Source organism: uncultured Caulobacter sp. (genome assembly GCF_937900395.1).
In the GTDB taxonomy this organism is placed as follows: Bacteria; Pseudomonadota; Alphaproteobacteria; order Caulobacterales; family Caulobacteraceae; genus Caulobacter.
This window is the reverse complement of sequence record NZ_CALCDX010000076.1, coordinates 1-41552: the sequence shown is the minus strand read 5'-3', so window position 1 is coordinate 41552 and position 41552 is coordinate 1. Positions and strand designations below refer to the sequence as shown.

Sequence of the window (41552 nt, the reverse complement as noted above, 5' to 3'; positions counted from 1 at the left end):
CCGCAAAACGAGAAAATTCTAGCTCAAACCGGTCCAGTTTTTCAGGAGCAGGTCAGTCAAGGAGCAGTTGAGGAGCTCGCCCCAACACATCAAGAAGATGCTGGCGCTTAGCTTCAAATTTTCGGTCATCGACGCGTCCTTTAATATCCACGTCAATGGAAGCCTCGTGGGTGAGGATGATCTTAAGGACCTCGCTCAAGCGACCGAATTCTTGTGGCTGGTGAATGGCTACGACGATAAATACATTGGCGCGCTTACGAAGCTAAAGCGCGCGCCCGTACCGGTTACGACAAGGCTGAACGTCAAAGGCTTCGCTGCCACCGTCACGATACCAAGGAATCTAAAAATAACCGGGACCGAAGAGAGAGCAACGATCGATCTATTCGTCAACGGACGCCTGAGGGAAAAGAATATTCTGCGCCATATACCTACGCAAAAGATCGTCGAAAACTACCTATACGGGCAACTTCATTTCGATATTTTGGACCGTGAAGGCGTCGATCCATTTACCAGTAGCCGCGAGGGCGTCGTCGAGGATGACGCGCAATTCAAGGCGCTGATGAAATTCCTCGATGAGGATCTGGTCCCCATGATCATCGACCAGTGGGATCAATTCCGTCTCGAGCGCGGCCTAGAGGGTGACGACGAAAATCCGCGAAAGACGAAGAGGCAGCGAAAGGCACGCGATCTCTACAACCTGACAGCTGAAGACTATTCGCCTGAAGAGGGCGACACGGGAAAGGATGCGGTCGCAGAATGGATCGGCGAACTACGAGGGGATGCCGAGTTCAACCTCCAAGCCTATGTCGATTGCTTTCTCTCGGAGAACCTCGCGAGGAAATACATCACCTATCGCGGCCAGAAGCTGACGCAGCCTATCGAGAACATCGCAAAGCAATGGCGTGGGCGAGAAGAGATCGGCAAGGCCGCCGCGAACATCAGCTTCGACCTTCGTAAATCAGAGGAAGATATCGATTATCTAAGCATGGATGAACTCGCCCAAACCATCGAGGGAGGCAAAATCAACAACGGCCCCTCTCTTTGGCGAGACGCTGTCTCCTATAAACCCGCTCGAAACGCCGTGGGACATACGGGCTTGTTGAACCAAGTCGCAAAAAATCACCTGAGCATGACCTACGAGAACATCAAGGCGCGCATCAGAAATCTCTTAAAGACAGTTCAGTAGGCATAGATGCCGGTCAGGCCCACAGCGGGAGGGCCGGTTCGCGACGTCCAAGCGGGGGAAGGGAAACCCCAGTTTGCTTGTGGCGCGACCCATCCCGCCAGTTCAAGGACCTCGAAGGCTCGCGCCTCAAGTGCTGGTCAGGAACTTACCCGCGCGCAGGGCCGCGGCGAGTAGAAGTAGGAGCCAAGGGAACAGCGCCACGACCATGAGCTTCAAGGCCAGCTGCGTCTCGTCGTATTTGATCCTCAGGATTTTGCTGTTGCGCCAGATCTGACAGCTCAGATCTTCTAGCAGGGCATCCTCACTCGTGGTCGTCAAAGCCTGATGATAGTTGCGCCAAGTGTCTAGGGCGATGTCGCGGAAATAGATCAGCGACATCCGCTCGCCCGGCGCCAGATGGGGAAAGAATACATAACCCAGTCGCCAGAGCGCCAAGAAGAGGGCGATAGCCGCGACGATACCCGCCAAGCCACGCGGGCTGGTCATGTCCCGAACCGGAAAGTTCAGGGCCATCAAGCCCAGCATCGACACGTTCAGCGCCAGCAGGAACGAGGCCTTGCCGTCGATGCGCGGGTAGAAGCCCATTAACCGGTCGAGCTGGGTGGTGGCGAAGGCGCGCGCGTCCGCTGGGCTAAGGCGCGCAGGGGCAGGGAGGGCGGCGACTGTCGTCATGGTTCAGCCCACCGCCAGGCCAAGTTCGAGGATGTGTTCGCGTAAACGATTGCAAGCAGGCCCCATCGAGGCGGCCGGAGCCTGCGGATCGAACCGGTAGGGAATGGTGGTTACCCCGGCCAGATCCGACGGCAACTGTACCTTCTCCTCGCGCGGCTCCATCAGGATGGCGCGGGCGCGACCCAGGCGGCCCATGAACAGGCCCAGTTCGAAGATGACGTTGTCGCGTGGCTTAGGCCATAAGCTCTTGCGGCTGCGCACCGTGTCGTCGGGATGGGCGATGGCCACGGCGAAATCGGACTTGTCGATCTCGTCCTCCAGGCTCTGGAGGGTATAGTTCGCGACCTTGAACACTCCGTCGGTCCAGACGATCACATTGAAGTCGTCATATTCGAAGGCCGATTGCACCGCGCGCGCGACCTTCAGCGCCTCCACCGACGAGATGATGAAGACCCGTGGCTTCTGGCGCGGGACACCGGTGACGGCGTTGCGCTGCAAGAGCCTCCTCGCCAGCTCCTTGGCGATGGCGCGGTAGATTTCGGGGTGCTTGCCGGCTAGGGCGGCGAACAACGGCTCCTCCAGGCGAAAGGCCACGACGGTTTCGGTGGCGCGCACCGTCGCCGAGCGACCCTGGGCCGGCTGGATGGCGGCCATCTCCCCGACGTGATCGCCAGCGGCGCGGCGATTGACGGTCTTGCCGTTGACGATGACGTCGCACGCACCCGCGATCAGGATGTAGACCTGATTGTCATGTGCGCCCTGCTGGATCAGCGTCTCGCCAGGCGAAAACCCCTGCAGCACGGCCTGATCGGCGATCGCCTCGGCCAGGATCTGGTCGCCTTTCGCCAGCTTGCTCTCCAGTGCCGCCTCGACCCGCAGCCTGCGGGCCTCTGGGCCCTGATAACGTTCCAACATCTTCAACCTCTTCAGGCCGCCAAGGCGGCGGGCGGCGGCGGCGCGACCGTCTTGTTCATCGGGCAATCGGGCATGGATCCGCAGCACGTCTGCTGGCGCATCGCTTTCCAGAAGCGCTTTTCCGCCTCGTTCCAGTCCATCAGTGCCTGGACCAGGCCTGCGGCCATCGCCGCATGGTCGGCGCAGGCGTTAAGCGCCTTGCCCGAGCCGCAGACGCAACGCTGGCGCAGGGTGGCCACCCGGCCAGGTTTGACCCAGACCGAATAGAGCCGGCGCTCGCCTTCCCGCAGGGTGACGAAGGCCGGCGCATTGCCACGGCGGCGGACCTGCAGCCGCCGCCGACCCAGCGCTTCCACGAAGTGGTGGCCCAAGGCTTCGGCGCAGCGCTCGGCGCGGGCCTGGTGCACGGCGGCCGAGCCGTGAGCCCATTCCACCGTCGTGGGCCAGCGGCCCAGCCGCGCAGCCGTCTCCTGCAGGGCCAGGAACTTCAGCACCTTGCGCCACCACAAGACCACGCCCTCGTCATCCTCGATGCGCTGCGGATCGGTCTCAGAATAGCCGAGGCAGAAGCCGCCCCCCGGATTGATGTGGCGGTCCGGGCAGAAGGCGGGAAGCCGCTCGGGCGTGTGTTCCCGCACCAGAACATCACCCCGTGTCACTTCGACGTGCAGGTGATAGGGCGTGACCTTGCCGCTGCTGCGCCGCAGTTGAACGAGAACCAGCAGCGCGCGGCCCTGATGGCTCAGGACGCGTGCGCCGTGGATCCCGGCCTGCTGGGCGATCAGTTCGGCGATGCGGCCATCAGATGAGGCGGACATACGGCTTGACCACGGTCTCGGCTGCCTTGGCCACCGCCGGGGAGGCCACGGCGAACCCGGCGCTGCGAGCGGCCTTGGCCACTTCGTCGCCGCTCTCGGCCAAAGCGTCGACGGCCGTGTCGTAGTCCAGATCGGCCATCTTACGCGACGTGCCAAAGAGATCGCGCACCGCCCGGCTGCCGGCGTCGTAGGCGGCCTGGCCGATGGCGGTCTCGCGGTCGCCACATCGACACTGCTCGGCCTCGGCGCTGCGCACGCCACGGCTGACCGCGCAGCGGACACGGTCGCCTTTCAGGCCCAGGCGCGTGATGGTCATCGGGCCGAAGTCCAGGCCGATCTGCAGGCCCAGGCTCGAGGCGTCGATGCCTTCCTTGTCCAGCATCTCGATCGCCAGGTCGAAGCTGCTGCGCAGCGCGCCCGCGCACAGAACTGCCGTGGAGACGCTCTCCTCGTCGTCGGTGGTCTTGGCCGTGCCCTCCAGCGACATGCCGTGCAGGCAGTCGCCGATGAAGCGGATCTTGGCGCCTTCGAAATCGGACGTCAGTACGCGGTCCATCTCGGCGCGCAGCACGTGCAGGACCCGCACGACGTCCTCGGCGTTGTCGTCGATATTGTCGGCGACGTACTGGGTGAAGTTGTCCAGGTCGGCATAGGTCGACACGCCCTCGAACCGCTTGGAGTTGCCCGGGGTGAGGACGGGAATGTCGAGGTTCTTCAGCGGCGGGGTGGGGCGGGAGAACTCGAACGACCCGATCGGGTTGTCGGCCAGATCCTTGCGCCAGTCCTCGACGATGCTCTCGGCCGTCACCTCCAGAGCCGCCGCGTCCTGGCTGGCCTTGATCTCGTCCTTGGTCAGGCGCGTGGTCTTCGGGGTGTCGACCTCGTCCAGGCCGATGGCCTTACGCGCCTCGTTGGTCAGGTAGATGCCCGTGGCAGCACCCGCGCCCGAGAGCTTGGCGGCGTGGTTGGCCGGCGCGCCCAGGAACAGCGGCTCGCGATAGCCGCTGCGGCCGTTGTTGACGGCCAGGGCCTTGCCCGTGTCGATGCCCACCCGCAGCTTGGCGTCAGGGATGTGCTGGTCGCTATCGCCGGTCTGGGCCAGGACGTCGATCATCAGCTGGGCCAGGGCCACGGCGCGATGCACGCGCTTGGCCTCGCTGTCATAAGGCTTGGCGATCAGGGCGTGGAGCCGCTGGTTGTGGAAATCCACGCGCTTGGCGTCGGCGCCGACGATGGCGCGGTGGGCGGCGCGGTAGTGAAGGTTCAAGAAGCGCAGCGTGCGCTTGTGGCACATCTCGCCTTCTTCCTTGGTCACCGCCAGCATGTCGTCGAGATTGACGATGTCGGCGTAGAGGTGGACGCCGTCCACCCGGTAGGCCTTGTTCGTCGGAATGTTTTCGAGCGAGGTCTCGCGCGTGTAGTTGACGACGGTGACCGTCTCGACGTCCTTGATCTTCTTTTTTAAGTGATCGCGGGCGCGATCTTCCTTCCAGATTTTCGCCATGACGGCCTCCATATAAGGACCCGTTCATGCGGCGAGGGCTCGCTCACCTCCGCGAAAACGACAGTTGTGAACAACTGTCGCCGCGTCTAATGATGCCAACGCCGATGAAAGAGTCGGACACGGGAGAGGCTCGACCGCCCGACCTGCCAGTTGATTGGCCGGCCTCTCCCACCACGACATTCAGTCGGTTACGCTTCAAAACAATCTGTATGCGACGTGGGTCCGTGAGGAACCAAGGTCGCTAAATTTTCACGGAAAGCTGTAGCCCCAGCACGCCGTTATCGCACCTTGTAGGCGGATTCGTGGGCGAATAGGAAGAGGGCGTTAAGCCTATTTTAATTTCATGAGTCGGGCATGCCCTACAAGATGTAGTGTGTCGCCTTGATCGACCCGCGACCTACGGCACGTCAGCGCTCAACTCTCCCACCTCCAAGCTGGCGTCCCGCGCCACAGCCAATCCTTACGAGTCTGCCCGGCGACGATCGCACCCACTCCAGCGATCACGCCTTTTGCTCATCATGAGCATATATGGGCTACGCCTACCTGTTGCAACGGCGCTGTGAAGAGAAATCGGCGCTTTTCCAAAGAGACTTATCCGGCGACGGCCGTCAGGGGCGCTGCCGCGGCGCCCTGCGGTCAGGCCGCTCATGGATCTAAAGGCACCCCATCCAGTCGCTCACCCGCCGCCCGGTACGCAAGATATGTTCGGCTTCGCGCGCATCTAGGCCGAGCGCGGTCAGTCGGTAGCCGATCTGGGATCCGCGCTGACGCCAGACGGGGCCAGGATCGCCGCTCTCGACAAGTCCGAGTTCCATCAAGCGATCAACCGTCTTGGGACCGATGCCCGGGCGCTTGGCCAGAGGCTCGAAGAGGGTCCCGCTGTCGGTCAGCTTGCCAAGCGCCGTCCACTGCTGGCCGGTAAGCTGTAGGTCCGCGAGCGCGGAAGCGGGCGCGCTCATCGGCTGACCGCTGTGCGCACGAACACAGCCTGCGAGGCGCTGAGGCCGCAGTCGACCGCCAGCCTAAAAACCTGATCGCGGGCGTCATGAACGTTCAGGCCATGATCGCGGACGAGTTTGCGTGCCAACTTGCCCAACGGCGCCAGGTCCCCGGAAGTGATCGGGGCCATGCGCTCGGCGGCCTGGCCAAACTCAGTCTTGAAGCGCGCTGGCAGGTCTGCCCCGTGCAGGAAATAGTGGAGATAGGGCAGGAAGTGGACGTGCTGATAGATGGCCTCGCCGGTGCGGCCGTTGTTCTCGAAGATCTGCTGGTTGGATCTTCCGTAGCCGCCCGGATTGAACTCGGGATCGGCGAACACCCGCCAGCGCTGGTCAGGGATGGCGCCGCGTTCGCGCAGCGCCTGGGTTAGCGCCGCTACCGCCTGACCATTGGCGTCGACATCGCGGGGCGACAGATCTTCAAGGTCAAAGACGATGCCGTCGACAAGCGCCTGTTCCTGCGGCGTAAGGGCGATCTGGGTCATGCTTGAGTTGTATCCGAGGCGGCTTGGCGCGGCAAAGTCTACTGCTTGGTGCGTCAAAATCGGTCGTGATGGGGCCGCGATGACTTGCGTCGGACCTGTGCCTGTCTTCAACTGGGCTCAAGCTTGAGGGTAGGGCGGATTGACCTTTCAACCACAGCAACTGCTGATCGTCGGCGCGGGCTTTTCCGCCAATGCCGGCCTGCCGCTGGCCAGCCAGTTCACGGCCCAGCTTCTCGACGTAGAGAGGCTTGTCTCGGACGGACCCAGCAACGGTCAGGTGCGATTCTTGAAGGCGTTTGTCGACAAGATCTTCGGAGAAGGCGCCGAACGCTCGGCCGACCAGTGGCCCGAGATGGAAGACATCCTCACCCTGGTGGATCTCTCGGCCAACACCGGTCATCACCTTGGTCCTGAGTTCTCGCCTTCGCAATTGCGGGTCGTTCGGCGCGCCATCATCGTGCGCATGATCCGCATGTTGGGCCAGGCCTATCGGCGTCGTCAGAAAAATCCCGACGACGATTGGGCCAAATTGGAGACGCTGTTCGGGGCCTTCGATCTGGAGAAGACCGCTGTGCTAAGCATGAACTGGGACACGGTCTTCGAGCAGGGCGTTGCCCGGACCCAGCTGGCTCGGCGCGTCGACTACGGTTTCGAGGCGACGGCTTGCGAGGTCTCCAAGGGCAAGCTTGCCCGTCGACGCTTGGCCGATGGGCCGCGTCTCAATATCCTAAAGCCCCACGGCTCGGCCAATTGGCTCTATTGTGACGCCTGCCGAGAAACGTTCTGGCTGCCGCCCTCGGAACATGAGGTCATCGCCAAGACGCTGTTTCGAGATCGGGACTGGGAAGCGATTTCCCCCTTTACCCGCTTGAAGACCAAGCCAGGGGTCCTGGAATTGGCCTGCCCGCACTGCGAGGCTAACGCCCTGGGGACACGGTTCGCTACGTTCAGCTATCGCAAGGCCCTGGATTTTCCCATGGACGCGGGAAGTTGGCGGGCCGCCGAAGCTTATCTGAAGCGCTCGTCGGACTGGGTGTTCTTTGGTTATTCGATGCCGGCGGCGGACTTCGAGTTCAAGCATCTACTCAAGCGGGTGCAGTTAAGTGAGAAGTACCGGCCCGATATCACCGTCATCACCGGCGGGACCGGCGCCGACGAGACCATCTCCCGGTTCGAGCGGTTCTTCGGTGATGTCTCGGGCGAACGCACCTATTTCCGTAAGGGACTCAACGACAAGGCGCTGGCACATCTTCGCAAGATCGGCGTCCTCAAAGCGGTGCCATGAACTGGAGGGGGAACCTAGGCGGCTGTTATCAAAAGCTGAACGTCCAGTTTCTGGAGGCGCGCCAAGGTCCGGTCATGGCGCCACGCGGCCCGGCCTGGCCGCTGCGCGCGATCAGAACCAGATCCGCCAGGCCAGTCCATACTCTTCGTCCGGGCGAAGCTCGACCTTGAAAGTCCGGCAGCCGTCTTCCAGCAGGCGGTGTAGCGGCCCGAATACGGTAAGATCGGTCCACTCGAGACGGCTTTCGTAAAGGTCATCAAGGGTGAGGGCCAATCTGTCAAACCAGTCCGATAGACCAAGCTTTTCAAGAAGCGCTCGGTGCGCGGAGCCGGCTTCGAGCGGCTCGACCTCTTCGCCGCGGGCGTGACCGATCACGTAGCCGGCGAACTTCATCAGCTTCGAAACCTGCTCAATGATCGCCATCGCCGCATCGTCGTTGGCCGTTCCAGAAAAGGGGCCGGCAAGACGACGGGCCGCGGTGATCTTTTCCAGTGCTTGGCGTAACGAGCCTTCGAACAGCTCCCGCAAACCCTCCAAGACGTCCTGCCCCCATGAGGCGCTGACGCGGGAAGCGAAGTACTCGCTCCAAGCTGAGTGGCTGTATCTATAGAGTTCGAAGGCGTAACGATCTTTGTAGGGCTTCACCATCGCCGCGCCGAAGCGGTCATGGTCTAGAGTATGCTCCGCGACGTGACCCAACTCGTGCATGAAAGTATGCACCGATAAGGCGCGAAGGCCCGGATCGTCGCTGAGTAGGCCGCCGGCCAATCCCGCCTGCAACACGACGTGGGTCCTCATCCGACCGTCCTTGACGATGCCGAGCGCCATCGCAAGGCCAGTCCCGAAGCTCTCCGTCGTCGGGGTGATCCTCTCCTTGGCATCCGCACCACGATCAAGCGCATTGAGCGCCTCATGGTAGTCCGTAGCCACCGTGACGCCATCAAGACCCTTCAAGGAAAAGAGCCTGCTCATCAAGTCCGCGAGCGGCTGCATCACGCTGACTAGCGCGTTCCGAACGCCTTCTTGGTCAATGCCCCGGAAGGTGTAGGAGAACGGCGGCAGGGTGGAGGGGTTCTTCTCTAGGAAGGCTTCGAATTCTGCGTCGGTCAGCTCGTCTTCGCTCATCAGGCTAAGCTAGACGCTGCTATGGGCGAAACAAGGCCGCCAATCGACCTTGTCGACGTCTGAACGTCCAGCTTCTAGAGGCGAATCAACGGCAGTTTATTGCGCTGCACCGGCTGAAGCCGGAGACTCCGGTCCGCCGGGGAGGGGGCCTTTGTGGGAATTGGATCTTGAGCTTCCCAACCGGCATTCGCCCAGGAGGCCTGAACCTCGTTAACGCACGCCACGGAACTTAGTGAGAACGATTTCACTTTCTAACTAGCTGGCGGTTGATGGTTGTCAAAATTAGGCCCATATCAACTCCGTACTATCAACCTGGCTTCTTGGTGACGCTAGGATTCAAAGATGATGAGCAGCCTCGACACCCTGAACGAGATGGATCCTGCAACCCGGGCCTTTGCCGAGGTGCGGGCTCGCGAGGCTGGAATGAGCCTCGTCGAATGGCTAGGGCATTTGGTTCATGAGCATGCGGCGCCGACGGCGCCACGCCGTTACTACGGCGGTGGGTTGCCCGTCTGGACGGTAGATCGTGGTCCGTCGCTGCCAATGTCGACGAGCGTCCGGCCATTGCTCGGCTACGACGTCGATATCGAGCACTACGTTCCGATCCTGAAATACCCCGGAATCGAGCCGTCCAATCTCCATCGCCTGTCCATCGAGATGCATGAGGCGGCGCGCTCTGCGCTTCAAGTGATCGCGGTGTTTCCCCCGAGGATCAGTCATGCGGCGATACTTTTGAGCGCTGCGTTTGCGGAGTCGGACGAGCAGATCCGGTTGCCGGCGCACCGCCCGAGCATCCGCTACAAGGCCTCGAGCCGCTGGTATCATACGCTGATCGACACATGCCTACATCGATCGCGGGAGGTGCGAAACGCCCTGATGCACGAGTGGACGCCGAGCGGCCGGGCAGAGCTCCTATGGAGCGATGCGTTTTCGACGCTTTGCGATCTGACACCGGCCCGCCAGGAGCTATTGATGCTCTGGCATCACGATCGAGGCCGGGCGTCGGCTGAACTCGCAAAGCATCTCGATGTCGCGACCCAGCAGTTCGAGCTGTCGGCCAATCTCCTGGCCGAAGTCGATGCGAGTGAGACGGAGCCGACCGCAGAGCAGCGCTTTATGCAACTGCGCGAGACCCTTCTCGAACGAGCCGGGGGGGGGGTATCCCTGACGGAAGGAGCAAAGCTCCTTAACATTTCACGCCAGGCGCTTCACAAGCGGATCAAGGCAGGCACAGCGCTTGGCATGATGCATGGCGACGAACTCGTTCTGCCGCGACTGCAATGGGTCCAGAAGGGAGAGGAGGTCCTGTTTCTTCCCGGATTGGCGGACGTGGTGCGGCAGTTTGAGAGCGCAGGTGGATGGTCAGCGCTGCAGTTCCTCCTTGATCATGATCCCAATCTCGCCCAGCCGCCGATCCAGGCGCTGCGGGAGGGCTCACCTGAGAAGGTAGTTGCGGCCGCGCGCGCGTATCTCGGCTTGGATGAGGACTGATCCTTGCCGGGGGGAGGGTCTCCATCGCGGTTTGCGAGCGGTCTCTTGCCGCTCGAGATCCCGAAAGGGACAGAGATCGTTCGCGTCCATTGGCAGAACAAAGGCTCGATCTTCTTCGGGCCGAAGCTTGGTCTAGCGCCCGGCAATCGCTTCGATGCACCCGCCGGTGAATATCGTACGCTCTATGCGGCCATCGAACTGCCGGGAGCCTATGTGGAGACTGTGCTGCGCCGACCGGGGCGGGTAATACGGCGATCGGAGGCCGACGGGCGGGCCGCCACGCGGTTGCAGATCCAGCGCCCCCTTCGCCTGGCAAAGATCTTTGACGAAGGGCTGCATTGGCACGGCGTCCACGCTGGCGAGATTAGTGTCGACGACTACGGACCCAGCCGTCAGCTCGCGCTCGATCTCTTTGAGGCGTTCCCGGAGATCGATGGCCTGGCCTACAGGTCGCGTTTCGACAATGGTCAGGTCTGCTACGCGCTCTACGATCGTTTGAGCGATACCGATTTGGCTCCAACGGGCCGGCTTGATTTCGATAAGCATCCGTCGGTCGTCGACGACCTAATGAAGCTCTACGGGGCGTCGTTCGACACCAGTCCACTGCCGTAGCCGCCTCGGGATCGAGGACACGCTGTCCGACGCGATGGTGTCGGCGTGTCTAAAATTGCCCATCCGTTCGAGGGCCTCGCCGATATTGTCGTTGTACGGGCTGTGAAAGCCGCCGCCTCGTGCGTCTTTAGGGGGACGGGGCGAAGAGTGTGGACGAAGACGATGCGGCCGAAGGGCGCGGATGCACTGGAAAGGCTTCACCGGGACCATCGTCCCGCGCTGATGGCGTTCTTTCTCCGCCGGGTGCAAAACTACGCCGAGGCCGAGGATTTGACCCAGGAGGTGTTCATACGCCTCGCGGAAATTGATCCGGGGCGGATGCGGCAAGCAGACGCCTACGTCTTCCAGACGGCCGCGAATCTTTTGCGTGACCGCGCGCGTCGCCAGCAGGTTCGCCGTGAATACGCAGCAGGCGCGCGGCTGGTGGAAGGGGCGGGCGTCAATCCGTTCGATCCGCATCGCGTCGCGGCCGGCCGCGAGTCACTGGCTCTGCTGAAGCAGGGCCTGTCGGAGTTGCCGGAGCGGACCCGGGAAATCTTCCTCCTCTTTCGCTACGAACAGATCGATCGCCGTACGATCGCCGAGAGCTTTGGGATCAGCGCCAGCGCCGTGGACAAGCATATCTATCGGGCCATGGCCAAGCTCATCGCCAAGACGGGAGACGACGCATGAGCCAAGAATCCTTTCCGTCCGCCGCCGCGAGCCGCGAAGAGCAGGCGGGAGAATGGTGTGTCCGGCTCTCCGAAGGCTCGCTTGATGTGCAGGCGCAAGCCGCGTTCGAGCATTGGCGCACCGCGGATCCGGCGAACACGGTCGCCCTGGATCGGGCCCTGCGCGTTTGGAGCGGGTTGCAGGAAATCGGCAACGAGCCGGAGGTCATCGCCCAGCGCGCCGCGGCCCTCGAGGCGATGCGTCGCGCCAATCAAGAACGATGGGGCAAGCGCCCATCTCGCCGTTGGGCTCACCCCCTGGCCCTAGCCGCCAGCCTGATCGCTGTGATTATGATCGGGGCGACGTGGCTCGCCATGCGCCCACAGGTCTATACCTCGGCGGTTGGCGAGCGCCGAGTGGTCCAACTCGCCGATGGCTCGCGCTTGTCGCTGGACGCCGACAGCTGGGTGAGCGTCGATCTGCGTGACCAAAGTCGTATCCTCAAGCTTCTGAAGGGCCGGGCGAAGTTCGACGTCGCCCACGATCCCCAACGGCCCTTCGCCGTGGAGGCGGCCGGGCGCACCGCGATCGCGACGGGAACGGCGTTCAGCGTCGAGGTCGTGAACCGGCGACTGCAAGTGATCGTCTATCAAGGCAGCGTCGTGGTGGCGCCGGGGCAGGCGCGTGATCGCCGCGACCTGCTGGCGACCAAGGCTCGGCCCGGATCCGGGACGACTTCCCTGTCGCCGGGGCAGCAACTGTCGGCGAGCGAGGATGGAGGCGGGCCGACGCGCGTCTCGAGCGCCGATGCGGCGCGCTCGCTCGTCTGGGAGACGGGCCAGCTCGATTTTGTCGATGAACCGCTTGAGGCGGCCGTGACGCGAATGAACCGCTACAGCGCCAAGAAGCTCGTCATCGGTGATGAAGCGGCAAGAAGCCTGCCAATCAATGGCGTCTTCAACGCTGGGGACTCCGCCGCTTTTGTTGAGGCGATCGTCGCGGCCTATCCAATTCGCACCGAACGCTCGGGGACCGGGGAAACCGTCCTGCGCTCGGCCGGTTCGTGATCAACCTCGAGAAACGGATCATGACGAATCCATGAAATTTCGCGGCGGGAACAGGTGAGAGTCGGACCGCCCGCCGCGTCTTATCCCCAGCCGCCAGCTTTGGTCGGCCGCGAAGGGGGAATTCATGGACACGCAGAGAGCTTGCCGTCGGCGACTGATGGCTTCCGCCGCAACCTTGATGGCCTGGGGGCTTGTGGTTCCCCTCGCGGGCTACGGCTCGGACGCCTTGGCCGCGGAGACGGCCCGTGCGCCCACGACGATCGAAGAGGTCGTGGTTACCGCGCGTAAGCGGGAGGAAAAACTCCTCGACGTGCCGATCGCGATTTCGGCGTTCTCGGGCGAGGTCCTGGACGCCCAGGGCGTCAAGAACCTCGGGGATTTCTTGCAGACCGCGCCGGGCGTGGGCCTCTACGACATCGGCAACGGCGCGCAGCGGATCACGATCCGGGGGATCTCGACGTCGTTGGGGGCCAACGAGAACGGCTTCTATCTCGACGAGCTGCCGTTCACCGGGGTGACGGTGCCGATCAGCCCGGACGTGCGGGCCTGGGACCTGGAGCGGGTGGAGGTGCTGCGCGGGCCGCAGGGCACCTTGTTTGGCGAAGGCTCGATGGGCGGCACGGTGCGGGTGCTGACCCGCAACCCCGACCTACAGGACTGGGAGGCCAAGGCCGACAGCCTGGTCTCGACCACCGACGGGGGACGGACCAATACCGGACTGAAAGCGGCGGTGAACCTGCCGCTGGTCGATGGCAAGCTGGGCTTGCGCCTGGCCGGCACGCACGAGGACTATTCGGGCTGGATCGACGATCGGGCCACCGGGCGCAGCAATCTCAATGAGCAGAACATCGACACCTTCCGGGCCAAGCTGCGGTTTAAGCCCACCGAGCGCCTGACGCTGGACGCCAGCTACTGGTACTACAAGGGCGACTTCCCCAACGGCGGCTCGACCGCCACGGACGATGGGCAATTGTCCCAATCGGTCGTGTTGTCCAATACGCTGAAGTATGAGCTCGTCGGTCTGAGCGGTCGCTACGACCTGGGCGGGGCGGAGCTGTTCTATGGCTACTCGCACAACGCCTTCGACCTGCCCCAGTCCGGTTCGCTATTTGGCGGGACGCTGAGCTCGACGATCGGGATCAAGGTCGACGCCCACGAACTTCGGCTGGCTTCGACCGGGCATGGGCCGCTGCAGTGGACGGTGGGGGCCTACCAGCGCACCTCCGAGCGGCAGGACGTCTTCAAGTTTCCCCTGTTTGGCCTCGACAATCTCGATCAGACCCATAGCAAGGCCCAGGCGGTGTTCGGGGAGGCGACCTATACCCTGCCGGGCGCGCCGATCGATCTGACCGCGGGCTTGCGCTACTTCCGCGACGAACTGGGCGGCCAGGAGGCCAACGCCGGGGTGGTGACGCCGGACGCCGGCGACACCTACCACAGCCTCAACCCGCGCTTCAGCCTGGCCTGGCGGACGCGATCCAACCTCAACCTCTATGTCAGCGCCGCCAAGGGCTTCCGCTCGGGCCAGCTGCAACCGACCGTGTCGCTAGGCCTAGCCGGCCCGCTGGGGATCAGTCTGCCAGCGGCGCTGGGTCAGGATTCCATCTGGACCTACGAGGCCGGCGCCAAGGCCGAGTTCCTTGAGCGGCGAGTGTCGCTCGAGGCGGCGGTCTATCACAGCCGCTGGAAGGACGTGACCGTCCGCGTTCCGCTGGGCGCCACCGGCTTCAATGGCCTGATCAACTCCAAGGGCACCCAGACCAACGGGATCGAGGCGAGCCTCACCGCGCGGCCGACCTCGACCCTGACCCTGAGCGCCGGGGCCAGCTATGCCGATGGGACCTACACCGGTTCGGTGCCCGGCACCGGCATCACCGACGGGGCCACGGTGGACGACATCGCCAAGTTCACCGCCAACGCCGCGGTCGACTATCGCCGGCCGATCAGCGACCAGGCGACCCTGCTGGCCCGACTGGCCTGGCAGCACAACTCGCCGCGGGGCTTTGCCTCCTTCGCTGCCTACCTGCCCAGCGACGCCATCGACCGCGTCGACGCCCGGCTCGGTGTGGCCTTCCCCAAGGTGACCGTCAGCCTGTTCGCCGACAACCTCACCAATGAAGGCGGCGCCACCAACTTCCGCGCGGTTCAACCCCTGGCCTCCGGCGCCCTCGATATCACCGCCAATCGCCTGCGGCCCCGCACCATCGGCCTGCAGGCCAGCGTCGCCTTGGGAAGCGGACGATGAGGGCTCGCGCCAGGGAAGATCGACCCATATTTAGGAGATCGCTGTTGAAGACGTTCATTCCGATGGTCAGTCTGGTCGCGGGTCTGGCGGGTGCGGCCCACGCCCAGGACGCTTATCAGTGGCTGGAACCGCCCCAGGATGCGCGCGCGCTGACCTGGGCCATGGAGGAGACCAAGGTCTCCCAGGCCCAGATCGCGGCCATGCCGGAGCGGGCCGATATTGAAGCCGAGTTGAAGCGCTTGCTGGCCGCGGCCGAACCGCCGCCGCAATATCAGCTCTATGGCCCGATCATGTTGCGCTTCCAACGATCGGTCGCCCATCCGCACGGCGTGCTGTCCGTCGCGCGCCGTGGCGCGAACGGCGCGCCAGGCGCGTGGCGTGCGGTGCTCGATGTCGATGTGCTGCGCAAAGCCGAAGGCAAGGCCTACGAGCTGCAATTTGGCGCGACGAGTATTCAGTGCGTTGGCCCTGACTTCGAGCGCTGCATACTGCGTCTGTCGCCGCAGGGCGGCGACGAGGTCGAGCTGCGTGAGTTCGATCTGAAGGCCGGCGTCTTCGTGAAGGACGGTTTTCGTACGCCCGCCAGTCGTAGTTTCGTGGCCTGGTTGGACAAGGATCGGCTGCTGATCGAGCACACGGTCGGTGACGCGCCGGCGCTGCCGACGGGCTGGCCCGCCAGCGTCGCGATCTGGACGCGGGGCGCGCCGCTGTCGGCGGCCAAGGTTGTCTATCGCGCGCAGCCCACCGACGCCCTGATGTCGATCGGCGCGACCGGTGATGGGCCCAGCCGCGTCGGCGTGATCGTACGGGCGCTGGACTACTCGACCATGGAGCATCTGGTCGTTCGGCCCGACGGTGCGGTCGAGCCAACCTCGGTGCCCAGGAAGATCAAGATGGGACTGGGCGCCTTCGCCGGGGGGCGCGTCTTCGCGCAACTCGGCGAGCCCGCCTCCGTCAATGGCAAGACCTTGCCGGCCGAGAGCGTGGTCGCCTACGATCTGCGCGCCGAGATCCCGGTCGATCGCCGGCTCAGCCTTGTTTACACGCCGGCTGAGGGTGACTTCATCGCCGATCCTTACGGCGGTATGGCGCCGGGCCAGAGCCAACTGCGAATGATCGTTTCCCGCCGCGGCGTGCAAAGGATCGTCACGGCCAAGCCATCAGGCGAGGGCTGGACGGTTCAGGATAACCCTCCCGAGCCTGTCGGCGTCGCCATTAGCTTCGTCGCCGTCGATCCCTCCAGCGACGCGGCGATCGCCCAGCGTGGCGGCTATATCACGCCCAATCGTCTTGACCTGATCACCGGCGCGATCGCGCAGGGGACCACGCTGTTCTCCGAGCCGTCCGCCATCGACCCCCAGCGGTTGGTGGTGGAGCTGAAGACCGCCAAGTCCAAGGATGGGACCGAGATCGATTATTATCTCGTCCGACCGAAGACACCCGGCAAGCCCGGTGCGACGCCCGTGCTGATGACCGGTTACGGGGCTTTCGGCATCACCTTGTCGCCCGACTATCTGGGGCCGACCGTCGGCGGCAAGGCCATGGCGCTGTGGCTAAATCGCGGCGGGGCGTTGGTCATGCCGATGATCCGTGGCGGCGGCGAGCGCGGCGAGGCCTGGCACCAGGCGGCGATCCGCGAGAAGCGTCAGAACAGCTACGACGATTTCGCCGCCGTGACCGAGGATCTGATCGCCAGCGGGTTGACCAGCCCGCGTCACATCGGGGTCTTCGGCTCCTCCAATGGGGGTCTCCTGGCGGCCGTGATGGGGGTCCAGCGTCCTGATCTTTACGGTGCGATCGTTAGCGACGTGCCGTTGACCGATCTGGTGCGCATGCCCTTCATGGGAATGGGCGCGGCCTGGACCAATGAGTACGGTGACGCCAAGGACCCAACCCTGCGCGCGGCGATCGAGCGCTATTCTCCCTATCAGAACATCGTGGCAGGCCGCCGCTATCCGCCCTTCCTGGTGAGCGTGGCGACCTCGGATAATCGGGTCGGCCCTGGCCATGCCCGCAAGCTCGCCGCCAAGCTGAAGGCGGCCGGCTCGCCGGTCTACTACCTGGAAGATCAGGAGGGGGGGCATGGCGTCAGCGATCCTCTGAGCCGGCCTGAATTGATGGCTGATCGCATGACCTTTTTGATCAACGCCCTGCGCTAGCCACTCGAGGATAAGAAGAAGAAAAGGTGGGCACAGCTAAGGCCGCCGTTGGCTCGCAGCCAACGGCGGCCATCTTTTTGGGCCGGGACCTATCGACGCGATTTCGTTCGAAAGCGCGATGTTGCTAAGGTCTCCACCGAGGTGTCCGGGGTTGGAATCGTGGTCGGCGCGATACACGCAATGGGATGGACCCGCGCCGTCCTGATCGGCGTGGCCCTGCAATGGGCGCCTTTGGCGGCAAGGGCGGAGACGCGCGTGTTCGCCATGCCCGCCCAACCTCTCGACACGGCTTTGCGCGCCTTCGCCAGGACCACGCAGCGGCAAATCGTCTTCCGCAGCGATCTTGTTCAAGGGCGCTTGGCCGAGCCCCTGGCCGGCCGGTTGGCGGTCGAGGACGCCTTGCGCCGCCTGCTTGCGCCCAGCGGCCTGGTTTTCACGGTGACGCCGGCCGGCGCCTATGTCGTCTCCCCGTCGCCGGGGCCAACGGCCGCTATTTCCGTCGACCTGAGCGGCGCGTGGGTCGCTCAACCGATCGACATTTCCGTCAGCGAGGTCGTGGTCACCGCCCGCAAGCGCGAGGAGCGCGCTCTGGAGGTGCCTATCGCCATCTCAGCATTCGCCGGGCCTGACCTCGAGACCCAGGGCGCGAAGAACCTCGGCGACTTCCTGCAGGCCGCGCCGGGCGTGGGTGTCTATGATCTTGGTAACGGCGCGCAGCGGATCACCATTCGGGGGATCTCCACATCCCTGGGGGCCAACGAGAACGGCTTCTATCTCGACGAGCTGCCGTTCACCGGGGTGACGGTGCCGATCAGCCCGGACGTGCGGGCCTGGGACCTGGAGCGGGTGGAGGTGCTGCGCGGGCCGCAGGGCACCTTGTTTGGCGAAGGCTCGATGGGCGGCACGGTGCGGGTGCTGACCCGCAACCCCGACCTGCAGGACTGGGAGGCCAAGGCCGACAGCCTGGTTTCGACGACCGAGGGCGGAGGGACCAACACCGGGTTGAAGGCGACAGCCAACCTACCGCTGATCGACGGCAAGCTGTCGCTGCGCCTAGCCGGCACGCACGAGGACTATTCCGGTTGGATCGATGATCGAGCCACGGGGCGGCGCGACCTCAACACCCAGGACATCGACACCTTCCGCGCCAAGCTTAGGTTTAAGCCCACCGACCATCTGATGCTGGACGCCAGCTACTGGTACTACAAGGGCGACTTCGCGGGCGGCGGCTCCAACGCCACCGACGATGGCCAGATCTCGCAGTCGATCGTGCTGGCCAACACGCTGAAGTACGAACTGGCGGGCTTGAGCGCCCGCTACGACCTGGGCCGGGCCGAGCTGTTCTACGGCTATTCGCACAACGCCTTCGACCTGCCCCAGTCCGGTTCGCTGTTTGGCGGGACGCTGAGTTCGACGATCGGGATCAGGGTCGACGCTCACGAGCTTCGGCTGGCCTCGACGGGGCAGGGGGCGCTGCAGTGGACGCTGGGCGCCTATCAGCGCACCTCCGAGCGCCAGGACGCCTTCATGCTCTCGCTGTTTGGCCTCGACAATCGCGACCAGACCCATAGCAAGGCCCAGGCGGTGTTCGGGGAGGCGACCTACACCCTTCCGGACGCGCCGATCGACCTGACGGCGGGCTTGCGCTACTTCCGCGACGAACTGGGCGGCCAGGAGACCAATGCCGGGGTGGTGACGCCCGACGCCGGCCACACCTATCACAGCCTCAACCCGCGCTTCAGCCTGGCCTGGCGGCCGCGATCCAACCTCAACCTCTATGTCAGCGCCGCCAAGGGCTTCCGTTCAGGCCAACTGCAGCCGACGATGCCGTCGGGTATCGCCAGACAACTTGGGGTCAACCTGCCGGCGGCGCTGGGTCAGGATTCCATCTGGACCTACGAGGCCGGGGCCAAGGCCGAGTTCCTCGAGCGGCGAGTGTCGCTCGAGGCGGCGGTCTATCACAGCCGCTGGAAGGACGTGACCGTCCGCGTTCCGCTGGGCGCCACCGGCTTCAATGGCCTGATCAACTCCAAGGGCACCCAGACCAACGGGATCGAGGCGAGCCTCACCGCGCGGCCGACCTCGACCCTGACCCTGAGCGCCGGGACCAGCTACGCCGACGCCACATACACCGGTTCGGTGGCGGGCACCGGCATCACCGACGGCGCGCCGGTCGACGACATCGCCAAGTTCACGGCCAACGCCGCCGTCGATTACCGGCGCCCGATCAGCGCCCAGGCGACCCTGCTGGCCCGACTGGCCTGGCAGCACAACTCGCCGCGCCGCTTCACCTCTTTCGCCGCCTACCTGCCCAGCGACGCCATCGACCACGTCGACGCCCGGCTCGGTGTGGCCTTCCCCAAGGTGGCCCTCAGCCTGTTCGCCGACAACCTCACCAACGAGGGCGGCGCCACCAGCTTCCGATCGGTGCAGGCGCTGGCCGCCGGCAGGCTCGACGTCATCGCCAACCGCCTGCGGCCCCGCACCATCGGACTGCAGGCCCGCGTCGCCCTGGATGCGCTCTTCGGCCGCCGCCGCTGAACGGACCGTTTCGCCACCTAGGCCTTGCCCAGCGTATTGAGCAGACGCTCGCAACGGTCCTTCAGAACGCTTGGAGAAGGGTGTGTCTCAAGCCACACGCCCAAGGCGGTGATGTCCCGCTCTTCATCGACCGTCCAGCCCTGCGCTCTGGCCAAGGTTCGAAACAGCTCCTTGGCGCGCGCCAGGGGAAGCGGCGCGCCCGACAACGAGCGGCAGAGCTTCCGTGCGCTCGCAATGGCTTCGGCGCGATCCATCATTGGCTCTTGGCCATCGCAGGCTTGGGGGGTGTCGACGCCGCCGCAACGGAACGGTCCGGCGGGGCGGAATGTTCGGCGTCTTCCGACCCGTTCATGCGGCCAGCCGTCAGCGCCAGGCCCGTGCGCAAGGCCTGCAGGACGCCGTCGCTGGCGAGATCGCGGTCCGAAGCCAGTTGATACTCGGATCCGGCCCCGAGTTGCATGTGAAGCTCGACCGTCATCTCCAAGCCGAGCGGTAGACTGATCTCGCCCAACTGATGCAGCCGGCGCAGGCTTTTGGCGATCGATTCCCGGTAGAGGTGATAAATCGCGCTCAGGCCGGGGGGATTATGGTCCATCTGGGTGAGTTCAGCGACGAACTGCAGGGACAGGCGGAACCGCCGGCTGTCGCGGCCGCCCTTCTGAAAGCCGATATTGAATCCCCCGACGTACTCGTCCCAAGTCTCGGCGGGCGGCGCGGCCTCACGTTCGACATGGTCCAGCGCACAAGCCGCGACGATGGCTTCTTCCGTCGTCTTGAAGTGGGTGTAGAGCGCGCCGATCGAAATGCCGGCGGCCTTGCAGATGTCGCGCAAGGACGTCTTGTAGACGCCCTTTTCCAGCAGCACCTCCAACGCCGCGCGCGCGATCGCCTCGCGCTGGGCGTCCATGTAGCGCTGGTCTCTTTTTGGCATGTCCGCTGATTGCCCAAAATTTTTGCACCGTGCGCTCGCCTATTCAAGAAAAGCGATCACTTGCTCACGATAGCCGATCGCGCGCCCGGTGACAGCGCCGACGGTGAAAAAATATCTTGCCATAAATAAAAAGCGATCGCACGCTCCTTTTTGAGAGTTGGGAGGATGCTCATCATGAAAAGATCTCGCGTTTGCGGTTTGCTTTGCGCTGTATCGGCCCTGGCCATCTCGGCTCAGGCCCACGCTCAAGCCGGCGGGGCCGTCGACGACACACGACTGGCTGAAATCGTGGTGACCGCGCAAAAGCGCGAGCAGGCTCTGCACGATGTGCCGCTGTCGATCTCGGCCATCGGCCAGGAAGAGCTGGTGCGGCGTGGCGCCTCGACGATCAATGACCTGCAGTACGGCGTGCCGGGCCTATCGATCACCGAATTCGCGCCGGGGCAGCAGCGTGTCCAGATGCGGGGCGTGTCGGTCTATAACGGCCTGCCGACCATCGGCGTCTATCTCGATGAGATGCCGCTGAACACCGAGAACAACCAGTCTGGCCAGGACGTGCGCCTGCTGGACATCCGGCGCGTCGAGGTTCTCCGCGGTCCCCAGGGCACGCTTTATGGTCAGGGGGCGGTCGGAGGAACCCTGCGCTACATTACCAACGATGTCGACCTGCAGAGCGCGGGGGGCTCGGCGAGCGCCGAGCTGGGCGCCGTCAGCGGTGGCGGGACGGACTGGAAAGCCGACGGCGTGGTCAATGCGCCGCTCGTCAACGATCGGCTCGGGGTGCGGTTGGCGGGCGGCTATCAGCGGTTCGGCGGCTTTATCGACAACCCTCGACTGGGCGAGACCAACGTCAACGCCGGGCACGCCCTGACCGTGCGGGGCAAGGTCGCGATGAAGTTCAGTGACGACTTCAAGCTGACCGTCATGGCCCAGCACCAGGAACTGAAGCTGGGCGCGCAGAACCTTGCCGACGGCGATCAAGCCGTATTCGACGCCTTGCCGACGCCTGTCCGCTCGCAGGCGACCCTGCTGAGCGCGACCGCCACCTATGATCTGGGCTTTGCGCAGTTGCTGAGCGCCAGTGGTTTCATCGACCGCCGCGACGATCTCGTCCAGGACCTGACCGCCACCTTCACGCCCTTCCTGCCATTCTTGGGTGTTCCGGCCGGGGCGGTGCGAAGCATCGGCTTGAGCGCGAGGAGCAACAGCCAGATTTTCACGCAGGAAGTGCGGCTGGCCTCGCAAGGCGACGGCGCGTTCGGTTGGACGGTCGGCGGCTTCTATCGCAACTCGCAGAGCGACGGCGTCGGCGGATCCTTGGTGACCCCCAACGTCATTCCGCCAGGCGTGACCCTGTACGCGTTCAAAGGCACGTCTCCGTCCAACTCCCGCTCCTGGGCCGTGTTCGGCGAGGCTAGCTATGCGATCGCGCCGACCCTCACCGCCCTTGTCGGGCTTCGCTATTTCGAGGATCGGCGCGTCCAGGACACCACCTCGACGATCTTCAACGCTCCGGCGGTCGACAGAGGACGTGAGACGTTCACGGCCCTGAGCCCACGGTTCAACCTGGCTTGGCAGCCGAACGCGCAATGGAGCCTCTACGCCAACGTCGCCAAGGGGTTCCGCAGCGGCGGCTTCAATCTCACCTCTTCGGGCGCGGGTCTTGGAACCGTGCCGCCGACCTATGATCCGGACAAGATCTGGACCTATGAAGCGGGTGGCAAGTTCCGATCCAGCGGCGGCGCGGTGGCCGGCGAGCTGGCCGTCTACCGCAACGTCTGGGACGGTGTGCAGACCACGACCAACATCCCCGGCTTGCCGACCAACTTTACCACCAACGGCGGCAAGGTCGCCGGTTGGGGCGTCGACGGATCGTTCAGCTACACGCCCGTTCGCGCCCTGACCTTCAGCCTCAGCGGTGGCTGGAACAACATGGAATACAAGAGCCGCTCGGTAGAGCACCTGGAGGGCGATCGCGCCGACTATGTGCCGCGCTTCACCGGGTCGGCCTCGGCCGAATACCGGTTCGACGTGGCGACCCTGCCAAGCTACCTGCGGGTCGACTACCAGTACGCCGATCGTTTCCAGGTCTTCATGCGCAACTTCCAGGCGACCCCGGCGCGCTCCGACATCCAGAAGATCCTCAACGCCCGCCTAGGCGTGCAAGCCAAGGGCTGGACCGGCTCGATCTTCGCCAGGAACATCCTCAATCGAGACAGCGTCATCTACCCGGCCTTCGCCGCCCTGATCTATCCGGCTCGCCTGCAGCCGCGCGTCATCGGCGCGGCGATCAGCGTCAACTTCTGATCCTAGAGTTCTGATCCATGTCCAATCCCTCCTGGGCCGAACGCCAAGCGTTCGCTCAATCCGTCTTGCACGCCGAACGCTGCGTCGCCAATGGCGCGATATTTCCCATCTGGCTCGACGACACGCGCTTCTGGTGCCAACGTCAGGGCGAGACGGGTGTCGAATATGTTGTGGTCGAGGCCGCCAGCGGCGCGCGCCGCACGCTGGTGACCCGGGCCGCGCTCGCCGCGGCGCTGTCGCAGCATCTCAACGCGCCGGTCGAGGCCGAGACGCTCATCATCTCCGGGCCGGACTTCGACCTCGAAAAGGGTCGACTGACGTTTCAGGCGTTCGGCGAGGCCTATGCGTTGTCGTTGGATAGCGGCGAACTGACCCAGACGGACAAGACGGCCGATCGCGACTGGCTGGCCTCCCCGGACGGCAGGACCGCCCTGATCCTGCGCGATCATAATCTGTGGCTTCGCGACCTGGAGACAGGGGCGGAGCGGGCGATCACGACCGATGGTGAAGAGCATAACGCCTATGGCGAACCGCCGGCCGCCATGCGGGGCGTGCGCGCCCGTTCGGCGGACGCTCGGCCAGAGGCGCTTTGGTCGCCGGACGGCGACTGGATCCTCACCCTGCAGACCGACGACCGCCACGTGCCCGAGTTGGTCCTGGCCGATTACGCGCCGCAGACGGGCGTTCGTCCCAGCGCCAAGAGCAATCGCACCAGCCTGCCGGGTGATCCGAAGGTCACCGAATTCCGCCTGATCGCGATCGAGGCGGCCAGCGGCCGCCAAGTAGAAGCGCGCTATCCGCGCGTCAACGCCGTGCGGATGAACAACACTCCGTTCGCCGCCGAAATGGCATGGTGGGCCGCCGACGGCCGCACCGCCTACTTCGTCGACGTCGAGCGTGGGGAACGCAAGGCGCACGTGGTCGCCTTCGACATCGCCAGTGGCGCGACCCGCGTCATCTTCAGCGAAGAGTCCGACACCTATGTCGAACTCAGCGTCAACGTTTACAGCGCCGCCCTGATCGCGCCGCTGATCGAGACCAATGAACTCATTTGGTATTCCGAACGCAGCGGCCGGGGTCACCTTTACCTTTACGATCTTGCGACGGGGACCTTGCGCAACGCCATCACCGCCGGCGATTGGCAAGTGCTCGACATCCTGCGGGTCGATCCCAAGCGACGCGAGATCTTCTTCCAGGCCGGCGGACTGATCGATGACGACAGCCCCTACCTGGCCAAGCCCTGTCGCGCTTCCGTGGACGGCGGCGAGGTGGCGGTGCTGTCGGGTGAGCGCGGTGAACACCGGGTCTGGCGGCCCGGCGAGATGGCCCTGTCGCTCAAGAGATTCGAAGGCCTCGATCCCGGACGAATTTCCGGATTGTCGCCCTCCGGGGACTATTTCGTCGAAACCGTCAGTACAGTTGAGACTCCGCCGACGACGGCGTTGCGCCGCCGCGACGGCGCGCTGGTCGCCGTTCTCGACGTGGCCAAACCCGACCTTCCCGTCGGCTGGACGCCGCCGGAGCGGGTGAGGTTCAAGGCCGCCGATGGCCAGACGGATACCTTCGGCCTGCTGTTCAAGCCGCTGGGCTACGATCCCTCGCAAAGCTATCCGATCATCGACCTGATCTATGGCGGCCCCCAGGTGTCCAACGTGCCGCGCGGCTATTTCGCCGACGGAGACCTGCTCGGCGCCGCCTCCTACATTGATGCGACACACTTGTCGGCCATGGGCGCCTTCGTGCTCATTCTCGATGGCCGCGGCACCGCTCAGCGCGAACGCGATTTTCGGACCGCTTCGCATCGGGCGGTCCATACGGCCTCGCACCTGGAGGATCATGTCGCTGCGCTGCGGGATTTGGCGCGCGCCCGGCCGCAGATCGACCTGGAAAGGGTTGGCATCACCGGCTTCTCCGGCGGCGGCTATATGAGCGCCCATGCGGCCCTGCGGTTTGGCGATGTCTTCAAGGTCGCTGTCGCCGGCGGCGGCAACTACGATCAGGCCCTGTTCTGGCACACTTGGGGCGAGCGCTATCACGGCGCCTTCGAGGCCGAGCATTACGCCCTCCAGGCCGCCAAGACCTATGCCGCCGGCATGACCGGCAAGCTGATGCTCGTACACAGTCTGCTCGACGAAGGCTGCCATCCGGCCGGCCTGTTCCAGCTCGTTCAGGCCTTGATTGACGCCAACAAGGACCCGGAACTGGTGATCCTGCCCCGCGCCGGGCACGATTGGACCGGCTACGGGATGCGGCGTCGTTGGGAATACTTGGCCACGCACCTGTTCGGCGAGACGCCGCCGGTCGGCAAGCCGTTTGAACGCAGCATTGATCTGCTTCTCGCCGCGGTCGCCGCCAACGCCAAGCGCCCGGAGCCCACCGCATGAGCACGCTTGAGGAAATCCAGGTCGCAAGCGCGCCTGAAAGTCGGGAGCGCCTTCCCAAGGTTCGCATCGTCACGGCGTTGGGCGATCTTGTGGTCGAACTGGCCGCCGACCGGGCGCCAAAGTCCACAGCGGCGTTTCTGCGCGCGGTCGACAGCGGCGCTTACGACGGCGGAGCGTTCTCCCGCATCGTCCGCGCCGACAATGACCAGGGCTCGCCCCCGATCGAGGTCGTCCAGGCCTCATGCCATCCGGCCACGGTGACCACGGCGGACGTTCCGGTGGAAACGACCAGTGTCAGCGGCCTGAGGCACGAAGATGGGGCGATCTCCTTGGCCAGACGGGACGGCGGTGACGCCACCGCCCATTCGTTCTTCATCAGCGTCGGTTCCCAGCCTGGCCTGGATCAAGGCGGCGGGCGTACGGACGACGGCCTGGGCTTCCCCGCCTTTGGGCGCATGGTCGAAGGTCTCGACGTGCTCCAAGCCATTCATGGGATCCAAACAGGCCAGGAGGCGCCTGTCGCCTATCTTCGCGGCCAGCTGGCGTTGGAGCCGGCGCCGATCTACCGCATCGGCCGAGAAGGGGAGGGGGCCGCTGCCCAGCTGGCCCAATTGGCGGAGGACTACTGGCGTTTTCGGGTCTGGGAGTTTCCCTCCGAAGCCACCGCGGCGGGCGTCAAGAGCGAGAACCATCGCCTCGACGGCGCGGCGGAAGGCGATTGGGCGCGCCGCGCGCGCGTGGCTGGGCTGATGGCGGCCCGGGCCCGCCTCATCGAGTCCGGTGGCCTTGACGAAGCGCAGGCCACGACGCTGTCGCTTCTGATTGGGCAGTTGACCTCCATTGTCGAGGGCTATGCGCTCGGCGCGCATCGACGTCCTATGCTGTTTCCGTTCGGCTTCGCCGACGTGGCGGATCAACTGGCCCAATCCACGCCCCTCGACGGGCTGCAAGACCGCGAGGGGTTCGCGGCAAGGCTTCAAAGAGTCCCAGGCTTCATCGCTGAAAACCTGGCGCTACTGCGGGCGGGCCTGGACGAAGGCGTCAAGATTCCGCGCGTGCTCGTTCCGCGCATCAAGACCCTGCTGGATAGCCAGCTTGCCGAGCAGGGCGGCCTTGTCGCCCGTATCGCCCAGCGCCTGATCCACGACGCTGAAGGCGGAGCCGCCGACGAGAACGCGGCGCTGCGGGCGCGGATCGCGACGATCTTGACCGAGGAGGTGCTCCCCGCGATCCGAGCCTTCAAGGCGTTCATTGAAGCGCTGGAGGACGAGGCCCTGACCGACGAGGTCGGGCTGTCGAGCCAGCCCGGCGGGCGCCACTACTATCGCTACAAGGTCCGCCAGCAGACCTCGATCAACCTCGAGCCGGAGACGATCCATGCTCGAGGTTTAGAGGAGATCGATCGTATTTCGGCGGAATTGGACGGGGTGCTCAGCGAGATGGGCCGGCCGGGGGAGAGGACCTTGGTCGCCGCCGAACTCGAAGCGCTCATCAGCCAGAACGCCGAGCTGCTCCTGGCGAAGGTCCGCGCCTTCTCCAAGAAGGTCGACGGGCTCCTGCCGCGGCTCTTCGGACGCATGCCGCGCATAACCTATGCCGTCGAACCGCTTCCCGTGGCGTCCTCGCAAGCCCTGCCGCCGGCGCTGGCGCAGCCTTCGCCTGCGGATCGCTCGATGCCCGGCGTGTTCTGGTTGACGTCCGCGCCCGAGCGCTGCCCGCACCACCTGATCGTGCCCTTGACGTTGCACGAAGCCTGGCCCGGACACCTCATGCAGTTGGCGCTCGCACACGAACTGGACGATCTGCCCGCGTTCCGACGATACGGCTGGGCCGACTACAACGGCTATGTCGAAGGGTGGGCCCTCTACTGCGAACGGCTCGGCTATGAGCTTGGTCTCTATGACGATCCGACGGATCGGTTCGGACTACTGAGCCTGGAGCTTTGGCGCGCCGCGCGGCTGGTGGTCGACACAGGTCTGCACTGGAAAGGGTGGAGCCGCCAGCAGGCCATCACCTTCATGCTGGCCAACACCTTCCTGCCGCAGGCCAATATAGAAGCCGAGGTCGATCGCTACATTGGCATGCCCGCTCAGGCCTTGAGCTACAAGATCGGCGAGCGGGCGATCAGCGGCCTTCGCGGCGAGGCCCAGGCCACGCTCGGCGACAGCTTCTCGCTTCGCGACTTCCACGACGAACTGCTGGGTCTGGGACCCGTCTCACTCGAAGCGCTGGGCGCTCACATGCAGCGCTGGATCAATAGAAAGCAAAACTCATGACCCTAGCGGCCGACCTGGATCTCGAGGCTTCGACGTCCGGATCCGTTGATTTCGTGCGCAAAGGCGGCTGGTTCACCCTGTGGGTGATGCTGGCGATCTCCCTGTTCGCCTTCGTGGATCGCCAGGTGCTGGTGCTGGCCTCGGCCCCAATAGCTGGCGAGCTTGGGTTGTCCGATGGTCAGATCGGCGTGGTGCAAGGTCTGGCCTTCGCCGTTTTCACCATCCTGGCCAGTTATCCGCTCGCCTGGATCGCCGACCGGTTTGACCGGCGCTACGTCATTTGCGGCTGCATCGCCACCTGGACGATCGGAACGGCCGCTTGCGGTTTTGCGCAAAACTTCGAACAACTGTTTTGCGCGGCGGTTCTCATCGCCGCAGGGGAGGCGGGCCTGGTGCCGATCTCCTGGGCGATCGTTCCGGACCTCTTTTCCGGGCGCAAGCGCGTCTTGGCCAATTCGCTGTTCTATTTCTTCGCCTACCTAGGCATTTCGCTCGGCCTGGCCTTGGGCGGCGTCGCCCTTAGCGGTCTGGAACGCATCCACGGTCAGCTTCCCGCCTCTCTGCAAACCTTCAGCCCTTGGCGGCTGAGCTTCTTCGTCGTTTGCCTGCCCGCGCCCATCCTTATGATGCTGGCGATGCGCGCGACGTTGCGTCGCCCCGAAACCCCGGACAAAGCCCAGCCGGCGGTCCGAAATGACGAATTTTCCAGTTTCCTGCGCACGAACGTGCTGACGATCGGGTCGATCTTCGTGGGCCTAGCGACCTATGTCCTAGCCTTTGGCGGTTATCTGGCGTGGTTGCCGGTTGTCGCCACCCGGCTGTTTGGGACGACGGCGGCCGAAAACGGCTTTGGACTGGGTTTGGCGACGGCCCTGGGAACGGTCGGCGGCGTGGGCCTGGGCCTTTTGCTGATGCGCCAGTTCATCGCCAAGCATGGCCCGTCCGCGTCGTTGCGCGTGATGTGGATCACCGTGTTGGCCGGCACGCCCTTCATCTTTCTATTCCCTTTCATCGCGGCCGCCTGGCAGGGCTATCTTTTGTTTAGCGGATTGATGGTGATCGGTACGGCGATCGGATCGCTCGTGCCTGGGGTTCTGCAGGACATCGCGCCGGCGAGCGTCCGGGCCCGCGTCACCGCGACCTATACCATCGTCCAGGGCCTGATCGGCGGCAGCGCCCCGAGCCTGGTGGGCTGGGTCTCGGGCGGGCTGGGCCATCAGCCACGGGACCTGATCTTCGCCGTCACCATCGTCGCCCTGCCAAGCTGGATCGCCGCCCTGTGTCTCTTCAAGTTCGCGGAACGACCGTTTGGGCGCCTCTCGACTCTCGTGGCTACGCAAGCTGCGGCGACTGAAGCCAAGCCTTGACCTTGGCCTTCGGCCCCTTGTCGATCATCGGACACGTGCATGCCCAAACCTCGCCGCTCCGTTCTCGCATCCGGCCGCGCTTCGCGGACGGCGTCATGGACGACCCAGGCCTCGCCGCGTTTGCTGAACCTGGCGCGCGTCGCGGTGCAAACGCGGGGCAAGATCCCCGAGATGCTGAGCGAACTTGGCATATCGCTGCGGGTGCTGAGCCAGCGTCTGTCTTTGTTGAGGCGTCTTGGCCTTGCGCGCACGGTCACGCTCTTTGATCCGGCGGGCCTTGGCCTTTCGGCCGGGGCGACAGTCATGGTGCGTATGGCCGCGCTCGACGCGCGCGCCCTAACCGCCTTCGAAGCCTACCTCGTTGCGAGCGACTGCGTGGCCACCGCCTGCCAGGTGACCGGGGACTACGACTACCGGCTAACGACCTTTCACGCCGACTGGCGCGAGGCTCATCAGTGGGCGCGGGCGCTGGGCCATCGGCATGACGTCGATGTGGCGGTCGTGATGATGTCGCAGCGAGTCTTTGGTCACGAACTGTCAGGCCTGGTCCTTCGCTGACGCCGGCTCGCCAAGGCCCGACGCCCCGGTGCGGCGAGGCATTCCCTATCAAAGGAACAACGTCATGGTTTTGCAGTCGATCGGCGCCCTGCCGACCTATGATCACAAGTTGTCGGTTCTTCCGAGCGAACTTCTGGCCGGACCCCTGGAGGCGGTTCTGGCGTTGGCCGAGGCGATCGTGTTGAACGACGCCCGAACCTTGGCCGAACACGAGATCGCCGACCGCACGACCCTGGAAACCTTCGCCCAAAATCGCCTGCATGCCGCCATGCTGCGGGGCGACCTGGCCGAGGTTCGCAACATTGGCGACCAGTTGCGGCGCCTGCAGACGCGCGCGGACCGCAAGCTCACCCTAGGCCTTCTAGAGGAAATCGCGACGGCGGCGTGTGCGACCAGCGCCCCCGAAGTCGCCGCCGAGCGTCTGGCCTCCGAACGTCTGGCGGCGCTGCCGTATCCGCAGGTCGACGAGTGGATGAAATGGGAGTTCGCCCGCTATTCCGCCGCCAATCCCGACCTTCTGCGCGGGCGAATTCGCAATGATGTCGACCGCATCGCGGTACAGAACGGCGGCCAGGTTGACCAGGAGATCGCAGGCTCCATCCTCGCCGCCCGAGCCGCGCTGGACTGCACCTATCGCGTGGCGTCGGCGTTCGCCAGCGTGCTGCAAGCAATCATCACTCAGAACACGTCGGTCGGGGGCGAGGACATCTGGGCGGCGCGCGACATTGTTCTGGACATCTCGCGTCCGGCGTCGCCGGTCGGCGTCGCGGTCTGGGACTCAGGCGTCGATCTGAGCCTTTTTCCAGCGACTTCCGATCCTGGCCTGGCCATTGATGGCGAAGGTCGCGCCGTACCCCATCTCCTGCGGGAGGCCGGCGACTACGCGCCGAGCCTGCCGGACCTGCTGGATCTTCTAAAAGGGGTGATGGATCTGCGAGCGGGGCAGGTGACCAAGGAGGCCCACGCCTACCAGCAAAGAGTCGGGTCGCTGAAGGTGGAAGACGTCAAGGCGTTCTCGGAAGCCATGAGCTTCATCGCCAACTACGTCCATGGGACCCACGTCGCCGGTATCGCGGCGGCGGGAAATCCATTCGCGCGCATCCAGGCCGTATCCATGCATTTCCCGGTCGCGCAGGACGAGCTTCGCCTGGACCGGGAGATTTCCGAGCGCCGCGCCGCCTTCTACGGCGAAGCGGTTGCGCGCATGAAAGCCGCCGGCGTGCGAGTCGCCAATATGAGCTGGCGCATGGGGCCGACCCTGTTCGAAGCCATGCTGGCCGCGCAAGGCGGGATCAAGGATGCGCAAGATCGCCGGCGCCTCGCCGCGGAACTGTTCACGCTGGAGAAGGCGGCGCTGCTGGCGGCGATCGCCAGCGCGCCCGAGATCCTGTTCGTCGCGGGCGTGGGCAACGAGGGCAACGACGCCGGCTTTGCCGACTATATCCCTGCGGGCTTGCGCGCTCCCAACTTGATCACGGTGGGCGCCGTCGACAAGAGCGGCCGGGAAGCGGCGTTCACCTCCGTCGGCGGCGTCGTGGCCCTGTACGCCAATGGCGTCGAGGTCAGCAGCGACGTGCCGGGGGGGCAGAAGCGCGAATTCTCGGGGACCTCGATGGCGAGCCCGCAGGTCGCCAACGCCGCGGCGAAGCTGATGGCGGTGCATCCCAGGCTATCTGGAGCCGATGTCCGACGTCTGCTTCTGGAGACGGCCGACCTCCAGGGGCGTGTCCTACTGCTCAATCCGAAGGCGGCCTTGGCCAGGGCCGACTTGGCGCCGGGATAGGTCATCGGACGCGATCGCGCGCGAAGCCAGGCGGCGCGCCGCGGTCCTGGCGCGCGACAGTCGGGTCGATGGCTTCGACCAGGCGACGTCACGCGAGACGTTTCGCGCCGCCGTCCGGGCCGGCCAACGGCGGGGCCGACGGCGGCGCAATCAGGTTAGTATGGGATCTCGGCGACATCACCGATCGCTCGCCCGGGCCGGAAGGCCATCCAGAACCAGATCAGGGTGCCCAAGGCCAGGCCGGCCGGAACCAGCCAGATGGTCGACCAATTGTGTCGACCGGCGGCGTCGGTGTTGGCCGTGTAGATCATATTGGCCAGGAAGCTGCCGAGCACCGCGCCCACCCCCATGATCACGGTGGTGAACAGCGCTTGGGCCCGGGCCCGTGCGTTCGGGCCAAGGGCGCGGTCGACATAGATTTGGCCTGCCACCTGAACGAAATCGTTGGCCGCCCCGTGCAGCAGGACGCCGATGACAAGCAGCCAAAGGCCTGAGCCTCCGGGATGATACCCCGCCGCGAACAGCAGACAACGCAGCAGCCAACTGGCGATGCCCAACATGAAGACGCCCTTCATGCCGAAGACGCGCAGGCAGACCGGGAGCAGTAGCAGAAACAGCAGTTCCGACGCCTGGCCCAGGGACTGGATGGCCGTCGCCTCCAGGGTCCATCCGGCCCAGTTGATCGTTACGCCGGCCTCCAGAAGGAAGGTGTTGGCGTAGGCGTAGTAGAAGGCGGCCGACAGGGTGATCAACAAGGCCGCCGCCAACAGGACAAAGAAGGATCGGTCGGTGGTCTCGTCGACCAGGTCAAGGCCGAACACCGCGCGCAGTGTTCTTGGGCGCTCGGCGATCAGGCCGTGCGTTCTGGGCAACGTCATGGTGTAGACGGCCAAGGCCAGGTTCACGCCTCCGCCGATCAGCAAGGGCAGGGCGCTCGCCGCAGCGCTCTGCAGCGAGCCTATGGCCAGGCCGCTACTAATCCAGCCGACAGTCCCAAGAACGCGAAGTTTCGGAAACTCCGTGGCCGGATCGCTCAGCCAATGCAGGCAGACTGCGTTGGCGATGGCGATGGTCGGGATGAAGAACAGGAAGGCCAGAAACAGCACGGGCAGGAAGACCTGGATGCTATGGGCTTCGGGCAGGGCCAGCAGGGCCGCACCGGACAAGACCAGCAGAATGGTCAGCACGCGCTCCGGGGCCAGCACCCGGTCGGCGATCATGCCGACCAGGAGCGTCGACAGGATCGTCGCGACACCCTGGCCGGCATAGGCGTAGCCAATATACGCGTCGAAACCCAACCCCTTACTCATATAGGCGCCCAGCGGCACGAACCACGCCCCAAAGGCGAAGTACTGCAAATAGAAGAGCAGGCCGAGGCGCGCTCTCAAGGCGACGGGCATGACGGGTTCCTCCCCAAAGCCCGGCTTATTTACTGACCTAGGCCTAGGTAAATAATTGTCGGAAAAGCGGGGCTGTCAATCGCTCATGCGCTCTCTTCGTTCGGACGGAGGGCGCTGGAAAGCAGAGATAGGAAGGCGGACGCCGCCTGGGACATGTTCACCGCAGGATCCAGCAGCCACTGCATCTGCAGGCCGTCAAGCACGGCGATGATGACGCTGGCCAGCGCTTGCGGATCAAGATCGTCGCTAAGTTCGCCACGCCTTTGCAACTCCTTGACGTGGCCGGCGAACATGGTCCTGGCCCGGACGTAACGGGCTTGAAAATATTCGTGCCCGGGATGGTGATGGGGGATGCTCTCGCCCAGCAGCACCATGGTCAGCTTGACCTCGTCGCGCTTGCCTTCGTTCTCGTCGACGATGGTGCGTAGGGTGTCCACCAACTGTTCGCCCGACAAATTTTCGCCCGCGCGCAGCTTTTCGGCGTCCACCGAATAGCGACGATTGAGCAAGGCCATCAGCAGTCCGTCCTTGGAGCCGAAGTGGTGGAGGAGGCCAGGGTCGGAGATCTGCGCGTCGTTGGCGATCGCCGCCGTTGAAACAGCGCGATAGCCGAACTCGCCGAAGTGCCGCTCGGCGGCCTTGAGAATCGTTTCGCGGCTTTGCTCGCCCTTCAGGTTGGGCTTTCCCCTACGCTTGCGCGCCTCGTTGGCCGCCATTCGCAACTCCCAAGAATTTCTTACGCCTAGCATAGCGGTCGCCTCCGACCGAAATCGAGCCTCTTGACCCGTGCATGTTACTGAGCTAGGCCTAGGTAAATAACAAGGGCCTGGGGAGGACCAAATGCATAGACATTTCGCCTACGGCACACTTCTTTCGGTCTTGCTGGCCAGCACGGCGCTGCCCGCCTGGGCGCAGGTCGCCACGAGCGCCGACCCGGCCAAATCGGCCTTGGTCGATGCTGTGATCGTGACGGCTCAACGGCGTTCGGAGTCGCTTCAGGACGTGCCGCTCTCGGTCACCGTGGCGTCCGCCGATGCGCTGAAACAGCGCAGCTACAGCAATCCGGCGCAGCTCGTCTTCATGGTGCCGAGCCTACAACTAACCAATTTCCAGGCCTCGCCGGGCGCGACCAATTTCTCGATCCGCGGGATCGGAACGGCGAGTTTCTCGCACCTGGTCGAGCCGTCGGTCGCCACGGTGATTGACGACATCGTCATGAGTCGCCCGGAGATGGGCGTGGCCGAGTTCTCCGACCTCTCGCGGGTCGAGGTCCTCAATGGTCCCCAGGGGATGCTGTTTGGCAAGAACGCCTCGGCGGGCTTGGTCAACATCGTCACCACACGGCCCAAGATCGGCGCCTTCGAGGGCTTTTCCAACCTTAGCGTCGAGAGCCTGTCGGGGGGGGCAGCCCGCAGGTGCGCAAGGCCGACACGACGCTCAACATTCCGCTCTCGAGCATCGCCGCCGCGCGGGTGACGGGCTTCTATGCCGACCAGGATCCGCTGATCGGCAATGCGGTTTCGGGAGGTTTTTCCCGGTTCGGCCGTCGGGAGTATGGCGCACGCGCCAAACTGCTGATCGAGCCCGTGACGGCCTGGTCGATCTATCTCGGCGCCGATTTCGCCGACAGTGATGGGATGGAGACGGGCAACTTCACGCCGCGCTCCGAAGGCCCGGCCCTGGCGGGGCTGCATGCCGCCGCCAGCGTCAGGCCTTCACCCACCAATCTTTGGCAATCGGGCGATGCGCCGTCCGATCTGCACTATCAGATCGGCGGTGCGCAGGCCAACGTCAGCTTCACCTTTGGAAATGGCGCGACGCTGACCAATATCGTCGGCTACCGGTCCTATCGCGCCAACCACACGATCGATCTGGACCTTGCCCAGATCGACCTCCTCAACGGCGCGGCCGCGCGCTTCAAGTTCGACCAGATCACCAACGAGCTGCGTGTGGCGTCGCCGGAAGGTCAAGCGCTGACCTACCAGGCCGGCCTCTTCTACTACCAGGGCTTCGACCGTCGTCAGGACCAGCTTCGCGGCAACATCGCCCTCGGCGCGCCGCCGCCCGGCAAGCAGGACTGGCTCGGTCTTGATGCGCAGGATGATCTGCACTCCAAGAGCTGGGCCGCTTACGCCCAGGCCAGCCAGCAGGTCACCGACAGACTCAAGCTCACCGCGGGCGGGCGGCTGACCCGTGACGAGGTTCGCTTCAACGGCGGCTACAGCGACGCGGCGGTGGCCATCACCATCGCCGGCGGCGGTCCAGGCGCGCAAAGCTTCCGGGATCGCCAGACGCATACCGATTTTTCCTGGCGGACCAGCGCCGACTACGCCCTGGCGCGCGACGTCAACGTCTATGTGACCGTGGCGCGCGGCTACAAGGGACCGGGATACAATCTCAGCTGGGCCGGTTCGCCCGGCGCCGCGCCGGTCGGGGCCGAAACCTCGATGGACTACGAACTGGGGCTGCGGAGCATCCTCTTTGGCCGGCTGGTCTTCAACGCCACGGCCTATCTGGAGAATTTCGACGACTTCCAGGTGCAGTCGTTCAAGGCCACGGGCGTCCCCGGGGTCGGCAGCTTCATCATCCAGAACGCCGGCAGCCTTAGGGCGCGCGGCGTGGAGGCCAATGTCTCCCTACGCGTCGACCAAAGGTTCAGCCTGAGCGGCAGTCTTGCCTACAACGACGCCATCTATCGCCGCTTCCCCGGCGCGCCCTGCTATGTCGGCCAGACAGCGGCCCAAGGCTGCGTCGGCGGCGCCGTCGATGCTTCAGGTCATCGACTGGTCAACGCGCCCAAATGGACCGGCACGCTCGCCGCCGACTATCGATATCCGCTGACGAGCGGCTGGACGGCTCTGATGTCTTCGAGCCCAATATCCTGGGCGATCCGCCCACCCCAGACGCGCGCTTGCCGGTCGACTACAATATCGAGGGCTCCGATCTCGGCTATCGCTGGAACGCACGGACCAACAAGAAAGCCTTGTTCCCGTTCGGGTTCGGATTGGCCTACACCACCTTCGCCGCCTCGGGGCTGGAGACGGATGGAGCCAGCGCGAGCTTTACGCTCACCAATACCGGGTCACGGGCCGGCGCCACGGTCGGCCAGCTCTATCTTCTATCCAGGAACGGAAAGATCAAGCAACGGCTCGTCGCCTTCCAGCGGGTTGAGCTCGCGCCGGGCGAATCTCGCAAGGTCAGCGTCCGGCTGGATCCCCGTCTTCTGGCCGATTGGAATGGAGACGGCTGGACTCTCCCGGAAGGGCGGTACGCTTTCGCACTTGGCGAAAACGCCGAGCAACTGGGTCCTGCGGTCGAGGTGCAGATCAAGCCCCGCAAATGGCGCGAGAGGTAGTCACCTTTGCAAGGCCTTGAGACCAACGAACGCCGGTCTCAAGGCCTTAGCGGCGCACAAGCTATAGGCCGGGGGCGTTTGAGCGGGAAGGCGGCCTTCGCCAAGGCCGGCGTCTCGACGCTCAATGGAGGGGGATCGACTAGCTTCGATGCCGTAGCGCCTCGACGAGGGCGACGAAGGCTGGAGAGGATTGCCGGCGGCTGGGATAGTAGAGATAGTATCCGTCCCACAATGGGCAGTAGCTCTCCAGGACGCGCACCAGGCGACCCTTGTTGATATGGGGCAGGGCGGCGTCCTCGGGAACATAGGCCAGGCCAAAGCCGGCCGGCGCCGCATCTAGGGCGTGGTAGCCATTATTGAACGCCAGCTGGCCGTCGACGCGGATCTTCAGCTCGCGGCCATTGTCTTCGAATTCCCAGGCCCAGAAACCGCCCAAGGTCGGCAAGCGCTCGTTGATGCAGTTGTGCTGCACGAGGTCCTTGGGGTGCGATGGCGGCGCGCGGGTCTTGAAGTAGGATTTCGACCCGACCACGGCAAAGCGCATGTCCGGGCCGATCCGTGCGGAGATCATGTGCTTGGCCAATTGTTCGCCCATCCGCACGCCGGCGTCATAGCGTTCAGCGACGATGTCCGTCAGGCCGTTCTCTCGGATGAGTTCGACCTTGATGTCGGGATAGCGGGCCAGGAACTTCAGCAGCTTGGGCCAGAGCACATATTCGATCGCATGATCGGAGGCCGAAATGCGCAGGCTCCCCGCGGGCTTGTCGCGAAGATCGCTGAGCGCGTCGATCTGGGCTTCGATTTCGTCGAACTGGGGGGCGATGCCATTCAGAAGGCGCTCGCCGGCCTCCGTGGGAGAAACCGCGCGCGTGGTGCGCGTCAACAGTCGCACGCCCAGCCGCGCCTCGAGCAGACGGATGGTGTGGCTCAGGGCCGACTGCGAGACGCCGATCTTGGCGGCGGCTTTGGTGAAACTACGCTCGCGCGCGACAGCGATGAACGCCAGCAGATCGTTGATGTTCTCGCGAGCCATTTATAAATACGCCTCATTATTTTGCAGAGATTATAGCGTCCAGGCGATCCAAGGCAATTCGCCGCCGCTCGTAGGGCGGACCCCTGACGGCGCGTCCGTCCTTGGCCAAGCGGCGCAGGCTTGGCGTGACGTGGTCGGTTGGGATTGATGAGCTTGGCTCATAGCCGCATGCGGCCGATGCTCTCTAATCATGGATGACCGACTGGAATAGGCATCTGAAAGGTGAACGATCGGCAGTGCGCGAATGGCTTTTGATGTTGCTTTAGACAAGACCGCCGCGCTCAAGTCCGCGAGCACGCCATGGGCCGCGGTCACGTGCCTTGCCTTGCTCACCTTTCTGCTGGTGGGTTTGGAGTTCATGCCTGTCAGCCTGCTCACTCCGATCGCCCGTGACTTGGCGATTTCCGAGGGGCAAGCCGGCCAAGCGATCGCGGTGTCTGGCTTGTTCGCGGTCGTTACCAGCCTCTTTGGCAACGCCGTCCTGGCCGCTCTTGACCGGAAGGCCGTCATACTGCTCTGCACCGCCGTGCTGGTGGCCTCCAGCCTGGCCGTCGCCGCCGCGCCGAACTTTTCCGTCTTCCTCATCGGTCGGGCCCTGGTGGGCATCGCCATCGGAGGGTTCTGGTCGCTGTCGACCGCCATATTGGCGCGGCTGGCGTCAGGCCCGGACCTTTCCAAGGCCATCGCCCTGCTCCAGGGCGGCACCGCCTTGGCGCTCGTGATTGCAGCGCCGCTCGGCAGCCTTCTGGAGACGCTGATCGGGTGGCGGGGCACATTCCTGGTCACCGTCCCCGTCGGGGTCTTGGGCTTGATATGGCAGTTCCTGGTGCTTCCGAAGATGCCGGCGAAAAGCGTTGGTTCGGCCTCGAGCGCCTTCGTCCTGCTACGCCATCGCAAGTTCGCGATCGGCATGGGCGCGACCGCCTTGGCCTTCATCGGCCAGAACGCGCTGTCGATCTACCTAAGGCCCTTTCTCGAAACCGTGACTGACCTGAGAACCAGCAGCTTGTCGCTGGCGCTGCTGGCCGTGGGGCTCGGCGGGCTGGCCGGACTCTGGATCGTCGGTCTGGCTCTGCGGCGCCACCTCGCCGCCGTGCTGGTCGGCCTGCCCAGTGCTCTGGCCGTGCTCGCCGTCCTACTCGTCGGCCTGGGGGCGCATGCCGGCGCTACGACTGGCCTTCTGGTGCTCTGGGGTCTCTTCACCACCCCAATCCCGGTCGCCTGGAACACCTGGATGGCGAACATCATCCCTGACGACCTCGAGGCCGGTGGCGGACTGCAAGTCGCCTTGATCCAGTGTGCGATCGCGGGCGGCGCCGCGGCCGGCGGCCTGATGTTCGACACCGTCGGCTGGTGGAGCGCGTTCTTGCTGGCGGCCGCCCTCCTGGTCGGTTCAGCGGTGCTCGCCGCCTCGGCGGGGCGCCGCGCCTAGCCTTTCTCGATCACAAGGAGCGTCTCATTTCCGGCGGAATTGCAGGTAAGATCATCGTCATCACCGGCGCCAGCAGCGGACTTGGCGAAGCAGCCGCCCGCCACCTCGCCGCGCAGGGCGCGACCGTGGTTCTGGGCGCCCGGCGCGCGGATCGCATCGAGGCGCTGGCCACAGCCTTGACCGAAGCGGGGCTGAAAGCCAAGGCGATCGTCACCGACGTCGTCGATCGCGACCAGGTCAAAAACCTCGTGGATACGGCCGTGGCCGAGTTTGGCCGTGTCGATGTCATGTTGAACAATGCCGGCCTGATGCCGCTCGCGCCGCTCGAGCGGCTCAAGATCGACGAGTGGGACCAAATGATCGACGTCAATATCAAGGGCGTCCTCTATGGCGTCGCTGCCGCGCTCCCGCACATGAAGGCGCAGAAGTCGGGCCACATCATCAACGTCTCGTCCGTCTACGGCCACGTCGTCGATCCCGGTGCAACGGTCTACTGCGCGACCAAGTTCGCCGTGCGCGCGCTGTCGGAAGGCCTGCGCAAGGAGGTCAAGCCGTACAACATCCGCACGACCATCGTCTCGCCCGGGGCCGTCAGCACCGAGTTGCTAGAGCACATCAGCGAGAAGGATATCCAGGAAGGGACCAAGGAATTCGTGCGGACGATCGCCATCGGCGCCGACACGTTCGCCCGGGTGGTCGCTTTCGCCGTCAACGAGCCCGACGATGTCGACGTCAACGAGATCCTCTTCCGTCCGACCGCCCAGCCGGTCTGACGGGAGGGCGTTCCGAGGGGGGCGACGGCTCGAGGCGCCGCGCGCGTCTGACCAAGGGGCGGATTCTAGCGGTGACATCGGACCGGGGCATCGCCGTGGTCGCCAGCCTTCACCTGATCCAGCAATAATGGAGCGCGCATGAAAACGAACATCGAGCTTGTGATCATGGCATGGGGGCTCATGGTCGCCGCGCCGGCCTTCGCGCAGGACGGCAAGCCGTCGATTTTCGGCGAATGGCGCATGACGTCGCTGCAGGCCACCAAGGCCGACGGAAGCGTCGTGCAAATACCCTACTCGGGTCAGGTGATCTTCGCGCGGAGCGGTACTCTATCGGTTCAAGCCATGGACGCCGACCCCGGCGCAAAGCCGACGACCTACACCGCCAACGCTTATGAAGCCTATTACGGTCCAGTCCAGATCGACCAAGCCAATAGGACGTTTTCGATCACCGTCACCTCCTCGCTCGTTAGAGACCTCATAGGTCAGAAACTGGTGCGCAAGTTCGAAGTCTCTCACGACAAGCTCGTGATTATGCCCGCAACGCCAGGAGAAACCTGGCGCGTCACCTACGAGCGCCAGTGATCGTAATCAGGAGGCGTACGCTGGAGATGCGGCGCCAGGGACGATCCGGCGCGCGGAGCCTCAGGGAGCGATCACCGCTGGGTTCTGGCCGGGGGCTGCCTGTCGCTTCCCACTTCTTCCACCATTTCTGGGGTTCGATCGCGGAGGCGACCGGATCTGACGTCGGCCAGGTCGACTTTGCCTCCTGGCGGCGACTCGGATTTTGATCCCCGCCGACGAGGACGCGATGACCCCTGACGATTTCACCACCCTGGCGCTGGACCTTGGCCCAAACGTCCAGTCCAAGGCGATCTTAGAGACCGTGCAGTTTCGTGTGAGCGGCAAGGCCTTCGCCACGCTGGGCTGGCCGACTGCGGGTTGGGCGGTGGTCAAGGTCGCGCCGTCCCGCCAGGCCTGGGCCCTGTCCTTGAGCGACGGTGTCGCGCCCGAGCCTGGCCGTCGGCGAAAGGCGGGCATCGTGCTGGCGCGGCTCGCGGCGATCGACGAGACCGTCGCCGCCGAGCTGTTGGCGGCGGCCTGGTCCTTCGCCCACGGACCTTCGGCGCGGCGAGGCAGGGCTACGGCGTTGGTGACAAGCGTCGCAAGCCTATCCGCCGAGGCCATTTGAAGCTGACGGGGCGCGGCCGAGCCGCCGTTCGCCTGTCTTTGCACGCCAGGGTACGACGGGCCGATTTGGCTGTTGAGGTCGGCCAATTCCAGGTCTTCTTACTCATCCCCGTGGAAACCGGGGATGAACCGTGGACCCTTCAGAAACCGATATTGGACGTGAGCGCGGCCGCCAGATGCTGCGCACCGCCCTTGGCCCGCTGCTCCTGGCGCGGCTCGAGGACCCGGGCGTCGCCGAGATCATGCTCAATCCCGATGGCCGGGTGTGGGTCGACCGCCTCGATGGCGGGCTGGTCGACGCCGGCCTGACCATCGCGGCCGACGACGCCGAGCGGATCCTGCGCCTGGTGGCCCATCACGTGGCCGCCGAGATCCATGCTGAGCGACCGCGGCTGTCGGCCGAGCTGCCCGGGACGGGTGAGCGCTTCGAGGGCTGGTTGCCGCCGGTCGCCACGGCCCCGACCTTCTCCATCCGCAAGCCCGCCAGCCTGGTCTTCGGCCTCGACGACTATGTCCGCGTCGGGATCATGGCCGAGCGGCAAGGCCAGGTGCTGGCCGACGCCGTGCGCGAGCGGGCCAACATCCTGGTCGCCGGCCCGACCTCCAGCGGCAAGACCACCCTGGTCAACGCCCTGCTGGCGGAAGTCGCGCGGACCGGCGATCGGGTGATCATCGCCGAGGATCTGCGCGAGTTGCAGTGCGCGGCCCCCAATCAGGTGGCGCTGCGCACCCGCGAGGGCGTGGCCAGCCTGACCGATCTGGTCCGCTCGGCCCTTCGCCTGCGTCCCGACCGCATCATCATCGGCGAGGTGCGAGGCCCCGAGGCCCTGGATCTCGTCAAGGCCTGGGGCACCGGCCATCCCGGGGGCGTGGGCACCTTGCACGCCGGCTCGGCCCCCGGTGCGCTGCTGCGCCTTGAGCAACTGATCCAGGAAGCGGTGGCTGTCGTGCCGCGGGGCCTGATCGCCGAGACCATCGACGTCATCGCCGTGCTCGCCGGACGTGGGCGAC

34 protein-coding genes and 1 pseudogene are annotated in these 41552 nt (G+C 64.7%); 23 read left to right on the top strand and 12 right to left on the bottom strand.

Going from position 1 to position 41552, the window contains the following annotated elements:
- Positions 1–97: 97 nt before the first annotated feature.
- Positions 98–1186, top strand: a complete 1089-nt coding sequence (locus Q0379_RS06800) for a hypothetical protein (RefSeq protein WP_299006092.1) — start codon at positions 98–100, stop codon at positions 1184–1186.
- Between the two features lie 126 nt (positions 1187–1312).
- Here the strand turns inward: Q0379_RS06800 and Q0379_RS06795 are convergent, their stop codons facing one another.
- The 6 genes from Q0379_RS06795 to Q0379_RS06770 all read right to left on the bottom strand — a co-directional run bounded on the left by Q0379_RS06795 (position 1313) and on the right by Q0379_RS06770 (position 6578).
- Positions 1313–1858, bottom strand: coding sequence for a Pycsar system effector family protein (locus tag Q0379_RS06795; protein WP_299006090.1), 546 nt, complete (start codon positions 1856–1858; stop codon positions 1313–1315).
- A 3-nt stretch (positions 1859–1861) separates the two neighbouring features.
- On the bottom strand, positions 1862–2773 hold the full coding sequence (locus tag Q0379_RS06790; RefSeq protein ID WP_299006087.1) for a TIR domain-containing protein: 912 nt from the start codon (positions 2771–2773) through the stop codon (positions 1862–1864).
- An 11-nt stretch (positions 2774–2784) separates the two neighbouring features.
- Complete coding sequence (locus tag Q0379_RS06785; RefSeq protein WP_299006085.1) at positions 2785–3591, bottom strand: E2 domain-associated cysteine-rich protein; 807 nt, start codon at positions 3589–3591, stop codon at positions 2785–2787.
- A complete protein-coding gene (locus tag Q0379_RS06780; RefSeq protein WP_299006082.1) occupies positions 3575–5095 on the bottom strand; it encodes an adenylate/guanylate cyclase domain-containing protein in 1521 nt (506 codons plus the stop codon). Before Q0379_RS06780 ends, Q0379_RS06785 begins: the two co-directional genes overlap by 17 nt.
- 653 nt (positions 5096–5748) lie before the next feature.
- Positions 5749–6054: a hypothetical protein gene (locus Q0379_RS06775; RefSeq protein WP_299006080.1), complete on the bottom strand. Its 306-nt coding sequence runs from the start codon at positions 6052–6054 to the stop codon at positions 5749–5751.
- A complete protein-coding gene (locus Q0379_RS06770; RefSeq protein ID WP_299006077.1) occupies positions 6051–6578 on the bottom strand; it encodes a hypothetical protein in 528 nt (175 codons plus the stop codon). The genes Q0379_RS06775 and Q0379_RS06770 overlap by 4 nt, the downstream gene beginning before the upstream one ends.
- Before the next feature lie 139 nt (positions 6579–6717).
- Between Q0379_RS06770 and Q0379_RS06765 the strand changes: the two genes are divergently transcribed.
- Positions 6718–7863 (top strand): hypothetical protein, encoded by a 1146-nt coding sequence (locus Q0379_RS06765; RefSeq protein ID WP_299006074.1) that lies wholly within the window; start codon positions 6718–6720, stop codon positions 7861–7863.
- Positions 7864–7974: 111 nt separating this feature from the next.
- Here the strand turns inward: Q0379_RS06765 and Q0379_RS06760 are convergent, their stop codons facing one another.
- On the bottom strand, positions 7975–8988 hold the full coding sequence (locus Q0379_RS06760) for a hypothetical protein (protein ID WP_299006071.1): 1014 nt from the start codon (positions 8986–8988) through the stop codon (positions 7975–7977).
- Positions 8989–9333: 345 nt separating this feature from the next.
- Between Q0379_RS06760 and Q0379_RS06755 the strand changes: the two genes are divergently transcribed.
- The 7 genes from Q0379_RS06755 (at position 9334) to Q0379_RS06725 (ending at position 19754) form a co-directional block, all read left to right on the top strand.
- Entirely contained in the window at positions 9334–10479 is a 1146-nt protein-coding gene (locus Q0379_RS06755) for a hypothetical protein (protein WP_299006068.1), read from the top strand.
- 45 nt (positions 10480–10524) lie between these two features.
- Complete coding sequence (locus Q0379_RS06750) at positions 10525–11091, top strand: RES family NAD+ phosphorylase (protein WP_299006065.1); 567 nt, start codon at positions 10525–10527, stop codon at positions 11089–11091.
- A 162-nt stretch (positions 11092–11253) separates the two neighbouring features.
- Entirely contained in the window at positions 11254–11763 is a 510-nt protein-coding gene (locus tag Q0379_RS06745; protein WP_299006062.1) for a sigma-70 family RNA polymerase sigma factor, read from the top strand.
- The gene (locus Q0379_RS06740) at positions 11760–12809 is read left to right on the top strand and encodes a FecR domain-containing protein (protein WP_299006059.1); all 1050 of its coding nucleotides are present in this window, start codon (positions 11760–11762) and stop codon (positions 12807–12809) included. Before Q0379_RS06745 ends, Q0379_RS06740 begins: the two co-directional genes overlap by 4 nt.
- 157 nt (positions 12810–12966) lie before the next feature.
- Complete coding sequence (locus tag Q0379_RS06735) at positions 12967–15054, top strand: TonB-dependent receptor (RefSeq protein WP_299006056.1); 2088 nt, start codon at positions 12967–12969, stop codon at positions 15052–15054.
- 44 nt (positions 15055–15098) lie between these two features.
- A complete protein-coding gene (locus Q0379_RS06730) occupies positions 15099–17213 on the top strand; it encodes a prolyl oligopeptidase family serine peptidase (protein WP_299006053.1) in 2115 nt (704 codons plus the stop codon).
- A gap of 180 nt (positions 17214–17393) precedes the next feature.
- Complete coding sequence (locus Q0379_RS06725) at positions 17394–19754, top strand: TonB-dependent receptor (RefSeq protein ID WP_299006048.1); 2361 nt, start codon at positions 17394–17396, stop codon at positions 19752–19754.
- Between the two features lie 17 nt (positions 19755–19771).
- Here Q0379_RS06725 and Q0379_RS06720 read toward each other — a convergent pair whose 3' ends face one another.
- Both Q0379_RS06720 and Q0379_RS06715 read right to left on the bottom strand, forming a co-directional pair.
- Complete coding sequence (locus Q0379_RS06720; protein ID WP_299006045.1) at positions 19772–20008, bottom strand: hypothetical protein; 237 nt, start codon at positions 20006–20008, stop codon at positions 19772–19774.
- Complete coding sequence (locus tag Q0379_RS06715; RefSeq protein WP_299006042.1) at positions 20008–20661, bottom strand: TetR/AcrR family transcriptional regulator; 654 nt, start codon at positions 20659–20661, stop codon at positions 20008–20010. The genes Q0379_RS06720 and Q0379_RS06715 overlap by 1 nt, the downstream gene beginning before the upstream one ends.
- 198 nt (positions 20662–20859) lie before the next feature.
- On the opposite strand from Q0379_RS06715, the gene Q0379_RS06710 reads away from it, so the two are divergent.
- From Q0379_RS06710 to Q0379_RS06685, 6 genes are all read left to right on the top strand, one after another.
- Complete coding sequence (locus Q0379_RS06710) at positions 20860–22992, top strand: TonB-dependent receptor (protein ID WP_299006039.1); 2133 nt, start codon at positions 20860–20862, stop codon at positions 22990–22992.
- A gap of 17 nt (positions 22993–23009) precedes the next feature.
- Entirely contained in the window at positions 23010–25376 is a 2367-nt protein-coding gene (locus Q0379_RS06705) for a DPP IV N-terminal domain-containing protein (RefSeq protein WP_299006036.1), read from the top strand.
- On the top strand, positions 25373–27652 hold the full coding sequence (locus tag Q0379_RS06700; protein ID WP_299006033.1) for a DUF885 family protein: 2280 nt from the start codon (positions 25373–25375) through the stop codon (positions 27650–27652). Before Q0379_RS06705 ends, Q0379_RS06700 begins: the two co-directional genes overlap by 4 nt.
- A gap of 53 nt (positions 27653–27705) precedes the next feature.
- Positions 27706–29019, top strand: coding sequence for an MFS transporter (locus Q0379_RS06695; protein ID WP_299006028.1), 1314 nt, complete (start codon positions 27706–27708; stop codon positions 29017–29019).
- 120 nt (positions 29020–29139) lie between these two features.
- Positions 29140–29577, top strand: a complete 438-nt coding sequence (locus Q0379_RS06690) for a hypothetical protein (RefSeq protein WP_299006025.1) — start codon at positions 29140–29142, stop codon at positions 29575–29577.
- A 64-nt stretch (positions 29578–29641) separates the two neighbouring features.
- A complete protein-coding gene (locus Q0379_RS06685) occupies positions 29642–31360 on the top strand; it encodes a S8 family serine peptidase (RefSeq protein ID WP_299006021.1) in 1719 nt (572 codons plus the stop codon).
- Positions 31361–31515: 155 nt separating this feature from the next.
- Here Q0379_RS06685 and Q0379_RS06680 read toward each other — a convergent pair whose 3' ends face one another.
- Together Q0379_RS06680 and Q0379_RS06675 are read right to left on the bottom strand one after the other, a co-directional pair.
- A complete protein-coding gene (locus Q0379_RS06680) occupies positions 31516–32760 on the bottom strand; it encodes an MFS transporter (protein ID WP_299006018.1) in 1245 nt (414 codons plus the stop codon).
- Positions 32761–32843: 83 nt separating this feature from the next.
- The gene (locus Q0379_RS06675) at positions 32844–33476 is read right to left on the bottom strand and encodes a TetR/AcrR family transcriptional regulator (protein WP_299006015.1); all 633 of its coding nucleotides are present in this window, start codon (positions 33474–33476) and stop codon (positions 32844–32846) included.
- A gap of 124 nt (positions 33477–33600) precedes the next feature.
- Between Q0379_RS06675 and Q0379_RS06670 the strand changes: the two genes are divergently transcribed.
- The 3 genes and pseudogenes from Q0379_RS06670 to Q0379_RS24155 all read left to right on the top strand — a co-directional run bounded on the left by Q0379_RS06670 (position 33601) and on the right by Q0379_RS24155 (position 36115).
- Complete coding sequence (locus Q0379_RS06670; protein WP_299006012.1) at positions 33601–34236, top strand: TonB-dependent receptor plug domain-containing protein; 636 nt, start codon at positions 33601–33603, stop codon at positions 34234–34236.
- Positions 34176–35609, top strand: a pseudogene (locus Q0379_RS06665) (TonB-dependent receptor); the annotation flags it as partial. The gene Q0379_RS06670 and the pseudogene Q0379_RS06665, both read left to right, overlap by 61 nt.
- Complete coding sequence (locus Q0379_RS24155) at positions 35561–36115, top strand: fibronectin type III-like domain-contianing protein (protein ID WP_366519301.1); 555 nt, start codon at positions 35561–35563, stop codon at positions 36113–36115. The pseudogene Q0379_RS06665 and the gene Q0379_RS24155, both read left to right, overlap by 49 nt.
- A gap of 139 nt (positions 36116–36254) precedes the next feature.
- Here Q0379_RS24155 and Q0379_RS06660 read toward each other — a convergent pair whose 3' ends face one another.
- Complete coding sequence (locus Q0379_RS06660; protein WP_299006008.1) at positions 36255–37148, bottom strand: LysR family transcriptional regulator; 894 nt, start codon at positions 37146–37148, stop codon at positions 36255–36257.
- A 244-nt stretch (positions 37149–37392) separates the two neighbouring features.
- On the opposite strand from Q0379_RS06660, the gene Q0379_RS06655 reads away from it, so the two are divergent.
- The 5 genes from Q0379_RS06655 to trbB form a co-directional block, all read left to right on the top strand.
- On the top strand, positions 37393–38580 hold the full coding sequence (locus tag Q0379_RS06655; protein WP_299006007.1) for an MFS transporter: 1188 nt from the start codon (positions 37393–37395) through the stop codon (positions 38578–38580).
- A 26-nt stretch (positions 38581–38606) separates the two neighbouring features.
- Positions 38607–39353, top strand: a complete 747-nt coding sequence (locus Q0379_RS06650) for an SDR family oxidoreductase (protein WP_366519300.1) — start codon at positions 38607–38609, stop codon at positions 39351–39353.
- Between the two features lie 138 nt (positions 39354–39491).
- Positions 39492–39935 carry a lipocalin-like domain-containing protein gene (locus Q0379_RS06645; protein ID WP_299006005.1) on the top strand — a complete coding sequence of 148 codons (444 nt, stop codon included), beginning with the start codon at positions 39492–39494 and terminating at the stop codon, positions 39933–39935.
- Positions 39936–40161: 226 nt separating this feature from the next.
- Positions 40162–40542 (top strand): MmcQ/YjbR family DNA-binding protein, encoded by a 381-nt coding sequence (locus Q0379_RS06640; protein ID WP_299006003.1) that lies wholly within the window; start codon positions 40162–40164, stop codon positions 40540–40542.
- A gap of 175 nt (positions 40543–40717) precedes the next feature.
- Positions 40718–41552 (top strand): P-type conjugative transfer ATPase TrbB (gene trbB, locus Q0379_RS06635; RefSeq protein WP_299006095.1); only part of this gene is annotated, 835 nt, incomplete at its 3' end.

Excerpts from the sequence above, each read along its gene's own strand:
- Q0379_RS06800 (WP_299006092.1), top strand. The coding sequence starts at position 98 with ATGCTGGCGCTTAGCTTCAAATTTTCGGTCATCGACGCGTCCTTTAAT.
- Q0379_RS06795 (WP_299006090.1), bottom strand. The coding sequence starts at position 1,858 with ATGACGACAGTCGCCGCCCTCCCTGCCCCTGCGCGCCTTAGCCCAGCG.
- Q0379_RS06790 (WP_299006087.1), bottom strand. The coding sequence starts at position 2,773 with ATGTTGGAACGTTATCAGGGCCCAGAGGCCCGCAGGCTGCGGGTCGAG.
- Q0379_RS06785 (WP_299006085.1), bottom strand. The coding sequence starts at position 3,591 with ATGTCCGCCTCATCTGATGGCCGCATCGCCGAACTGATCGCCCAGCAG.
- Q0379_RS06780 (WP_299006082.1), bottom strand. The coding sequence starts at position 5,095 with ATGGCGAAAATCTGGAAGGAAGATCGCGCCCGCGATCACTTAAAAAAG.
- Q0379_RS06775 (WP_299006080.1), bottom strand. The coding sequence starts at position 6,054 with ATGAGCGCGCCCGCTTCCGCGCTCGCGGACCTACAGCTTACCGGCCAG.
- Q0379_RS06770 (WP_299006077.1), bottom strand. The coding sequence starts at position 6,578 with ATGACCCAGATCGCCCTTACGCCGCAGGAACAGGCGCTTGTCGACGGC.
- Q0379_RS06760 (WP_299006071.1), bottom strand. The coding sequence starts at position 8,988 with ATGAGCGAAGACGAGCTGACCGACGCAGAATTCGAAGCCTTCCTAGAG.
- Q0379_RS06755 (WP_299006068.1), top strand. The coding sequence starts at position 9,334 with ATGAGCAGCCTCGACACCCTGAACGAGATGGATCCTGCAACCCGGGCC.
- Q0379_RS06745 (WP_299006062.1), top strand. The coding sequence starts at position 11,254 with ATGCGGCCGAAGGGCGCGGATGCACTGGAAAGGCTTCACCGGGACCAT.
- Q0379_RS06740 (WP_299006059.1), top strand. The coding sequence starts at position 11,760 with ATGAGCCAAGAATCCTTTCCGTCCGCCGCCGCGAGCCGCGAAGAGCAG.
- Q0379_RS06735 (WP_299006056.1), top strand. The coding sequence starts at position 12,967 with ATGGCTTCCGCCGCAACCTTGATGGCCTGGGGGCTTGTGGTTCCCCTC.
- Q0379_RS06725 (WP_299006048.1), top strand. The coding sequence starts at position 17,394 with ATGGGATGGACCCGCGCCGTCCTGATCGGCGTGGCCCTGCAATGGGCG.
- Q0379_RS06720 (WP_299006045.1), bottom strand. The coding sequence starts at position 20,008 with ATGGATCGCGCCGAAGCCATTGCGAGCGCACGGAAGCTCTGCCGCTCG.
- Q0379_RS06715 (WP_299006042.1), bottom strand. The coding sequence starts at position 20,661 with ATGGACGCCCAGCGCGAGGCGATCGCGCGCGCGGCGTTGGAGGTGCTG.
- Q0379_RS06710 (WP_299006039.1), top strand. The coding sequence starts at position 20,860 with ATGAAAAGATCTCGCGTTTGCGGTTTGCTTTGCGCTGTATCGGCCCTG.
- Q0379_RS06705 (WP_299006036.1), top strand. The coding sequence starts at position 23,010 with ATGTCCAATCCCTCCTGGGCCGAACGCCAAGCGTTCGCTCAATCCGTC.
- Q0379_RS06700 (WP_299006033.1), top strand. The coding sequence starts at position 25,373 with ATGAGCACGCTTGAGGAAATCCAGGTCGCAAGCGCGCCTGAAAGTCGG.
- Q0379_RS06685 (WP_299006021.1), top strand. The coding sequence starts at position 29,642 with ATGGTTTTGCAGTCGATCGGCGCCCTGCCGACCTATGATCACAAGTTG.
- Q0379_RS06680 (WP_299006018.1), bottom strand. The coding sequence starts at position 32,760 with ATGCCCGTCGCCTTGAGAGCGCGCCTCGGCCTGCTCTTCTATTTGCAG.
- Q0379_RS06675 (WP_299006015.1), bottom strand. The coding sequence starts at position 33,476 with ATGGCGGCCAACGAGGCGCGCAAGCGTAGGGGAAAGCCCAACCTGAAG.
- Q0379_RS06670 (WP_299006012.1), top strand. The coding sequence starts at position 33,601 with ATGCATAGACATTTCGCCTACGGCACACTTCTTTCGGTCTTGCTGGCC.
- Q0379_RS24155 (WP_366519301.1), top strand. The coding sequence starts at position 35,561 with ATGGACCGGCACGCTCGCCGCCGACTATCGATATCCGCTGACGAGCGG.
- Q0379_RS06660 (WP_299006008.1), bottom strand. The coding sequence starts at position 37,148 with ATGGCTCGCGAGAACATCAACGATCTGCTGGCGTTCATCGCTGTCGCG.
- Q0379_RS06655 (WP_299006007.1), top strand. The coding sequence starts at position 37,393 with ATGGCTTTTGATGTTGCTTTAGACAAGACCGCCGCGCTCAAGTCCGCG.
- Q0379_RS06645 (WP_299006005.1), top strand. The coding sequence starts at position 39,492 with ATGAAAACGAACATCGAGCTTGTGATCATGGCATGGGGGCTCATGGTC.
- Q0379_RS06640 (WP_299006003.1), top strand. The coding sequence starts at position 40,162 with ATGACCCCTGACGATTTCACCACCCTGGCGCTGGACCTTGGCCCAAAC.